The organism is Pedobacter jamesrossensis, from assembly GCF_042650905.1.
Taxonomy (GTDB): Bacteria; Bacteroidota; Bacteroidia; order Sphingobacteriales; family Sphingobacteriaceae; genus Pedobacter; species Pedobacter jamesrossensis.
Genome location: NZ_JBHSBY010000145.1, coordinates 115,344 through 173,014, shown reverse-complemented (window position 1 = coordinate 173,014; position 57,671 = coordinate 115,344). Strand labels below are relative to the sequence as shown.

General features: G+C 35.3%; 54 protein-coding genes and 2 tRNA genes (2 of these 56 cut by a window edge). 27 read left to right on the top strand and 29 right to left on the bottom strand.

The genetic code is table 11. The annotated features are described in order from the left end of the window. The 3 genes in view from ACFOUY_RS20625 to ACFOUY_RS20615 are tightly spaced (at most 29 nt apart) and all read right to left on the bottom strand, a layout consistent with a single transcriptional unit that may run on beyond the window. Window positions 1-346, bottom strand: the 5' portion of a protein-coding gene (locus tag ACFOUY_RS20625) for a class I SAM-dependent methyltransferase (RefSeq protein WP_378963177.1). Its footprint begins 278 nt before the window's first position; the window shows 346 of its 624 coding nt (coding positions 1-346); its start codon is at window positions 344-346; its stop codon lies beyond the left edge, outside the window. A gap of 29 nt (window positions 347-375) precedes the next feature. Further along, window positions 376-627 (bottom strand): redox-active disulfide protein 2, encoded by a 252-nt coding sequence (locus ACFOUY_RS20620; protein ID WP_378963176.1) that lies wholly within the window; start codon window positions 625-627, stop codon window positions 376-378. Then, complete coding sequence (locus ACFOUY_RS20615; protein WP_378963175.1) at window positions 624-1,232, bottom strand: hypothetical protein; 609 nt, start codon at window positions 1,230-1,232, stop codon at window positions 624-626. The genes ACFOUY_RS20620 and ACFOUY_RS20615 overlap by 4 nt, the downstream gene beginning before the upstream one ends. 260 nt (window positions 1,233-1,492) lie before the next feature. On the opposite strand from ACFOUY_RS20615, the gene gcvT reads away from it, so the two are divergent. Further along, window positions 1,493-2,572: a glycine cleavage system aminomethyltransferase GcvT gene (gcvT, locus tag ACFOUY_RS20610; protein ID WP_378963174.1), complete on the top strand. Its 1,080-nt coding sequence runs from the start codon at window positions 1,493-1,495 to the stop codon at window positions 2,570-2,572. 83 nt (window positions 2,573-2,655) lie between these two features. Then, the gene (locus ACFOUY_RS20605) at window positions 2,656-3,381 is read left to right on the top strand and encodes a 2-phosphosulfolactate phosphatase (RefSeq protein WP_378963173.1); all 726 of its coding nucleotides are present in this window, start codon (window positions 2,656-2,658) and stop codon (window positions 3,379-3,381) included. Window positions 3,382-3,448: 67 nt separating this feature from the next. On the opposite strand, the gene ACFOUY_RS20600 is transcribed toward ACFOUY_RS20605, so the two are convergent. Beyond that, window positions 3,449-4,225, bottom strand: coding sequence for a patatin-like phospholipase family protein (locus tag ACFOUY_RS20600; RefSeq protein ID WP_378963172.1), 777 nt, complete (start codon window positions 4,223-4,225; stop codon window positions 3,449-3,451). A gap of 156 nt (window positions 4,226-4,381) precedes the next feature. Next, the gene (gldB, locus tag ACFOUY_RS20595) at window positions 4,382-5,416 is read right to left on the bottom strand and encodes a gliding motility lipoprotein GldB (RefSeq protein WP_378963171.1); all 1,035 of its coding nucleotides are present in this window, start codon (window positions 5,414-5,416) and stop codon (window positions 4,382-4,384) included. 27 nt (window positions 5,417-5,443) lie between these two features. Between gldB and ACFOUY_RS20590 the strand changes: the two genes are divergently transcribed. From ACFOUY_RS20590 to ACFOUY_RS20580, 3 genes are all read left to right on the top strand, one after another. Beyond that, on the top strand, window positions 5,444-6,118 hold the full coding sequence (locus ACFOUY_RS20590) for a porin family protein (protein ID WP_378963170.1): 675 nt from the start codon (window positions 5,444-5,446) through the stop codon (window positions 6,116-6,118). 35 nt (window positions 6,119-6,153) lie between these two features. Continuing rightward, window positions 6,154-7,794 carry an NAD+ synthase gene (locus ACFOUY_RS20585; RefSeq protein ID WP_378963169.1) on the top strand — a complete coding sequence of 547 codons (1,641 nt, stop codon included), beginning with the start codon at window positions 6,154-6,156 and terminating at the stop codon, window positions 7,792-7,794. A gap of 76 nt (window positions 7,795-7,870) precedes the next feature. Further along, on the top strand, window positions 7,871-8,560 hold the full coding sequence (locus ACFOUY_RS20580; protein ID WP_378963168.1) for a response regulator transcription factor: 690 nt from the start codon (window positions 7,871-7,873) through the stop codon (window positions 8,558-8,560). Window positions 8,561-8,714: 154 nt separating this feature from the next. Here ACFOUY_RS20580 and ACFOUY_RS20575 read toward each other — a convergent pair whose 3' ends face one another. The 5 genes from ACFOUY_RS20575 to rsmI form a co-directional block, all read right to left on the bottom strand. Then, a complete protein-coding gene (locus ACFOUY_RS20575; protein WP_378963167.1) occupies window positions 8,715-9,131 on the bottom strand; it encodes an OsmC family protein in 417 nt (138 codons plus the stop codon). A 107-nt stretch (window positions 9,132-9,238) separates the two neighbouring features. Beyond that, on the bottom strand, window positions 9,239-9,757 hold the full coding sequence (gene lspA, locus ACFOUY_RS20570) for a signal peptidase II (protein WP_378963166.1): 519 nt from the start codon (window positions 9,755-9,757) through the stop codon (window positions 9,239-9,241). Further along, a complete protein-coding gene (lnt, locus tag ACFOUY_RS20565) occupies window positions 9,744-11,378 on the bottom strand; it encodes an apolipoprotein N-acyltransferase (RefSeq protein ID WP_378963165.1) in 1,635 nt (544 codons plus the stop codon). The genes lspA and lnt overlap by 14 nt, the downstream gene beginning before the upstream one ends. Window positions 11,379-11,460: 82 nt before the next feature. After that, window positions 11,461-12,105: a PH domain-containing protein gene (locus tag ACFOUY_RS20560; protein WP_378963164.1), complete on the bottom strand. Its 645-nt coding sequence runs from the start codon at window positions 12,103-12,105 to the stop codon at window positions 11,461-11,463. A gap of 84 nt (window positions 12,106-12,189) precedes the next feature. Further along, a complete protein-coding gene (gene rsmI / locus ACFOUY_RS20555; RefSeq protein WP_378963163.1) occupies window positions 12,190-12,918 on the bottom strand; it encodes a 16S rRNA (cytidine(1402)-2'-O)-methyltransferase in 729 nt (242 codons plus the stop codon). A gap of 188 nt (window positions 12,919-13,106) precedes the next feature. Here rsmI and serS point away from each other — a divergent pair, with 188 nt between their 5' ends. Then, a complete protein-coding gene (serS, locus tag ACFOUY_RS20550) occupies window positions 13,107-14,378 on the top strand; it encodes a serine--tRNA ligase (RefSeq protein ID WP_378963162.1) in 1,272 nt (423 codons plus the stop codon). A gap of 182 nt (window positions 14,379-14,560) precedes the next feature. Here the strand turns inward: serS and ACFOUY_RS20545 are convergent, their stop codons facing one another. The 5 genes from ACFOUY_RS20545 to fabV all read right to left on the bottom strand — a co-directional run bounded on the left by ACFOUY_RS20545 (window position 14,561) and on the right by fabV (window position 18,729). Continuing rightward, window positions 14,561-14,875 carry a hypothetical protein gene (locus ACFOUY_RS20545; RefSeq protein ID WP_378963161.1) on the bottom strand — a complete coding sequence of 105 codons (315 nt, stop codon included), beginning with the start codon at window positions 14,873-14,875 and terminating at the stop codon, window positions 14,561-14,563. A 97-nt stretch (window positions 14,876-14,972) separates the two neighbouring features. After that, window positions 14,973-15,662: an SIMPL domain-containing protein gene (locus tag ACFOUY_RS20540; protein ID WP_378963160.1), complete on the bottom strand. Its 690-nt coding sequence runs from the start codon at window positions 15,660-15,662 to the stop codon at window positions 14,973-14,975. A 558-nt stretch (window positions 15,663-16,220) separates the two neighbouring features. After that, on the bottom strand, window positions 16,221-16,673 hold the full coding sequence (locus tag ACFOUY_RS20535) for a cold-shock protein (protein WP_131533794.1): 453 nt from the start codon (window positions 16,671-16,673) through the stop codon (window positions 16,221-16,223). A gap of 110 nt (window positions 16,674-16,783) precedes the next feature. Continuing rightward, the gene (locus ACFOUY_RS20530) at window positions 16,784-17,317 is read right to left on the bottom strand and encodes a GNAT family N-acetyltransferase (RefSeq protein WP_378963159.1); all 534 of its coding nucleotides are present in this window, start codon (window positions 17,315-17,317) and stop codon (window positions 16,784-16,786) included. A 218-nt stretch (window positions 17,318-17,535) separates the two neighbouring features. Then, the gene (fabV, locus tag ACFOUY_RS20525; RefSeq protein WP_378963158.1) at window positions 17,536-18,729 is read right to left on the bottom strand and encodes an enoyl-ACP reductase FabV; all 1,194 of its coding nucleotides are present in this window, start codon (window positions 18,727-18,729) and stop codon (window positions 17,536-17,538) included. Window positions 18,730-18,983: 254 nt separating this feature from the next. Here fabV and ACFOUY_RS20520 point away from each other — a divergent pair, with 254 nt between their 5' ends. Together ACFOUY_RS20520 and ACFOUY_RS20515 are read left to right on the top strand one after the other, a co-directional pair. Further along, window positions 18,984-19,694, top strand: coding sequence for a DUF2490 domain-containing protein (locus tag ACFOUY_RS20520; protein WP_378963157.1), 711 nt, complete (start codon window positions 18,984-18,986; stop codon window positions 19,692-19,694). A gap of 96 nt (window positions 19,695-19,790) precedes the next feature. Then, a complete protein-coding gene (locus ACFOUY_RS20515; protein ID WP_378963156.1) occupies window positions 19,791-20,681 on the top strand; it encodes a hypothetical protein in 891 nt (296 codons plus the stop codon). A gap of 222 nt (window positions 20,682-20,903) precedes the next feature. Here ACFOUY_RS20515 and ACFOUY_RS20510 read toward each other — a convergent pair whose 3' ends face one another. From ACFOUY_RS20510 to ACFOUY_RS20495, 4 genes are all read right to left on the bottom strand, one after another. Beyond that, the gene (locus ACFOUY_RS20510) at window positions 20,904-21,632 is read right to left on the bottom strand and encodes a head GIN domain-containing protein (protein WP_378963155.1); all 729 of its coding nucleotides are present in this window, start codon (window positions 21,630-21,632) and stop codon (window positions 20,904-20,906) included. Between the two features lie 150 nt (window positions 21,633-21,782). Then, window positions 21,783-23,435 (bottom strand): M1 family metallopeptidase, encoded by a 1,653-nt coding sequence (locus ACFOUY_RS20505; protein WP_378963154.1) that lies wholly within the window; start codon window positions 23,433-23,435, stop codon window positions 21,783-21,785. 262 nt (window positions 23,436-23,697) lie between these two features. Then, the gene (locus ACFOUY_RS20500) at window positions 23,698-25,569 is read right to left on the bottom strand and encodes a CocE/NonD family hydrolase (RefSeq protein ID WP_378963153.1); all 1,872 of its coding nucleotides are present in this window, start codon (window positions 25,567-25,569) and stop codon (window positions 23,698-23,700) included. Between the two features lie 6 nt (window positions 25,570-25,575). Then, window positions 25,576-27,444: a CocE/NonD family hydrolase gene (locus tag ACFOUY_RS20495; protein WP_378963152.1), complete on the bottom strand. Its 1,869-nt coding sequence runs from the start codon at window positions 27,442-27,444 to the stop codon at window positions 25,576-25,578. Between the two features lie 197 nt (window positions 27,445-27,641). On the opposite strand from ACFOUY_RS20495, the gene ACFOUY_RS20490 reads away from it, so the two are divergent. From ACFOUY_RS20490 to ACFOUY_RS20465, 6 genes are all read left to right on the top strand, one after another. Next, window positions 27,642-28,511 (top strand): DUF6515 family protein, encoded by an 870-nt coding sequence (locus tag ACFOUY_RS20490; RefSeq protein ID WP_378963151.1) that lies wholly within the window; start codon window positions 27,642-27,644, stop codon window positions 28,509-28,511. 98 nt (window positions 28,512-28,609) lie between these two features. Then, window positions 28,610-29,773, top strand: coding sequence for an esterase-like activity of phytase family protein (locus ACFOUY_RS20485; RefSeq protein WP_378963150.1), 1,164 nt, complete (start codon window positions 28,610-28,612; stop codon window positions 29,771-29,773). A 148-nt stretch (window positions 29,774-29,921) separates the two neighbouring features. After that, window positions 29,922-31,328, top strand: coding sequence for a dihydrolipoyl dehydrogenase (lpdA, locus tag ACFOUY_RS20480; protein WP_378963149.1), 1,407 nt, complete (start codon window positions 29,922-29,924; stop codon window positions 31,326-31,328). A gap of 132 nt (window positions 31,329-31,460) precedes the next feature. Then, on the top strand, window positions 31,461-32,261 hold the full coding sequence (gene map / locus ACFOUY_RS20475; RefSeq protein WP_378963148.1) for a type I methionyl aminopeptidase: 801 nt from the start codon (window positions 31,461-31,463) through the stop codon (window positions 32,259-32,261). Between the two features lie 138 nt (window positions 32,262-32,399). Further along, on the top strand, window positions 32,400-33,920 hold the full coding sequence (locus tag ACFOUY_RS20470; protein WP_378963147.1) for a choice-of-anchor I family protein: 1,521 nt from the start codon (window positions 32,400-32,402) through the stop codon (window positions 33,918-33,920). Between the two features lie 146 nt (window positions 33,921-34,066). After that, window positions 34,067-35,269, top strand: a complete 1,203-nt coding sequence (locus ACFOUY_RS20465) for an MFS transporter (RefSeq protein ID WP_378963146.1) — start codon at window positions 34,067-34,069, stop codon at window positions 35,267-35,269. 4 nt (window positions 35,270-35,273) lie between these two features. Here ACFOUY_RS20465 and ACFOUY_RS20460 read toward each other — a convergent pair whose 3' ends face one another. The 5 genes from ACFOUY_RS20460 to ACFOUY_RS20440 all read right to left on the bottom strand — a co-directional run bounded on the left by ACFOUY_RS20460 (window position 35,274) and on the right by ACFOUY_RS20440 (window position 42,753). After that, complete coding sequence (locus ACFOUY_RS20460) at window positions 35,274-36,077, bottom strand: hypothetical protein (RefSeq protein ID WP_378963145.1); 804 nt, start codon at window positions 36,075-36,077, stop codon at window positions 35,274-35,276. Between the two features lie 266 nt (window positions 36,078-36,343). Next, window positions 36,344-39,538: an efflux RND transporter permease subunit gene (locus ACFOUY_RS20455; protein WP_378963144.1), complete on the bottom strand. Its 3,195-nt coding sequence runs from the start codon at window positions 39,536-39,538 to the stop codon at window positions 36,344-36,346. Between the two features lie 88 nt (window positions 39,539-39,626). Continuing rightward, complete coding sequence (locus ACFOUY_RS20450) at window positions 39,627-40,694, bottom strand: efflux RND transporter periplasmic adaptor subunit (protein ID WP_378963143.1); 1,068 nt, start codon at window positions 40,692-40,694, stop codon at window positions 39,627-39,629. A 2-nt stretch (window positions 40,695-40,696) separates the two neighbouring features. Then, window positions 40,697-42,037: a TolC family protein gene (locus ACFOUY_RS20445; RefSeq protein ID WP_378963142.1), complete on the bottom strand. Its 1,341-nt coding sequence runs from the start codon at window positions 42,035-42,037 to the stop codon at window positions 40,697-40,699. A gap of 107 nt (window positions 42,038-42,144) precedes the next feature. Further along, entirely contained in the window at window positions 42,145-42,753 is a 609-nt protein-coding gene (locus ACFOUY_RS20440) for a TetR/AcrR family transcriptional regulator (protein ID WP_378963141.1), read from the bottom strand. A 164-nt stretch (window positions 42,754-42,917) separates the two neighbouring features. Between ACFOUY_RS20440 and ACFOUY_RS20435 the strand changes: the two genes are divergently transcribed. From ACFOUY_RS20435 to ACFOUY_RS20420, 4 genes are all read left to right on the top strand, one after another. Next, the gene (locus ACFOUY_RS20435) at window positions 42,918-43,355 is read left to right on the top strand and encodes a sterol desaturase family protein (protein ID WP_378963140.1); all 438 of its coding nucleotides are present in this window, start codon (window positions 42,918-42,920) and stop codon (window positions 43,353-43,355) included. A gap of 30 nt (window positions 43,356-43,385) precedes the next feature. Then, window positions 43,386-43,832 carry a hypothetical protein gene (locus tag ACFOUY_RS20430; protein WP_378963139.1) on the top strand — a complete coding sequence of 149 codons (447 nt, stop codon included), beginning with the start codon at window positions 43,386-43,388 and terminating at the stop codon, window positions 43,830-43,832. 74 nt (window positions 43,833-43,906) lie between these two features. After that, on the top strand, window positions 43,907-44,923 hold the full coding sequence (murB, locus tag ACFOUY_RS20425) for a UDP-N-acetylmuramate dehydrogenase (protein WP_378963138.1): 1,017 nt from the start codon (window positions 43,907-43,909) through the stop codon (window positions 44,921-44,923). A 131-nt stretch (window positions 44,924-45,054) separates the two neighbouring features. Then, on the top strand, window positions 45,055-45,585 hold the full coding sequence (locus ACFOUY_RS20420) for an RNA polymerase sigma factor (protein WP_378963137.1): 531 nt from the start codon (window positions 45,055-45,057) through the stop codon (window positions 45,583-45,585). 470 nt (window positions 45,586-46,055) lie between these two features. Here the strand turns inward: ACFOUY_RS20420 and ACFOUY_RS20415 are convergent, their stop codons facing one another. Beyond that, on the bottom strand, window positions 46,056-47,537 hold the full coding sequence (locus ACFOUY_RS20415) for a phytoene desaturase family protein (protein ID WP_378963136.1): 1,482 nt from the start codon (window positions 47,535-47,537) through the stop codon (window positions 46,056-46,058). 222 nt (window positions 47,538-47,759) lie between these two features. On the opposite strand from ACFOUY_RS20415, the gene ACFOUY_RS20410 reads away from it, so the two are divergent. From ACFOUY_RS20410 to ACFOUY_RS20400, 3 genes are all read left to right on the top strand, one after another. Next, a complete protein-coding gene (locus tag ACFOUY_RS20410; RefSeq protein WP_378963135.1) occupies window positions 47,760-48,290 on the top strand; it encodes a hypothetical protein in 531 nt (176 codons plus the stop codon). Then, window positions 48,291-48,986, top strand: a complete 696-nt coding sequence (locus ACFOUY_RS20405) for a lycopene cyclase domain-containing protein (protein ID WP_378963134.1) — start codon at window positions 48,291-48,293, stop codon at window positions 48,984-48,986. It abuts the gene before it with no gap. Between the two features lie 285 nt (window positions 48,987-49,271). Then, a complete protein-coding gene (locus tag ACFOUY_RS20400; RefSeq protein WP_378963133.1) occupies window positions 49,272-49,508 on the top strand; it encodes a cytochrome b5 domain-containing protein in 237 nt (78 codons plus the stop codon). A 41-nt stretch (window positions 49,509-49,549) separates the two neighbouring features. On the opposite strand, the gene ACFOUY_RS20395 is transcribed toward ACFOUY_RS20400, so the two are convergent. Continuing rightward, entirely contained in the window at window positions 49,550-50,470 is a 921-nt protein-coding gene (locus ACFOUY_RS20395) for a PfkB family carbohydrate kinase (protein ID WP_378963132.1), read from the bottom strand. A gap of 145 nt (window positions 50,471-50,615) precedes the next feature. Here ACFOUY_RS20395 and ACFOUY_RS20390 point away from each other — a divergent pair. Then, window positions 50,616-50,689: transfer RNA gene (locus tag ACFOUY_RS20390), tRNA-Asn, on the top strand. An 88-nt stretch (window positions 50,690-50,777) separates the two neighbouring features. Next, window positions 50,778-50,851, top strand: a tRNA-Asn gene (locus ACFOUY_RS20385). 576 nt (window positions 50,852-51,427) lie between these two features. Here the strand turns inward: ACFOUY_RS20385 and ACFOUY_RS20380 are convergent. The 3 genes from ACFOUY_RS20380 to ACFOUY_RS20370 are packed head-to-tail and all read right to left on the bottom strand — an operon-like array spanning window position 51,428 to window position 54,023. Further along, complete coding sequence (locus tag ACFOUY_RS20380; RefSeq protein WP_378963131.1) at window positions 51,428-52,462, bottom strand: MBL fold metallo-hydrolase; 1,035 nt, start codon at window positions 52,460-52,462, stop codon at window positions 51,428-51,430. 28 nt (window positions 52,463-52,490) lie between these two features. Further along, window positions 52,491-53,057, bottom strand: coding sequence for a Crp/Fnr family transcriptional regulator (locus tag ACFOUY_RS20375; protein WP_378963130.1), 567 nt, complete (start codon window positions 53,055-53,057; stop codon window positions 52,491-52,493). Window positions 53,058-53,117: 60 nt separating this feature from the next. Next, on the bottom strand, window positions 53,118-54,023 hold the full coding sequence (locus tag ACFOUY_RS20370) for an SDR family NAD(P)-dependent oxidoreductase (RefSeq protein WP_378963129.1): 906 nt from the start codon (window positions 54,021-54,023) through the stop codon (window positions 53,118-53,120). 427 nt (window positions 54,024-54,450) lie between these two features. Between ACFOUY_RS20370 and ACFOUY_RS20365 the strand changes: the two genes are divergently transcribed. From ACFOUY_RS20365 to ACFOUY_RS20350, 4 genes are all read left to right on the top strand, one after another. Further along, entirely contained in the window at window positions 54,451-55,356 is a 906-nt protein-coding gene (locus ACFOUY_RS20365; RefSeq protein WP_378963128.1) for an alpha/beta hydrolase, read from the top strand. A 65-nt stretch (window positions 55,357-55,421) separates the two neighbouring features. Further along, the gene (locus tag ACFOUY_RS20360) at window positions 55,422-55,781 is read left to right on the top strand and encodes a hypothetical protein (protein ID WP_378963127.1); all 360 of its coding nucleotides are present in this window, start codon (window positions 55,422-55,424) and stop codon (window positions 55,779-55,781) included. A 32-nt stretch (window positions 55,782-55,813) separates the two neighbouring features. Continuing rightward, a complete protein-coding gene (locus ACFOUY_RS20355) occupies window positions 55,814-56,725 on the top strand; it encodes a helix-turn-helix domain-containing protein (protein WP_378963126.1) in 912 nt (303 codons plus the stop codon). A gap of 323 nt (window positions 56,726-57,048) precedes the next feature. Then, a protein-coding gene (locus tag ACFOUY_RS20350) for an AAA family ATPase (RefSeq protein ID WP_378963125.1) crosses the window boundary here: on the top strand, window positions 57,049-57,671 show its start. Its footprint extends 814 nt past the window's final position; only the first 623 of its 1,437 coding nucleotides appear in the window; it begins with the start codon at window positions 57,049-57,051; its stop codon lies off the right edge, out of view.

Here is a 57,671-nt window from a genome sequence, read left to right as displayed (position 1 = left end):
TAGGGGCTGGAAAGTGCGCATAAATTAATGCAATAACGTCAAACTGCTCGGTTTTGAAATTTAGGTTTTGGAGCTCCCCAACCTGATACTCAATGGAGGTATTGTTTTTTTCGGCTAGTAGAATGGCTTTATTTCTTCCTTCTTCGCTAATATCAAAAGCAGAAACTTGCCAACCTAATTTGGCTGCAAAAACAGCATTTCTTCCTTCGCCTTCGGCAGCGAAAAGAATTTTACCTGTTTTAAGGTTTTCCAGTTTTTCTTTTAAATAATTATTGGGTTGTTCGCCGTAAGCAAAATCTTCGCTGCTATACCTTTCATCCCACCTTTCAAGCCATTCTTGTTTCATGCTTTTAACTGATAATTGTTAATGTTTTCCTATTCGGATATATTTCTTGAATCTAACTCCTTGTTAATTTCTTTTACCGTATTGATGTTAATAATTACAATTGGGAGTAAAGCAATGGGAATTACAGTTAAACCACTAAAACCTTTTTTAAAGGCTAAAAAAATATTTACTACGAATAGGAAAAGCAACATTCCTGCAAGCATAGCCGTAATTGTTTTTATTGACTTTTTGCTTTTAAGCAATTCATTATTGCTCATTTCGCTATATTTTTTTGTTTTCATTTTAGCATCCTATTATCTGTTAACTCTATATTTTTTATAGTACCTACCGGTGCAATTTTTATGATTTGTGAACCTTTTGTTATGTAAAAATAGTAAGCACTATTCAAACCGATGATGTAAACATTTTCTGATTCTCCCGTATTGAAATTTAATTTATCATTAAATTTCAAATTATTGGTTTTTATTCTTTTTGAGATTGATTGACCTTTACCTATCCCTATCCCCAGAAAGAATGATAATAAACCGATGGTGATGAATAAGACAAGCAATTTAGAGAAATGATTTTTAACTTGTTCTACAGTTAGCTCTTCGGTGCCCTTTTTTAAACCTGATATTTTTTGAACCCATTTTTTATTGCTTTTTGCTGATAGAAAGCGAGTTATAAGGAATGGGAGTAGAAAAAATAAAATTACGGTAGGGAGCAACACGGTGGGATTTGCAGTTAAATCGGCAATTGGGCTAATTAAAATATCCATTATGGTCGAATATTTTAAAATATTAATGCCAAGCTGATAATACAAAATGCTTTCCTTTAATATTCCCATTAATACTAAAAAGAGATATCCGATTGGAAGTAAACTTTGTATTTTCTCGAGAGATTTCATTTATGAGTAGGGGGTTAGCTTCGATGCATTTTTATTAAAAACGAATATAAAGGTTTCCTTTATCATAACGTAATTTTTGGTTTGGCATATAAATTTGTTTATAAACAGAAGTGAAAATCTACAGATTTTTCTTCGGGGACTATTCCCTGTGTCGAGGCTATAGTTCTTATGAAAATGTTCCTTTAGTTTCCAAATCCTTAGAAAATTTGCCCAAAACATTGCCTTTTTCTTAGTAGTTTTGCCGCAACTATATATTAGGCATGAAAAATACAGCTTTAACAGAAAAACATATCGCTTTAGGCGCAAAAATGGTTCCATTTGCAGGGTACAATATGCCCGTAACTTACGAGGGTATTAATGCAGAACATGCAACTGTACGTAATGGCGTTGGTGTTTTTGATGTAAGCCACATGGGTGAGTTTATTTTAAAAGGCGAAAATGCTTTAGATTTAATTCAACGCGTTACCAGTAACGATGCTTCTAAACTTTACGATGGTAAAGTGCAATATTCTTGCTTGCCAAACAAAGATGGCGGTATTGTAGATGATCTTTTGGTTTATCGCATTGATGAAAAAACCTATATGTTGGTGGTTAATGCATCAAACATTGAAAAAGATTGGAACTGGATTCAAGGTTTTAATGATAAAGGTGTAGAAATGCACAATATTTCTGATAAAACTTCTTTATTAGCCATACAAGGACCAAAAGCAGCTGATGCTTTACAAAGCTTAACTGACGTAGATTTAGCTTCTATGGAATATTATACCTTTGTTAAGGGTACTTTTGCAGGGATAGAAAATGTTGTAATTTCTGCAACTGGTTATACTGGTGCAGGTGGATTTGAAATTTATTTTGATAACGAACACGCTGATAAGATTTGGGATGTAGTTTTTGAAGCTGGTAAAGATTATAATATTAAACCGATTGGCTTAGCTGCCCGCGATACTTTACGTTTAGAAATGGGTTTCTGTTTATATGGAAATGATATTGATGATACCACTTCTCCAATTGAAGCTGGCTTAGGTTGGATTACTAAATTCTCTAAACCGTTTACAAATTCTGATGCTTTGCAAGCACAGAAAGAAGCTGGAATTCAGAGAAAATTAGTTGGTTTTGAAATGATTGATAGGGGAATTCCTCGTCATGATTATGAAATTGCTGATGCAGAAGGCAATATAATTGGTAAGGTAACATCAGGTACACAAGCACCATCTTTACAGAAAGCAATTGGCATGGGCTATGTTGCAAAAGATTTCGCTAAAGAAGGCACTGAAATTTTTATTAATATCCGTAATACGCCAATTAAAGCTAAAGTAGTTAAGTTTCCATTTTATAAATAGGATTTAGGGTTTAAGGTATAAGGTTTAGGACTAAAGCGCCCATACCTTATATCTTAAACCTTCCGCCTTTTACCTCTTTTATAGTGTCGAAAAAAATTGAAGTTTGTTTAACGCCTGCACTGATAGATTTATATGATATAGAGCAGAGTATTGTTGTTGTAATTGATATTTTAAGAGCAACTTCATCTATCACCTACGGCATCGAGAATGGCGCAGAAGCCATCATTCCGGTATCATTAGTGGAAGAATGTTTAGCGTATAAAGAAAAAGGTTATTTATTAGCAGCAGAACGTAATGGTGAAGTAGTGGAAGGTTACGATTTTGGAAATTCGCCATTCTCCTATACAAAAGAAAAAGTTGGCGGTAAAACAATTGTTTTAACTACAACCAATGGAACCAAGGCCTTACATCTTGCTAGTAAAAGAGCTTATCAAGTTGTAATTGGTTCTTTTCTTAATTTAGATTCACTTTGTGATTATCTTGCCAGTCAGGGTAAAAATGTTTTGCTTTTATGTGCAGGCTGGAAAGATCAGTTTAATTTAGAAGATACTTTATTTGCAGGTGCTGTTGTAAATAAGTTGCGTAAAAACTTCGAGCATTTTGATGATTCTAGTGTTGCAGCCGAAGATTTATATGTGCTTGCTAAGGATGATTTGAGGAAATACCTTCATAAATCTTCGCACAGCCATCGTTTAGCACAACTAAATATTGAAGAAGATGTTGTTTTTTGCCTTCAATTGAATATTTGTAAAGCAATACCTGTTTTGGAAGGGGAGAGATTGGTAGCGTTAAACCCCCAAACCCCCTAAAGGGGGCTTTACCTTTCTGGAGGCAAAGTAAATTTTATAATATTTTTAACTCGCTATTAAGCCCCCTTCAGGGGGTTGGGGGTATTAAACCCCTTATCGTTGGGTTGTTTTTAATGGTAATCAAAGCTTCTTCATGGGCTAGCCAATAAATGTCTTCGGCACGTTTCATATCAAAAGTACTGATAGCACCTAAACCTTTTGGTTCAATCATTACATTACAAAATTTGGCTTTGCGCTCCATATCGTGGTTGATAGACATTATGCCTGCTCTTCCCATTAAATTGGTAATTCCTGTGATTTTATCAACTGGTTTTAAATGGTTACAAGATGAGCCAATAATAAAATCGCAATCTTCCATTAAAGGCTCAACAGGAAAATTATTTAAAATTCCACCATCAACAAACATTTGCCCATCAATCATTATCGGTTTAAAAATGCCTGGAATACAGCTTGATGCATGTATCGAACGAATTAATGGGCCTTTCGTGAAATAGACTAAACGGCCTTCACTAAAATTTACTGCAGCAATAGTTAAAGGGATTTTAAGTTTTTCTATAGAATCTTCCGGAAAATATTCTTTAAGTATTTGCGCTGTGTTCTCGATATTAATTAAACCTAAAGAACCAACCGCCGGACGAACAAAACGCCATAATTTAGTTTTTAAGAAGATACTCAAGCCTTCCTCAGGATCGATTCCTGCTGCAAAGAAAGCACCAGCAATTGCACCAGCACTTGTACCGCTAATGTGACTAAAGGTAATGCCCAAATTGCTGAATGCTTTTAAAACACCCAAATGTGCAATGCCTCTTATTCCCCCACCCGATAGTACAATTCCAACTTTCATTTATTTAGATTTAAATACTTAATTAGTTCAGTAATTTATTTGTGCGTAATGGTTAAACTATTAGTTACAAACTATGAATTTGATGATTAGATTGTTTAATTACTAAATTGTTTCAGAGAATTTTTAATTGTTGAGTTTAACAATACCAACCGAAAGCTACTTTCTTTTTGGTTTATATTTCGACTGATTCAGGATTTTTTGCGCATCATTTTCGACCATCAATTCCTGCAATGTAACTTTTGGGTTTTCCTTCATGTATTTTCTTACAATTTGCCATCCTGTCCAAACACCTAATTTTGGTGCCGATTCGCGGTTTTCTCCTAAACCTGGTGTGAAAGGACCGTCGGATAAATAAACTTGAATTTTATGGTAATCGGTTTCGTAAAGCAAATTATTCTCCAAGAAATAGGCCCAGATATCTGATTCAAAATTTTGTGTCCAACCCAATTGATTTGCAGTGTAGCCAATTTTGGTGGTATCAGTAATACTTTCTGGCAAAACCTGATCTAAAAAGTAAAGTATTTTTCCTTGAAAAATCATTTTTGATAAAAGTGTACGGTTTGCATCTGGCTCTGGAAATAGTTCTTCATGAGCAAAAGTTTCTGCAGCTCTGGGTACTATGTTTTCTGGTGTAAATCTTTTTGACATGTACATCGGAACACTTTCTACAATGCCTTTATAAAACTTACTGTTTTTGCCCAGAAACATATCCAAACCTATTCCGATGTAATTATCTCCAACAGGTACCTGATAAGAAAAGCCAGAAACAAAAGATATAAATTTTGGTATTTTAGCTTTTGGATAGTAATACTTAATGTATTTAAAAGTTTCGGTTAAACCAGCTTCCTGAACACTAAGATTTGGAAAAACACTGTCAACTTCCTTTGTTAAATCGTTGTAAGCTGGGTCTTTAAATAATCCAGAAATAACATAATCTCCGGTATAATCTTGTGCGCCAACCATTTTATGAATGTAGTCATCATAAAAGAAACCATACTTTTTAGATAGTTCGGCGTTAACTTGAGTTAAGTTTTTATTTCTACTTGCAGAGAGCTCTTTATCAAACCTTTCGATTTTTATATCGATTTTAATATGGCTAACATCTGGTCTGTTATTTTGCTTACAGGAAATAAATACAAGTACGAAAAGAAAAATTAGATAAATTTGCCTGTGTTTTACGTTATACTTCATGTACAACAAATATAAAATACATAAAGTATGAAAAGAATAACAACGATTTTAATTTTATCTTTTTTAAGTATAGGTGCTTTTGCGCAGAATTTCTACAGCTCAGGCTTTGGTTTTAGGTTGGGCTTAACTGCAACGCCAACAATTGGTTGGATAAAGCCAGAACAGGGCAAAACTGATGGTATAGGTGTAGGATTTTCGTACGGATTAATGGGCGATTTTAATTTTGCGCCAAACTATAGCTTTTCTACAGCATTAACCATAACAACAATAAACGGAAAAAGTACAGAGATAAATGTCAATCCATATGATATAACCAGTAGTAATTCTAACCCGGTTGGCTATGATTTGAAATATAGAATGCAATACATAGAATTGCCATTGACTGTGAAATTGAAAACGCTAAAAAGCGACGGTAAAAGATTTTACGGACAATTCGGCTTATCAAACGGTTTTAACATAAGTGCAAAGCAAGATGCTGTTAGAAATGGTGCTGAAGTTGGCGATAATCAAAATATTTCTGATTATTCGAGGTTTTACCGTGCAGGTTTAATAATTGGTGGCGGTGCCGAATTTGACGTTTCTGGAAATACGAGTATTTTGGCTGGTTTAACTTTTAACAATGGTTTTACTAATATTGTGAAGGATAACAGCAGAAATGTAAAAAATCATTATTTAGCTCTTAATTTTGGCTTTTTCTTTTAAGCCGCAACATTTTTAATTTTAATAGATACGCATCAATGAAAATAGCATTAGCGCAACTCAATTATCATATTGGTAATTTTGAAGCAAACACAGAAAAAATAATCAGCAATATTCAATCGGCGAAAAATAAAGGTGCCGATTTGGTTGTTTTTGCAGAGCTTGCTATTTGTGGCTATCCTCCAAGAGATTTTCTGGAATTTGATGAGTTTATCTCGCTTTGCGAAAATGCAGCTCAAGATATTGCAAAGCATTGCATAGATATTGCCTGTATTGTTGGTTTACCAATCAGAAACGATGTTTTACAGGGTAAGGATTTGTTTAACGCTGCCTATTTTATCGAGAATGCAAAAGTGAAATCCATAACTAAAAAAGCATTGTTGCCAACTTACGATGTGTTTGACGAATACCGCTATTTCGAACCTTCAACATCGTTTAAATGTATCGATTTTAAAGGAAAGAAAATTGCGTTGACTATTTGCGAAGACCTTTGGAATATTAATGATAATCCCTTGTATGTTTCAAATCCGATGGATGAGTTGATTAAGGAACAACCCGATGTGATGATTAATATTGCTGCATCGCCTTTTTCTTACACGCATGATGATGAGCGCATAAAAGTGCTTTCAGATAATGCAAAAAAATATCATTTACCTGTTTTTTATGTAAATCAGGTTGGTGCGCAAACCGAAATTATTTTCGATGGAGGTTCATTGGTTTTCGATGCCGATGGCGAAATGAAAGCCGAAATGAAATATTTTGAAGAGGATTTACAGGTTTTCGATTTAACCGAAGTAGAAAATGTTCGCAATAAATATCCGCAACCAGAACGTTTAACCGATATCGAGCAAATTCACGATGCTTTAATTTTGGGCATACGCGATTATTTTCGAAAATCTGGATTTAGTAAAGCCGTTTTAGGTTTGTCTGGTGGAATAGATTCTGCTGTTGTTTGTGCTCTAGCTTGCACAGCGCTTGGTGCTGAAAATGTTATGGCAGTTTTAATGCCGTCTAAATTCTCTTCAGACCATTCTGTACAGGATGCTTTAGACTTGGTAAATAACATCGGCTGCATGCATGAAATTATCCCTATTAGGGATGCTACCGAAGCATTCGACGGCATGCTTGCGCCAGCTTTTAAAGGATTGCCTTTTAACTTAACCGAAGAAAACATACAAGCGAGAATTCGAGGAACAATTGCAATGGCAATGAGCAATAAATTCGGCTATATTTTGCTTAATACTTCTAATAAAAGCGAATGTGCAGTTGGTTACGGAACTTTATATGGCGATATGTGTGGTGCTATCGGTGTAATAGGCGATGTTTATAAAACGCAGGTTTTTCAATTAGCAAAATACATTAATAAAGAGCGTGAACTTATTCCGATTAATACTATTGTTAAACCACCTTCGGCAGAATTAAGGCCCGATCAAAAAGATTCAGATTCGCTGCCTGAATATGATATTTTGGATAGAATTTTATATCAGCACATTGAATTTAAACAGGGTTCAGCTGCATTGATAGCCAAAGGTTTTGATGAAGCCTTAGTTAAAAGAATTTTGAAAATGGTAAATGCGGCCGAGTTTAAACGTTATCAAACTCCTCCAATATTACGTGTTTCGCCGAAAGCCTTTGGTATGGGTAGAAGAATGCCTATAGTAGGTAAGTACCTGACATAGATTGCTAATTTGAATCTTTTTTGCTATCTACTTAATTTTGAGTAATTTGCGGGAATTATTCTCTAACAAGCGCTCCATGTCTAGATATAACAATCCCAATATTACAGCTAATATGCGTAATTTAATAGATGCTAATGTTGCGGCATTTAATCAAATACCAGGTGTTGTAATTATTCATGAAACTGTAAATTGGACTGTTGTTTACATGAGTGAAAGAGGATTAAAACAGCTACAGCTCTCTTTGGAAGATGTATGTTCAATGACAAGCGCCGAATACTATAGCAATTTTTTTAATGAGGAGGATGCCAAAATTTATGTGCCGAAAATTGGCTCTTTTATGCATGGCAATAACGTGGAAGATACACTAAGTTATTATCAGCAATTAAAATTTCCAGGAAAGGATAATTGGCAATGGCATTTATCAAGCACCAAGATATTTTTACGTGATGAGCATAATAAGCCACTTTTATCTATTACAGTTTCTATTCCAATAGATGCAATGCATCACATGGCTGTTAAAGCTGATAGACTTTTAAAGGAAAATGATTTTCTCCGCCAGAATTATACAAATTATTCTAAATTGAGTAAACGTGAACGTACTATTTTAAAAGAAATGGCTTTAGGCAAAAGCTCTAATGAAATAGCTGAGGAGTTACATATTTCTCCAACCACGGTCGATACACACAGAAGAAATATAAGAGATAAATTGAGCACGAAATCTTCTTTCGAAATTTCGCAATATGCAAGAGCATTTGATTTGATATAAAACAGAAGATGCCTTATCAGAAGGCTTGGTTAAATGAATTGATCAATTAAATTTACAGTTTGTCGCACTGAGCGTAGTCGAAGGCTTTTATGTACTTCCACTACGCTAAGACTGACAAATTTCAAAAGAAAATATTATTCTGATTTTTGAAACCTTACACTAAAGTAGCTTCAACAGAAATTGTGGTATTTAATAATTTAGAAATCGGGCAATTTTTTTCAGCATCAGCAACTAATTCGTCGAATTTTTCTTTTGATAAACCCGGAACAGTAGCTATTAATGTCAAATGAGATTCGGTGATTTTACCTTGTGCAGGATCTAAGTTGATTACACATTTAGTCTCTAAATTCTCAGCTGTAAATCCTGCCTCATCAATTTTAAATGATAAGGCCATGGTGAAACAGCCTGCATGTGCTGCTGCAACTAACTCTTCTGGATTTGTGCCTACGCCTTCTGCAAAGCGAGATCCGAATGAGTATTGAGTGTTATTTAAAGTTGTGCTTTGGGTGGTTAAATTACCTTTACCTTCTTTACCCGATCCTTGCCATACGGCTGTTGCATTTCTTTTCATTGGATTTTTATTTTGATTAATTTTTGATTCCTATTGTATAAAGATAATTATATGTTTGTTTATAAGATGCAATTATTATATTAAGGATTTTGTACAAGAAATTATATTTATTCTGCAGTTTGAACAGGTTCTGGTCTTTCAATTTTACCTTTTATCGATTGGATAAGTAGTATTATTACGCCTATCATTATAGAAATATCAGCGAAATTGAAAACACCAGTTTGAAAGATGTAAAAATCCATATGCATAAAATCTGTTACTGAACCATGCACAATCCTATCATATAAATTACCAATACCACCACCAACCAAAAAACATACAGCAACTTGGAAACTTAAAGGTAAGTTTGGCCTGCTAAAAAGGAAATATAAACCATAACCTAAAAAAAGTAAAGGTAAACCCGTTAAAATTATCAATCTGAATATATAAGGCATTTGATCGCCTAAACTCAAAAAGGCACCGCTATTTTCGACCTTTGTAAGTGTAAATCTATCTTTTATTATGCTTATGTGTTCGTACTCACTTATTCTTTCGCGAACAAGATTCTTAGTTATCTGGTCGCAACCAAAATTTATAGTAAGTAATAGTATTAATACAGACCAGCGAAGATTTTTAAACTGTAGCATGTTGTGGTTTTTTTATCCATTTTCGATAAGGAATAATAAGTGCTAATATAACGGCTAAAGCGCTTAATAATTTTGCAATTACATCGCCACTTTTTACGTAAAAGGTTATCTCATCATTTAAATTGATATCTGCTTTTAAAGCTGTTCTTGTCCACCATTTTGTTCTTTGTGTAACATCGCCACGCTGATTAATAAAGCAAGATATTCCTGTATTTGCAGAACGGGCCACATCTCTGTGCGTTTCTATAGCTCTAAGTTTTGCATACATTTCATGCTGATCTTTACCAGAGGTATTTCCCCACCAGCCATCGTTAGTAATAATTGCGATAAACTGTGCGCCATCTTTAACTTGCTGGCCAATCCAATCGCCCCATAAACTTTCGTAACATACAACTGGCGCAGCACCAATTCCACTTTGTGCATATAATACACTTGGTTTTTCTTGCCAGCCCCAACCGCTTACGCTTCCGCCAAGTTGAGAAAATACGCCATCCATAAAAGAAAAAACTTTTGGGAAAGGCATTTTTTCGGCTCCAGGAACAAGTTTTGATTTGTGATAAAACTGAACATTTGCCGAGTTTTCTACCTGCATTGCAGAATTAAAGTTGTCGTAATAAAAACCGCGTTCTGGTACAAATTTTGCCGAAATTGTTCGTTTATCTGGATAAGTTTTAATGGTTTCTATACCAGTAATTAGTGTTCCGTTTTTGTATTTACTCAGAAAATTTTGCAATGTTGCAAAGTCTGGATTACTGCGGATCTGGTCTTCATCCGCATAATTTGGAATGGCAGTTTCAGGCCAGATGAAGTACTCCGTATTCGATTGTCCTATAGAATCGGATAAATGTGTTAATATTTGAATTTGTTCGGCAGTTGGTATGTTCTCTAATTTTTGATATGGATCTATATTCGGCTGAACTACAACAACATTACTTGGTGTTCCTTTTTCTTCGGCTGTGAAATATTTTGTCAACGATATTCCAATTGGAATAATAACCACTAAAATCCAAATCCCTAAAGTTCTGAATTTTAAATATCCACTTTGTGTTTTAAGTTTTTTATAGGCCTCAAATGCTAAAATGTTGCTGACTAAAATCCATAGAGAACCGCCGTAAATACCTGTATAATCGTACCATTGCGCTAGCTGGTGCATTCCGGCAAGCCCGTTACCTAAAGTCATCCAGGGGAAAGCTAAATCCCAGCTTTGCTGTAAATATTCTAGAGCGATGTAAAAGGAAACTAACCCTAAATAAGCTATTTTTTTACTTGAGTATTTAGCTAATCGATAAAATAACCAAAAGGCGAAAGTCATCAATAATGCGCCTAAACCGTAAGGAATTAAAGAAACTGGAATGGCCACTAAAGTCCCATTGTAAGCTTTTATTGCATTATAAACCCAATAAACAGATGCAGTATTCCAAATTAAAAATGTTAAGCCAGCAGTTAAGAAAATTCTTTTGCCTTGCTTTTTTATATTTTGTAACGAAATACTTTCTAATGCAATAAATAATGGAACCAACGCTATTAGCAACAATGGTGTTGTGAAAGGAATTGGTGGCCAAGCCAGCCAAAGTAAAAACGCACTAAGTAAGGCGAGGAGGTAAGTTTGTTTATTATTCATAGTTCAGCCTGATTAGGCATAATGTCACCTTGAACTTGTCGAAGGATTGTATTTCCACAAGCTCAAGGTGACGGTTTGATATTTACAAACTATCTAAAATATTTGCTTTTTTAGCTTCGTACTCTTCCTGGGTAATCAAATGTTTATCGTATAAAGTTTTAAGTTTTCGCAACTTTAACGTGGTTTCATCTTCAGGTTCTTCTATAACCTCAGCAATTTGAATAGGTTCAGGAGTAGGAATGTCTATTGGTGCAGCATCGGCAAAAGATTGTGGGGCAGAGGCAATTGGTGTAGCCATTGCACGATTTTCCTCTAATTTTTGTTGATGAAGCAATTCTTTGTAGGCTTCTAATTGTTCATTAGCTGCCTGATGTAATTTTCTTGCTTGTACTTTCGGAATAAACTCTGTTACAATATTTTCGCCATGCTGCGGAACGCAGATAAATTTCGAGCCAAAGAACTCTTCTTTAAAAGAAACTTCTTTAATGCTTTTCCAAGAAATATCTTTAAAATTCATTGTCAATCCCAGATTGCCGGGTTCGCAATAAAAAATTCTTTTATTGGAAATGGCAATGCTATCAGGCAACAAGTTTACAGCAGGTTTTTTCTGTACAGCTAGGTATAAAATTTCCTCGCCAGTGGTTAAAAGGTCGTTTAGTTTTCCAATAACTTTTTCAACTGCTTTTGGGTCTTGTTCGTCACTTAAAAATCTATCTATGCTAATCATAATTGTATTAAATTTTTTCTTTGAGATAAGTATTTATCTCTTTTGTAAAACAGATATATCTTTCTGATGTTATTAGCATCATTTCTACTCTTCACTATCTTCGTATTTATCTTTGTTCATTGCTCTTTTCTCCTTAGTCATCTCTTTACCTGCAATGCAAATTACAAATTCTCCTTTTAAAGTATTGTTTTCAAAATGTGATTTTATTTCTACCAAAGTTCCTCTAACGGTTTCTTCGAACATTTTAGTCAATTCTCTACTAACTGATGCTTGCCTGTCGGCACCTAAATACTGTGCAAACTCTTCTAAAGTTTTTAATAAACGATGCGGACTTTCGTAAAGTATAATGGTGCGGTCTTCTTCTGCTAGCTTTTTAAATTTTGTTTGCCTTCCTTTTTTTACTGGAAGAAAACCTTCAAAACAAAAAGCATCAGCAGGTAAGCCAGAATTTACCAACGCAGGAACGAAAGCTGTTGCTCCGGGTAAACATTCAACTGCAATATCATTTTTTATCGCTTCGCGAACCAGAAAAAAACCAGGGTCGGAAATTGCAGGCGTTCCTGCATCTGAAATTAAAGCAATTTTTTGTCCTTCGTTTAAGAATTTAATAATCTCGGAGGTTGCTTTGTGTTCGTTATGTTGATGATGAGAAAAAACCTTTTTATCAATACCAAAATGTTTAAGCATTGGTGCGCTGGTTCGGGTGTCTTCGGCTAAAATTAAATCACATTCTTTTAAAATTCTGATCGCCCTGAAGGTCATATCCTCCAAATTACCTATTGGTGTTGGTACAAGAAATAGTTTGCCTGTCATCTGATTTACGACTTTGGATTTACGAATTACGATTTTCGGCGTAATTTGGAAACCAGTTTCTTTATTTTGATTTACGATTTACGCCATTAATTAGGATATGATTTACAATTTAGTTTTGCTTTATACTAATTCTAAAATCGTCAATCGTATTTCGTAAATCTATATTATCTTTGTGAAAAAATTAAATAATGCTGCAAGTTAACTATATCCGCGAAAATAGAGAGAAAGTTTTAGAACGTTTAAGTGTGCGTAACTTTAAACAACCAGAGTTAGTCGATGAAATTATCAAAATTGATGAAGAGCGTCGTTCTACCCAAACTTCTTTAGATGGTATTTCCGCCGAAGCAAATGCAGCTGCCAAACAAATTGGCGATTTAATGCGTACAGGTAAAAAAGAAGAGGCTGAAGCAATTAAAGCGCAAACAGCTTCTCATAAAGAAAATATTAAAAACCTTACCGAAAAATTAAACGAGCTTGAAACGGCTCAGTTTAATTTGGTTGTTCAGTTGCCGAATTTACCTTACGATTTAGTGCCAAAAGGTTCTACCGCAGAAGAAAATGAAGTAGTTTATGTGCATGGCGCTCCAGCAGAATTACCAACAAAAGCTTTACCGCACTGGGAATTGGCTGCAAAATACGACATTATTGATTTCGAATTAGGCGTTAAAATCACTGGCGCTGGTTTCCCTGTTTATAAAGGAAAAGGAGCTAGGTTGCAACGAGCTTTAATCAATTTCTTTTTAGACCACGCAACTGAAGCTGGTTATAAAGAAATGCAGGTACCACATTTAGTAAATGCAGCATCGGGTTTTGGCACAGGTCAGTTGCCAGATAAAGAAGGGCAGATGTATCACTCTACTGTAGATGATTTATATTTAATTCCAACTGCAGAAGTTCCAGTTACCAATTTATACCGTGATGTAATTGTTAAGGAAGAAGATTTACCGATTAAAAATACAGCTTACACGCCTTGTTTCCGCAGAGAAGCGGGTTCTTATGGCGCACACGTTCGTGGTTTGAATCGTTTACATCAGTTTGATAAAGTTGAAGTTGTACAAATTACACATCCAGATAAATCTTACGAAACTTTAGAGGAAATGAGCAAATATGTTCAATCTTTATTGCAGGAACTAGGTTTACATTACCGCGTTTTACGTTTATGCGGTGGCGATATGGGTTTTACTTCAGCAATGACATACGATATGGAGGTTTGGAGTGCAGCGCAAGAGCGTTGGTTAGAAGTTTCATCAGTATCTAACTTCGAAACATACCAGGCAAATCGTTTAAAATTACGTTTTAAAGGAAAAGAAGGTAAAGCACAATTAGCGCACTCGTTAAACGGAAGTGCTTTAGCATTACCACGTATTGTAGCATCAATTTTAGAAAACTACCAAACAGAAAATGGAATTAAAATTCCAGAAGCTTTAGTGAAATATACGGGCTTTGATATAATTGATTAAAAGCCACGCCCTTTGAAAGGGGGAAGTAAAACTTCTGGCATCAAATCCCTCTCCAGAAGGAGTGGGAAAGCACAGACATTACATAAACCAAATCCTTTAGTAGGATCAGGTAAATAAAAAAAGCTTCCCGATTTATCATTGGGAAGCTTTTCGTTTATATAGATAGATGTGAATGCTTGTGATTATAAAATCAAAATCAATAATAAAATGATGATGATAATTGCGCCAACTGAAAGATAAACACCTCCAGAAACTGCACGAGCTTGATTTTTCAATTCTTTTAACTCGCTACGTAAAGCTTTACGCTCAGCCTTAGTTAAATTAGACTTGTCCATCTCTCTAATTTCCTCAACACGGGTTTTGATTCTCTCTAATTTAACAGTTTCTTCTGCTGTTAACTCTGTTGGGTTTTTAGCTGGTTTGTTTGCTGCCTGTACAGAATTGAAACTAATGCCTAATGTAAAAATAAGGGCTAATGTGTAAATGAATTTTTTCATAATATTTAATTTTTTTAGTGTTCGATGCTTACCTAACAAAAAACCTACCAAAATGTTCTGGTAGGTTTTAAAAAGGCATTAATTCAAATGTTAAATATTATTTGATTTCGAAAACCGCATTAACAGTGAAGTTTAACTTTATTTTTTTGAAATCAATTTCCGGTGCTGTATCAGCAGATTCAGCCATCGCCGATTTCATCATATAGTTTCTGTAAACAGGTTGTATTATATTATCTCCACCATCCTGAATTTCGATTACATTACCCAGCTTGCCATCCAACGCTTCTACCATGTAAGCCGCTTTTTCTTTAGCCGCTAAAAGTGCTTTAATTTTAAGGTCTTTCTTTAAGCTTTCAATTTTCGAATAATCATAGCTTTCAATGTTCGTACTTGCAATTCCTTTTGCATCAATTGCCTCTAAAATTGAGTTAAACTTATTAAGGTCGCTAACTTTTAAGCGATATTGTTTGCTCGCTAAAAATTCTGGGTTTTTCTTTTTCTCGGTAGCATCATTCCAGCTACTTAAATTACTAACCGTTAAATTTTCTTTCGAAATGCCAGCTTTTTGCACCGCAGCATACAATTGTTTCTCTAACACTGTAATTTCTGTTTTTTTCTTTCCGGTTAAATATTCTTTAAGCGAAATGCCGATGTAAATAATATCCGGTGTAACTTCAGTTTCGGCCGAACCGCTAACATTAATTTTTCTGCGTAAATCTACTTGTTGTGCCATGGCGGTTGATAAACCTAAAAATGCAACGAGTGCAATTGCTATTAACTTTTTCATAATATTTTTCTTTGTGTGTGTTGTTATGATGTAAATCTAAAGCAAATTCCACACCGATATTAAAATATTTTTTAAAATTTAGAAAATCAATGTTCAGTTTTGCATGGCAAAATTAGCCCTGCAATCCGTTATAAGTCCTCGCTGCGCTGTGGGCTTTTTACTCCCATCAGGTTTATTAACAACGAATTGTTCTGGTACGAAAAAGTAAAAACCATCCTTTGCGATTCTAAATTAATAGGAAAGTAATTTCTTAAAAAGAATAACTTTAATTGCAATGTAAACCCGACAAAGCGAAATAACCTGGAAGGAAAGCGCAGCGAAATGAGGAATATAAGCGGGCGAAACTGAAATAGCCGAAGAAAACCAGAGCATGATTCTCTAAAAATTGAAAATTAAATTAGTTGATTTTTCTTTTAGAAAAAGAAAAAAATTGCGCTAGGTTTTATGCTTAAATAGACGGAATTATAAATGGTTATAAAACCTGGCGCAGCAGAATTTCTGCAGAATTTTTATGTTGTAGCCTTTAAAAAAAAAGCAAATTGGAGCGTTTTGAGGTAATTAAACCTTCGATACTTTAACAGCAGTTGGTCCTTTTTGGCCCATTTCTACCTCGAACGTAACTTTATCGCCTTCTTTAATTTGTGTTACCAAACCGTTTGCGTGTACGAAAATGCTATCCTGAGTTTCGGTGTTTTTAATAAAACCGTAACCTTTGCTATCATTAAAGAAAGTTACTGTACCTTTTTTTATCGGGTTTTCATCGATAATATCCTCTTGTCTTGTAATACCGATTTGTACATCCTCAATATTGAATACTTTCTTCTTTTTAGGATCCGGTGGAGTAGACGAAATGTTACCATTTTCATCAACATACGCAAACATTTCTTCAAGCGCTAAACCTTTTTTTGCATTAGATTGACGCTCTTCTTTTTTCTCTTGTTTGTCTTTTTGTTTTTTTAATCGTTTTTTTTCGTTCTCTTTTTTACTGTAAGTTGCCTGAGATTTAGCCATATTTATATAATTGTTTTGTTTTTAGAAAGGTGAGTGCAATGGAGATTTATGCAAATATAAGAATACTAAAGCAGAAACACGATTTTATTCCGCTAAGGTCTGCTCATCAATTATTTAGAGCTCCACTTTTCTCTATCTATTTGATATACAAAATTCCATTTTGCAGGTTCTCCGTAATAAGCAACTTCTAAATCGGCAATTTTTACTGCACCAAGTTTTTCTGTTGCTTTCTGAGAACGATAATTTGTTGCACCAATGTGCAAAATTACTTTATCTACAAATAGAAAAGCATAGTCGAGCATCAGTTTTTTTAATGCGGAATTGTGGCCTTTGCCCCAAAATTGGCGGCCAATAAATGTATAACCAATGGCAATCGAATTATTTTCTTCATCTACGTCATAATATCTCGAACTACCTACAGTATTACCAGTTTCTTTATCGTAAACAATAAATGCACCGTTTGATTCTATTGCACCTTTAAAAAAGTTTTCGAAAACCTCTCTTTTATAACGGTCTTTGTTGGGGTGTTGCTCCCAAACTAATGGGTCGGATGCAACTGCATAAAGTTTTTCAAAATCTCCTGATTGTAGGGGTTCAACTTTAATTAAATCGTTTTCTAATTTTGGTTGTAATTCAAAACTCATAATATTCTGATATAAAAAACGGCTGGGTTTTAGGCCAGCCGTAATGATTTTTTTTATTTCAAGCGTGCGATTTTTATAAATAATCACATTAGAATGAAAGATTTCTCCGTTTCGCTTTGCTTCAGTCGAAATGACGACAATCGCTTAAATTTAACGCTCAATCGTCATTTCGGCGGAAGTGGAGAAATCTTTGAAAATGCTTGAATCAGCTTTAATGATTAATTTACTAATCCTTCTATTTCAACTAATTCGTTTGCATTTTTCTGATAATCTACTTTATCAATTTCGAAACCAAATAAGCTTAAGAAATCTGAACGGTAACCTGGTAAATCGCCAATTGCTGGTAAAGTTTCAGTGGTTGCTTCTTCCCAAAGCTTTGCAACTTTAGCCTGAACATCTTCACGCATTTCCCAATCGTCTATTCTGATTCTTCCTTTTTCATCAACAGGAATTTCGCCACCATTGTACAATCTATCCGCATATAAACGTTGAATTTGCTCAATCGTTCCTTCGTGAATACCTTCCTCTTTCATTATTTTGTACAATAAAGAAATGTATAAAGGAATAACAGGAATTGCAGAGCTGGCTTGCGTTACTAAGGCCTTGTTTACCGAAACATAAGCTTTACCATTAATATCTTTTAATTTATCGCCAATTTTGAAAGCAGTAGCTTCTAAATCATCCTTAGCTCTTCCAATTGTACCTTTGCGGTATACGGCTTCTGTTAAAGCTGGACCGATGTAAGAATAAGCAACTGTTGTAGCGCCTTCAGCTAAAAGATTTTCTGCTTTTAAAGCATCAATCCACATGGCCCAATCTTCGCCGCCCATTACGGCAACTGTATTTGCAATATCTTCTTCGTTAGCAGGCTCGATAGAAATTTCGCTTACATTGCCAGTGTGAAAATCTACAGTTTTATTTGTATAAGTTGCACCGATAGGTTTTAATGTAGAACGGTGTAAAACTTCTGTATCAGGATGTTTTCTAACTGGAGAAGCCAGGCTATAAATTACTAAATCTACCTGACCTAAATCTGCCTTAATTGTTTGTAAAGTTATTTCTTTAATTTCTTTCGAGAAAGCATCGCCGTTAATGCTTTTTGCATATAAACCAGCTGCGTGCGCTTCTTTTTCGAAAGCTGCGCTATTGTACCAACCTGGAGATGCAGTTTTACCTTCAGTAGGTGCTTTTTCGAAAAACACACCAATTGTTGATGCACCAGAGCCATAAGCAGCTGTAATTCTTGATGCCAGACCGAAACCTGTTGATGCTCCAATTACTAAAACTTTTTTAGGCCCATTGATAGCACCTTTAGATTTTACATATTCAATTTGGTTCTTTACGTTTTGTGCGCATCCATCTGGATGTGCCGTTAAACAAATAAAGCCCCTCATTCTTGGTTCAATAATCATTTTTGTTCTTTTTTACGTTTTGTAATTTTAAAAACCAGAGCAAATTTTACCATTTAAAATTAAACAGAATGCTCAAATCTTTAACGAAGATAAATTTTTAATCGCTTAACAGTAAATCAAATTTAAATAAAGCCAATTTGCTTCGGCTAATAAACCATTTACCAATGTGTTTAAGTATTAATTTAAAGTTAAATATTAAGCTTTGTGTAATTTCTACTATTTTAGCCGATACAGATAATACCGGATTAATTTATATGAAAAGAATACTATTACTTGCATCAGTTTTACTGATAGCATTCGGAAAGCTTAATGCACAAACCCAACAGCAGAATTCAGGCTGGTTTATGTTCCTTAATAATACCAAATTTAATGAAAAGTGGGGCTTGCAGTTTGATTTACAAATTCGATCTGCCGATGATTGGGATCATGTAAGAAATACTTTGGTTCGCCCTGCATTGCAATACTTCATCAATAAAAATAGTAATATTGCTTTAGGTTATTTATGGCAAACTACACAAGTTAGAACGCTTGGAAGTGACAATTCTGTTTCTCTAAACGAACATCGTATTTTTGAACAATACATTTATAATCACAAAATCAGCTCAATATTTGCGAGCCATAGGGTTAGGGTAGAGCAAAGATTTATTGAGAGAACTGGAAATGAAGATCTCTTTTCTCAACGTTTTCGTTATTTTTTCAGGTTGATACAACCATTGCAAAAAGCACAGCCAACTTTTACTAAAGGTGCTTTCATTGCTTTACAGAACGAGGTTTTTTTGAATATTCAAAATAAGGAACAATTGAACAATAGTGTTTTCGATCAAAACAGGGCTTATCTGGCATTAGGATATCGCTTCTCTAAAAAGGTTGATATTGAAGCTGGTTATATGAATCAAGCTGTACATGGTTTAACAAATAATACCGTTAATAATATTGTGCAATTAGCAGTTTATACAAGGTTCTAATTGCGTTTTAATGTTTTAAAGTCATTTTTTGTAGCTTAATTATTACCAAGTGTTAAAGATGTTGTAAATGACGTTGCTTTTTGCTCAATTTGCCGCGTGAAAAAAATCTCAATACTATTTTTGGCGTTATTATTTGGCAAGCGGATGCAAGCCCAGGATGTTAAAACCTCTTCAACAGATGTAGCACCAACCTCAAAAAGCTTATTTAATCCCGAACATAGAAGAAAAGATAGTCGCAAAGGTGATTTTTACTTTCATTGGGGATATAATAATTCTTGGTATGGTAAAAGTGATATCAGATTTCAAGGGCCGAATTACGATTTTACCTTACAAGATGTTGTTGCGCATGACAGGCAATCGAAATTAAGCTGGCAGTATTTAAATCCGGGTTTGATTACTGTTCCTCAATATAACATTCGTTTGGGTTACTTTATTAAAGATAATTATAGTATTTCAATAGGTTGGGATCACATGAAATATGTGATGGATATACCACAAAGCGTTGTAATATCTGGCCACATAGGTACAAATATTTCTACTACTAATACACCTACAGGTGCATTGGCAGGCGATTATAATGGTCAAATGATTAATGTAAAAGAAAGTATGTTAACTTATGAGCATACAGATGGTTTTAACTATGCAAATGTTGAAGTTGAGCGTTATGATGATATTTGGGTTGCGCCAAGTGGAAACACCTCACTTACACTTGAAACAGGTTTGGGGGCTGGCTTAATGGTTCCCCGTTCTGATGTACGCTTGTTTGGTCAGGGAAGAAATAATCACTTCAGTATTTCTGGTTATGGTGTTTCTGCAAAAATTGGTTTAAAATTCTACGTTTGGAAGAACATATATCTCCAAAATACAACCAAAGTTGGCGCAACTAATTTAACTAATGTACACACCACTGGTTGGGATGAGTATGATAAAGCAAGTCAGAAAATTAATTACCTGGAAAATATGTGGGTAATCGGTGTTCAGTTCTAATTTATAAAATCAAAGAAGCTTTATAGACAATGTTGCCTTATCTTAATTGATAAGGAATATCTGCTATAAGGTGAGTCTTTAGAAATTCTGTAGAAGTTTTTCACCAACAAACTATTTATTATTAAACCTTCAATTGCAACAGATTAGCAATTTAGAGTTGCCTAGACATAAAAAAAGCGTTCCGATTTAATTCGGAACGCTTGGCCTCATTTGTGTGTTTAATTAAATTTTTCTTACTCTTCCAGAGCCGATAACAGTTTTTTCTACGGTTGCATTGCCAGAATAATTAACGTTACCCGAGCCACTTATAACCGCTTTAATTGTATTATCTGCTTTAATATCAATAGTTCCAGAGCCGCTCACAGTTGTTGAGAAATTATTTACTGAAAATCCTTTTCCAGAAAAATTACCTGAACCACTAATTACAACTTTAGCCTCTTCGGCAGAACCGGTAATATTTAATCTGCCCGAACCACTAATTACGCCGTTAAAATCATCAACATCAGCACTTGTTGTAATTGTTCCAGAACCGCTTAAAGTTGAAGAAAGTGTTTTTGCGTTTACTTTACCTTTTACAGACATAGCTCCAGAACCGCTCATGGTTAAACTTGTTATCGTTTTAGCCGTTACATAAGCTGTTATTTTTTTATTTTCGTATTTATGCTCCCAGCTTGTCCAGCTGTTTTGCGGACGAATGATTAGAACATTGCCTTTTACCTCAGTTATTAATGTCGAGATTGCGTCAGCGTCACCTTCAAATCTGCAGCTTTCGGTGCTACCTAAAGTAATAACTACCTTAATTGGTCCACCGGCAGCCACGCCGCTAAAGTTTTTTACGTCTCTATCATCAGCTTTCTTTGATGAACTAATTGTGATTTCAGTTTTTGCAACTGCACTGAAAGTTGTGGTAAACATTAATGCCACACATAAAATTGAAAATATTTTTTTCATGATTGTAGAAATTTAGCGCCTTTGTTTTAATAAAATTAAGACGGATTAATAGGTGTTTTTAAATAAGACGATTATTCTTTCGAAAAGTTGCATCACCATACAATTCTTCTTCATTTTTATTTTTTCAAGATTCAATTCATACTGAAAAAATTAACTTTTTTTAGTTTTGATGTAGAATAATGGGTCGTGCTTAAAATTCTCAGTTGTAACACTTGTATCTAATTTAATTGTTTTCCAATCATTTGTAGGCTTTATTAAAGTGTAAGAGCCGCTTTTTAGAGTAACCCTTACAGGCATGTCAAAATCTTTAACATCTGTAATCCAACGGTAAGTAAGTTCGCCATTGTTTATTTTATACTCTAAAACCGGAATTTTAGCGTAGCGTAGGTATTGGTCAAAAACTTTATTCAGTTTTAAACCACTTTGTTTTGAAATGAAATTTTCTACTTCGGCTGTAGTTACCGTTTTATGGTAAAAAGTTTTTCCTAATCCACGCAAAATTTCTCTGAATTTCTCGTCATTATTGATAAGCTGGCGGATGGTATGAATTAAATTTGCACCTTTTGGATACATATCACCCGAGCCTTCTTTATTCACATTATAGGGGCCAATAATTGGGATGTCATTTGCGATTGTTTTTTGTAAACCGACAACATATTCATTCGCAGCTGCTTTACTTTCAGAACATTCTACAAATAAAACTTCCGAATAGTTTGTGAAACCTTCATGAATCCACATATCAGCAATATCTTTTGCAGTAATGCTGTTCCCAAACCATTCGTGGCCACTTTCATGAATTGTGATAAAATCCCAGTTTAACCCATGCCCAGTTCCACTTAGATCTCTACCTAAATAACCTTTTTTAAATTGATTTCCGTAAGCTACAGCACTTTGATGTTCCATCCCCAAATGTGGTGCCTGTACCAATTTATAGCCATCTTTATACCATGGATAAGGCCCAAACCAATATTCAAAACATTTAATCATTGGCTTTACATCGGCATCCCAATGCGGGCGGGCTTTAGCACTATCTGTTTGTAAAGCCCAAAAGTCTAAACTTAGTTTTCCGGCTTCACCATTATAACTATCTTGCCAATGTGCATATTTTCCAATGTAAAAAGTAACATCGTAATTGTTAATCGGATTAGCAACCAACCAATTGTATTGTTTATATCCATCAGCTTTATCTATAGTATTTAATAATCTCCCATTAGAAATTTCCTGCAAATCTTTTGGTACGCTTATGCTGATTTTCATGCTGTCAACTTCATCACTTTGATGATCTTTATTTGGCCACCAGCAGCTTGCGCCAAACCCCTGGCAAGCAACAGAAACAAATGGATTGCCTGCGGCATCTTTTTTGAAAATGAAGCCTCCATCCCATGGTGGCCTCTTAGCAATAACCGGATTGCCGGAATAGAAAACGGTGAACTTATCCTTGCTACCTTTTTTAATTGCTTTGGGGAACGTTACAAAAACAGCGTTATATTCTCTCGTAAATGGTAATTCAACGTCTTTATAAACAACTTTTTCGACTTTTAAATTTGAAAACAAATCGAATTGAAGTTTTGTGAAATCCTGAGTTGCTGTGAAAGCAAATTCATTACTTCCACTAACCGATTTTTGATCGATGTCGATCTTAACATCTAAGTGGTAATAGTTAATATCGTAACAAGTTCTCAGTGGTGTTAAAGTACCACGCAGACTATCTGCTATGGAGTTTTCTTGGTTTTTGCCGAGCAATTGGGCTTTTAAAGTAGAAATGCTTAATGCAAAAGCAAGTATTAAAAGAGTTTTTTTCATTTTGATGTTGTACATAATTAACCACCCCTGACCCCCCAACGTCATTAACTTAAGCAAATTCGGTGTTCTTTAGATTGTAATTGTCTAAAATAATTGATTTGAATTTATATTTTAGATTTAAAAAGATTGCCTAAATCGGTAGCGGCTCGTTAAGCGTTGTCAAGGTTAGCTACCTACAGACTGATATACTCCGCTACCGATTTTTCCCTTAGTGTTTTCGATTTAAGTTAATAATATTATGGTTGAGGTGGTTTTTCGAAGCCTATTTTATCACATCCACCTCGATAAAACTATCGTTAAATATGGTTTGAGTTGCTTTAATATAATCGGCTTCAGTTGCTTTATAAGGATTATCTACAAATTTTTGAGGATTGCGGGCAAATAGAGGGAATGCAGTGCTTTGAACTTGAATCATAATTCTATGCCCTTTTTTAAACGTGTGTAAAACATCTTGTAGTCTGAAATTAACATTAGTTTTTTGATTTACGACTAGAGCTTCGGGTTTTTCGAAGCTATTGCGGAAACGAGCTGGCATAATCTCCGAGCGCACCATTTGCCAATAATTACTTAGGATAATATTTTTATTAGGCATGTAAGGATTGTTCGGCTCATCTACAGGATAAACATCAATAAGTTTAACAATAAAATCAGCATCAGTTCCTGTTGTGGAAACTTTAAGGTGTGACATAATTTCGCCACCCAAAGTAATATCATTATCTAAAACGTCGGTTTGAAAAACTAAAACATCTGGTCGTCTGCCCGCGAAACGCTGGTCTTCACTCATATAATTATGAGGGGTAAAGCCTAAAGTTGTTGTTAAATCTTCTGTGTAAGGAACAGGCTTTAAAGGGTCGCTATCGTAGTTTACAGAGCCTGTAGATATAGGAGCTGTCATGCTTAATTTTCCATCGGCTCCCAGAAATAATTTTTGCTTAGTAGCTTTTTCAGTTGGCCATTTATCGAATGTTTCCCAACCTTTTTTGCCTGTATCGTACATGTAAGCTTCTGGCAAGCCAGCGTTTTTATCTCCATTGCCTTTTAAGAAATGATTAAAGAATTTTGCTTCAATATTTTTTTGATAAAAAGTAGCAATACTATCCCCAAAATAAACATTGCTATGCATCGTGTGTCCAGTTTCGCGGCTCCATCTACCATGACCGAAAGGTCCCATAACAATTGTATTGTATGCATTAGGGTTTTTCTTTTCGATAGCCTTATAAATATTTAATGGCCCTGATAAATCTTCTGCATCGTACCAACCACCAACTACCATTACGGCAGGTTTAACCGTATTGTAATGCTTTAGGAGGCCACGTTTTTGCCAGAATTCATCGTAATTAGGATGATTAACTGTTTCCTGCCAAAAGAAATTATCTTTATAATATTTATCTGCATTAGCTAACGGACCTAAATCTAAAGCGAATTGATAACCATCTTTAGTGTTCGGTTTAATGGTCTGCTTGCCATACCATGCAGAAGTTTCTGGTCCTGTTTTTTGAACACCAAATACCGGGAAAGTGAAAAAATAACTTTGAAGAAATGAGCCATTATGATGAAAATCGTCAAAGAAAAAATCGGATATCGGAGCCTGTGGAGACGATGCTTTCAAAGCCGGGTGATTACTTAAAATACCTGCTGCAGTGTAAAAGCCTGGATAGGAAATCCCCCATTGGCCAACTCTGCCATTATTATTGGCAACATTTTTCACCAACCAATCAATTGTATCATAAGTATCCGAACCCTCATCAACATCGGTTTTTGCCTTTTTATTGTCGATAACTGGTGTCATATTGGTGAAAAGACCTTCGCTTTTATAGCGCCCGCGAACATCCTGCATAATTACGATGTAACCTTCTTTCATCATTAAATCTGATGGACCAAGTTTGCTAGGGAATTTATCTTCACCATAAGGTGCAATGCCGTAACAAGTGCGCTGCATAATCATCGGATATTTTTTATCCTTCGAAGCATCTTTTGGTGTGTAAATCGCAGTAAAAAGTTTAACCCCATCACGCATAGTAATGTAGACTTCTTTTTTTATAAAATTATCTTGTGGATAGCTCGCTGAATTTTGCGCAAAAGCAGTCGAAGCCGAGCAAAGAAAAACGGCGAAAATAAGTTTAATGTATTTCATGATTAATTATTTTAGAACAGATACAGTGATATAAGAGCTGTTAAAAGTGTCGTGATAAATTTTATGTGTCGCTTTTTGAAAATCTGATGGCTCTGCCTTATAAATATCCATAAATTTTTGCGGATTTCTATCTGCCAGTGGAAACCATGAATTCTGAATCTGAATCATGATTTTGTGCCCTTTTTTAAATGTGTGAGCCACATCTGGTAAGGGATAATTCACTTTTGTAATCGCACCTGGAACAAAAGCTTCTGGTTTTTCGAAGCTATTACGGAATTTACCTCGCATAATTTCGCCTCTAACCAACATTTCGTAACCACCCATAATTAGGTTTTTTGGGTTGGGTACTGGATTAGGTTCATCTTCGGGATAAACATCGATAAGTTTTACTACGTAATCGGCATCAGTTCCTGTGGTTGAAACAACCAAATTGGCCAAAACCGGACCGGTTAATGTAATATCTTCTGTTAAGGCATCGGTTTGATAAGTTTTAACATCTGGTCGACGAGCTGCAAAACGCTGATCATCTATCATATATTCGCGGCTTCGTTTAGCTTGAACGCCATCCTGATAAGGAACAGGATTATTCGGGTCGCTTACATACTCATCCCAGCTATCGGTTCTGCCAACTTTTTCAAAACCAAGTTTTCCGTTGGGTTGTAGATAGATGTTTTTGGTTTCTACATCCTTTGGTGGCCAGGTATTAAATTTTTTCCACTCATTACTTCCGGTTACGAAAATATTAGCTTCGGCAGCATTAAAATCGCCTTCACCTTTTAAGTAATGTTTAAAGAAAGGTAATTCATATTGTTGTTGATAGTCGATACTCGTTGTTTTTCCAAATTGAATATCACCAAAGTAAGAACCGTCGCTGCGAACCCAGCCGCCGTGAAACCAAGGGCCGGCTACTAAAATATTGTTTGCATCAGGGTTTTGTTTTTCAATCGCTTTGTAGGTATCAAAAGTTCCGTAAGCATCTTCTGCATCGAAGAAACCACCTACTACCATAACGGCCGGTTTAACATTTTTTAAATGCGGTGTAATTATTCGAGCTTTCCAGAAAGTATCCAAATTTGGGTGTTTCACCAAATCATTCCAGAATTTAATACTATCAGCAAAATATTTGTCTTTTAGATTTTTAATGGTTCCGGCTTCTAAATAAAAGCGGTAATTATCCTGAATTGGAAATTTAAAAGGTTTTGGACCTTTATCTGGTGTAATTGGTTTCGGACGAGGAACACCAAAGCTGCCCATAAAACTGAAAGCATCCATTAAAAATAATGTGCCTCGGTGATGAAAATCATCACCCATAAACCAATCTGTAACCGGTGCCTGCGGCGAAACTGCTTTTAAAGCCGGGTGCGAATTCGGTAAAGAAGTTGTAGAATAAAAACCTGGGTAGGAAATTCCATAAATCCCAGCATTACCATTATTGTTCTTGATGTTTTTTACCAACCAATCAATGGTATCATAAGTATCTGTGCTCTCATCGATATCTTTTTTACCTTTTTTCAAAGTTTGTGGACGAATATCCTCGAAAGTTCCTTCACTCATCCATCTTCCGCGAACATCCTGGTAAACAAAAATAAAACCTTCACGCATCATTGCAGGGAAATTTCCTAAGCTAAGCTTATATTTATCTTCGCCATAAGGTGCAACTGTATAAGGCGTTCTGTTAATTAAAAAAGGAAATTTTTTGGATTGATTTTTGGGTATATAAATCGAAGTGAAAAGCTTAACACCATCACGCATAGGTATTTGGCGTTCTATCTTTGTGTAGTTCTCTCTAACGTATGCCGAATCGGTTTGTTGAGCCAACAATTCGTTAGAAATAAATAAACAAAATAAGAAGCCGAAAATTTTGGTAAGGTTCATTTATAGTTTGATTTTAGGAATAAAATTTAAATATAGAGGATTAGAAAATGATTAGGAAAAAACACGTCGTAAAAGGTTTGTTAGGATGTGAATTTTCAAATCGTCATTCCATTATCAAAATTTAGTTAAATAATGTTAATGGATAATCTTTTGAAGATTTTCATCGTCATACTTACAGTTGATTTAAACACAATAAAATGAAGAGGTTATTAAATAAAGGATTAGTTGTTTTTGCTGTAGCAGCAATGATAACAACTTTTAGCGTTGAAGTTGCTTCTGCTCAAAGACCAAGCAGAGGTGGCGGTGGAAGCATGAGTGGCGGTGGTGGTCGTTCAAGTTCTGTATCACCATCAAGAGGCGGAGGTTCAAGACAGCCATCTATGCAAGCACCATCGAACAATAGAATTTCTCAGGCGCCTAATCGTGGAGGTAATCTGTCTTATGGAGGCCGACCTGAGCGTCCTGGTTATCGTCCAGGTCCAGGTTATCGCCCTGGTAGCAGACCGGGGATAGGTTATCGTCCAAATTATGGTTATCGTCCTGGATATGGCAGCCGTTATGGCAGATCATATTATGGCTATTATAATTATTATAGACCATTTATAGGATTTCGTCTAAATGTTTTGCCTTTTGGATATTACCCTTTTTATTATGGTCCTGATCAATATTATTATTCTGGTGGATTATTTTATCGCCAATACGAAAATAATTATCAGGTTGTTATTCCGCCAGTTGGAGCAGAGGTTCCAAGTTTGCCAAGCGAAGCAGAATTAGTAACTATTGACGGTGTAGATTATTACGAATATAAAGGTGTTTACTACACTCAAGGTGCAAATAAAGATGGCAAGGCTGTTTATATTGTTGCAGGTAAAGATGGTGTTTTAAATACAACTGATGGCCCTGTAGATACTCATCAAATTGGAGATATTATTAACGTTTTGCCAGAAGGATGCAGAGAAGTAACCATTAAAAACGAAAAATATTATGTATCTCCAGATGATGTTTATTACGAAGAGGTGATTAGTGGAAATACAACAACTTACCGTGTTATTGGTAAACTGTTTTAAGCATAATTTTAATTAATTTTTTAACCGTTTCAATTTAACATTGAAACGGTTTTTTATTAATACAAAATCTATATTTTTACAAGATAATTTATATCGATTTGAAAAAAGCATCAGCTAAATTTTCTTTGTTATCTCTACTGTTTATTTGCCTTCTAGCATCTTGTTCTACAACTAAGTATGCTTCTTCTAAAAATAAAGAAACAACAATTTCCTCGTTAAAATTTCTTGATGAATATGTAATGCCTCTAAATCAGAAGTTTGAAAATACTATTGTTGGAGGCTTATCTGGGGTTGATTATGATAAAAAATCGAATCAATATTATTTAATTAGCGATGACCCATCACAATTTAGTCCAGCTAGGGTTTATAATGCAAAAATAAAAATCCAGGATAATAAAATTGATACGGTTCAAATAACTGGTGTTATATTTTTGAAACAGGAGAACGGAAAGGAATATCCGAAATATGGTACCGATAAAACCTTAAAACCCGATGGAGAATCGGCTCGTTATAATCCAAAAACAAATCAGATAATTTGGAGTAGCGAAGGCGAAAGGTTGTTTAAAAATGGCGATTCGATTATTGTGCAACCAGCTTTAACCTTTGTTTCTCCAACAGGAAATTTTATCGATACCATTCCTTTGCCGAAAGGATTTCACTTTACAAAAGGAGAAAACGGGCCAAGAAAAAATGCATTGTTTGAAGGTGTAACTTTTGCAGATAATTTTAAAACACTGTATGCAAGTTTAGAAGAACCTTTATATCAGGATGGAAAAGCTGCTTCATTTGGGTTTAGAGGTGCTTTAACCAGAATACTTAAATTTGATATTGCAAGTAAAAAGAATATCGCTCAGTATGCTTACAATTTAGGTGAACTTCCTGTTCAGCCTACTGTCGATAACGATTGGAATGTAAACGGGATTTCAGAAATTCTTGCCATTAACAGCCATACTTTACTTGTAATGGAGCGGGCATGGGCAAAAGGGCATGATGATCATACTTTTATAAAGCTGTATCTAGTCGACTTAAATGGCGCCCAAAATGAAATTGATAATCCTTCTTTTTTACAAAATCCACCAAAACCCTTAAACAAGAAATTGTTGTTCGATTTCGATAGTTTAAATATGCATATAGATAATTTCGAGGGCATAACTTTTGGCCGTGATTTGCCGAATGGACACAAAACCTTAATTTTCTGCGTAGATAATAACTTCTCTAAAAACCAAACGCAGCAGTTTTTTTTGTTTGAAATAGAACCTTAACCCTAACATTAAAAGTAGATTAGAAAAATTTAACCGCAATACGTTTTCATTGTAAAATTGTTAATTTCTGTGCAGTCTTTAAGCTTTTTAGCTTTCAGCTTTCATCCTTTTTTCCCTACATTTGGCTAATCAAAATTCTAAAGAAATTATGCAATACGATGTCGTTGTTATCGGTTCAGGACCGGGCGGTTATGTGGGTGCAATACGTTGTGCTCAGTTAGGTTTAAAAACTGCTGTTATCGAAAAATATAAAACTTTTGGCGGTACTTGCTTAAATGTAGGCTGTATTCCATCAAAAGCATTGTTAGATTCTTCAGAGCACTATCACAACGCTGCTCACACATTTGCTACTCACGGTATCGATTTAAAAAATCTTAAGGTGAATATGCCACAAATGATCGCTCGCAAAGACGACGTTGTTGCTCAAAATACAGCCGGCATTACTTATTTATTCAAAAAAAATAAAATCGATTCATATGAAGGAGTTGGTTCATTCGTAGATAAAAACACAATTTTAGTTACTAAAGCTGATGGTTCTACCGAAACTTTAACGGCTAAAAATGTAATCATTGCTACAGGTTCTAAACCCACAGCTTTACCATTTTTACCTATTGATAAAAAACGGATCATCACTTCAACTGAGGCTTTAAATATCAAAGAAGTGCCTAAAACTATGGTTGTGATTGGTGGTGGCGTTATCGGTTTAGAGTTAGGTTCGGTTTATGCTCGTTTAGGCACAAAAGTGTCTGTTGTAGAATTTCTACCTTCTATAATTGCAACAATGGATGCCGGTTTAGGTAAAGAACTTCAACGCGTTTTGAAGAAAAATTTGGGTATGGAGTTTTACATGGGTCACAAAGTTACTGGCGCTACCACAAAAGGTAAAACGGTAACGGTAACAGCCGAAACCCCAAAAGGAGAAACCATTTCTTTAGAAGCTGATTATTGCATCGTTGCAGTTGGTCGTACGGCTTACACTGAAGGCTTAGGTTTAGATAAAATAGGAATCACCGTTGAAGAAAGAGGAAAGAAAGTTCCTGTAAACGAGCATTTAGAAACTTCGGTTAAAGGCGTTTATGCAATTGGGGATGTAATTACTGGTGCAATGTTGGCTCACAAAGCAGAAGACGAAGGAACTTATGTTGCGGAAACTATTGCTGGTCAAAAACCACACATCAACTATAACTTAATTCCTGGAGTTGTTTATACTTGGCCTGAAGTTGCATCTGTTGGCTTAACAGAAGAGCAATTAAAAGAAAAGGGAACAAAATATAAAGCAGGATCATTCCCTTTCAAGGCAAGTGGACGTGCAAAAGCGAGTATGGATACAGATGGTTTCATTAAAGTTTTGGCCGATGCTACAACAGATGAAGTTTTAGGTGTACACATGATTGGCCCACGTGCTGCCGACATGATTGCTGAAGCAGTTATTGCTATGGAGTTCCGTGCATCTGCAGAAGATATTGCCCGTACCTGCCATGCTCACCCAACTTATACAGAAGCGTTAAAAGAAGCGGCTTTAGCTGCAACTGATAACAGAGCAATACATATTTAATAAATTATTTGGCTGTGCTTGTACAGAACATATAAATAAAAAACCCGTTTCAAATTAAATTTTGAAACGGGTTTTTAGCTTTTTCGGGTTTTCGTTGCTTCGTAGTCTTCATATTGGTAACTTTGCGGCAGCATGATTATATACAAAACAGATGAACAGGTAGAACTGATGCAAATCAGTGCACTTCTTGTAAGCCAAACATTATCAGAAATTGCAGGCGTACTTAAGGCAGGAATGAAAACGGAGGAAATTGATAAACTTGCCAAAGAATTTATTCACGATAATGGAGCAATCTCATCTTTTTACAATTACAACGGATTTCCTTCTCAGCTAATTACTTCTGTAAACGATGTGGTTGTTCACGGGCTTCCCGGTAAAGAAGAATTAAAGGATGGCGATATTATATCCGTTGATGTTGGTGTAATTAAAAATAAATATCATGGAGACCACGCTTATACTTTTATTATTGGTGATGCTAAACCTGAAATTATTAAACTGGTAAAAACAACTAAAGAATCTCTATTTGTAGGGATTAAAGAAGCTGTGGTTGGAAAACGTTTGGGCGATATTGGTTTTGCTATTCAACAACACAATGAAAAACAAGGTTACGGTGTGGTTAGAGATTTTGTTGGGCATGGTTTAGGGCAGAGTATGCATGAAGATCCGCAAGTACCTAATTATGGTAGAAAAGGAACCGGAATGTTATTGAAAGAAAACCTGGTAATGGCAATCGAACCGATGATAAACATGGGCACAAAAGATGTGTTTATGGAGCGGGACGGATGGACAGTTAGAACCGCAGACGGGAAACCATCGGTACATTTCGAGCATGATGTTTGCGTAAAAAAAGGAACTGCACTTATACTGTCTGATTATTCGATAATAGAAGCTGCAGAAAAGAAGAACAATAACCTCAATACTTCTTATTATTAGTAAGTGTTTGTTTTTCGAGAGATAAATTAACATCAGTTTTACGGTATTTGAATAATTTGTTAATGAAATGATAACACAACCCATCTGTAAATTATAGGTTGTAATTTTATTTTTGCGGTTCAGATAAGCAAACAAACCATGAACTGTAAAAAACTTTTCGTTGCCTTGTTAATGGCAGCGATGGCAATAACTGCCTGTAAAAAAACTTCAGAACCTGTAGAAGAAATAGAGCCAATTGTAGCTGAGGATATCGCAAGCTTTAAAGAAACTGCATCAATTGACTTAGGCGGCGAAACTGCAGCAGAAATTTCTGCTTACGATCCATCAACCAAAAAACTTTTCGTAGTAAGCAATGACGGCGGTGCAAAGGTTGAAGTGCTGGATTTATCTAATTATCCAACGGTAACTAAATCAAGAACACTTACCTACCCAAATAATGCAGGCATAAATAGTGTTGCTGTTAGTAATGGTTTATTAGCAATTGCATTAGATGGCGCAGATAAACAAGGGAGTGGCGATGTGGTGGTTTTAAAAACATCCGATTTATCGGAGGTTAAAAAGATTACAGTTGGCGCAATGCCAGATATGGTTACTTTTAGTCCGGATGGAAATTATATTCTTTCGGCTAACGAAGGGGAGCCAAATGATGCTTACACTGTTGACCCAAATGGAACGATTTCGGTTATCAATGTGAAAAATAATTATGCCGTTAAAACCTTAGATTTTTCTTCATTCGAATCGCAAAAAGCGGCTTTGGTTGCTGGTGGTTTTAGAATCTACGGACCAAAAGCAAGTTTTGCGCAAGATATCGAACCAGAATATATTGCTGTAAGCTCTGACTCTAAAAAGGCTTATGTAACCCTACAAGAAAATAATGCTATAGCAGAAATTGATATTGTAGCTGGAACAATCACCAAAATTAATCCATTAGGTACTAGAGACATTAGCCTTACTGAAAATGCTTTTGATGTTAGTGATTTAGATGCTAAAATAGCTTTAGGAACTTGGCCAATAAAGGCTTTTTATCTTCCTGATGCGATTTCTTATTTCTCGACAGAAGGAAATAACTATTTAGCTTTAGCAAATGAAGGTGACACAAGAGCCTGGAAAGGTTATGATGAAGAGGTTAGGGTGAAAAGTTTAAAGCTTGATCCAACCAAATTCCCAACAGCTGCCACATTACAGCTTGATGGAAATTTAGGTAGATTAACTGTTACTAAAGCTTTTGGCGATACAGATGGCGATGGTGATTACGATGAATTATATGCTACTGGTGGAAGAAGCATGAGTATTATTAACGCTAACACTGGTGCTTTGGTTGCTAACGTTGGTAAAGATTTAGAACAACGTGTTATTGATGCGGGTAAATACGATGATACCCGTTCTGACAATAAAGGAGTAGAAGTGGAGGGTGTAACGGTTGCGCAAGTTAATGGCAAAACTTTAGCTTTTATAGGCATGGAGCGCGTAGATTTGATTGCAATTTACGATGTTACAATACCAACGGCACCAAAATTTGTTCAACTATTTGCCACAGGCGACGCACCTGAAGGTGTGTTGTTTGTAAGACCAAAAGATAGCCCGAATGGAAGAAGCTTACTAATTGTAGCAAGTGAAGGTGATGGGCTTGTTAAATTTTTTCAACCCAACAAGATATAGTCGCAAATAAACATTTACCATAAAAGCCCGCCAAAAGCGGGCTTTTATGGTAAAATAATATACATAAATATTAAATAAGTCTTTATATTTCGGATAGATTTCAGGAACTTTACAAAATAATACCCGTTCATTATTAATATTTTATTTTGGAAGACGTTAAGGCAAATCAGGAAGTAATCGATCAAACAGCAAATGAACCTGTATTAGCATTAAGCAGCCCAAATAGAATCCGCTTAGCTGTTTCTTTGTTTTATTTCGGACAAGGAATTGCGTTTGCTTCCTGGGCAAGTCGCATTCCTGATATTAAGCACAGTTTAAACTTATCAGATGGTAAACTAGGCAGTATTTTATTGGCTTTACCGCTTGGACAGTTAATTACAATGCCTATATCTGGTCGGTTGGTTACTAAATATGGAAGCAAGCTAATTTTAACAATCACAGCTCCCTTATATGTTTTGGCGCTAAGCAATTTAGGATTAGCTACAGCACCTTGGCACTTAGCTGCCTTTCTATTTTTATTTGGTGTGGTTGGCAACATGTGCAATATCGCCGTTAATACACAAGGTTCTGAGGCAGAAAAACTTTTCGGCCGACCAATTATGACTTCCTTTCACGGTGCATGGAGTATTGCTGGTTTTACGGGTGCATTGGTTGGCCTGCTTATGGTTAACCTACACATTATACCTTATTACCATTTCTGGATTATTGCTTTTCTTATTTGGGGCAATGTACTTTTAAATTATAAACATCTGGTTCCAGGAAAAGGGGCGAAAAGTGAAAGAAAACCAAAACTATTTACCATGCCCGAAGGTGCCCTTTTACAACTGGGTATTATAGGTTTTTGTAGTATGGCAACAGAAGGCGCCATGTTCGATTGGAGTGGTGTTTACTTTAAGGAAATTGTAAAGGCACCAACTTCTTTAGTCATTTTAGGTTATGCATCTTTCATGGTTATGATGGCAACAGGTCGTTTTGTTGGCGATAAAATCATTGAAAAGCTTGGACGCAAAAAAACCATTCAAATTAGTGGCTTAATTATATCATCAGGTATGTTTTTATCTGTTTTTCTGCCGTACATTATTCCCGCAACAATTGGATTTATGTTGGTTGGTATTGGCGTTTCCAGTATTGTGCCTACAGTATATAGTGTCGCCGGGAAAAACGGAAAAGTTGCTCCTGGTATTGCTATTGCAATGGTTTCGAGTGTTAGTTATTTGGGGTTTTTAATGGGGCCACCACTAATAGGATATATCTCTGCTTTATCTAGTTTGCAATATTCTTACGCTGTAATAGGTGTTTTTGGTTTACTAGTTAGTTTACTGGTTGGTAAAATTAGAGCGATAGACTAGGAGGCTATTCTTTCTTAATCATTCCGTGTTCCTTTAAGGCAGCAACTGCAATTTCAATAAGTCTTAAGTTTTCTTCAATATGCCCATGTTGAACTTCCACATTGATATAAGGAATGTCATTCAGCATTGCGTAAACAGATAAAGAGCCGTCATTTTCTGCAAATTTAGATTGAAGCATTACGTTTACATTTGCTTTTTTAAAGCTGTTGAAAAGCCTTACATCAGTTACATAAAGCATATCATCTCCATCCATTTCAAAATTAATGTAAACCGAATCTGCGGCGCTTGCCAAATCATATCCAGCTAGGTAAGAAGATATGCCAAAACCTCCATCTGCATTGTTATGTAAGGTTAAAATATAGCCTGTAGATTTCGGATTGTAAAAATCGATAATCTTCTTGCCTGCATCATTAAGTGCTTTTTCTACCTCGTTAGAACTGAATTCGTCCTTCTTTAAACGGGTATTTATTCCTCTTTCCGTATAAATTGCATTTGGGTCGATGCGGTAAACATCATCCATATAACTGAAATTATAATCGCGAACGCCACCGTATTGGCAATCTATTAATTCACCACCGCTCCAGCGGATATAGTCGAAACCCGCCTTTACGCCTGTATCTTCATTATCGTGCACGACCAAAAATTTTATACCATTAGGCTTGTAACTGTATTTAACCAAATTAATATTTAAATCGTATAGATTGATGAATGAAGAATCTATTTTCATTGCATCGAATACTGGCGGATGTTGGGCCTTTGCAAAAAGAGCGAAACTAACGAAAAGTGCGCTAACGAATATTTTAAGCATACTACTAATATACAATGTTGTACAATATTTTGTTTGGCTAGAAGTATTTTGCACATCAATTTGTTGATAAACGGGATGGAAGCGATGTACTTTTTTGATGCTGAACCTTAAATTTCTGATGATGTTAACAAAAAAGATTTAGTAAACAGGCTGACTAAATTAGGCGATCAAAAAGTGATTTTCCTTATCTGATTATTTCTTTTAAATAAAAAGAGCTGCCCTTTGGGAGGCAGCTCTGAAATGATTGTTAATCTGTATAATAAATTTTAATGTTCTAGATCTGCATCGTATTCCAAAACGTCCTTGTGGTCGTACGGTTCTTCCAGCATTTCATCAATTGTTTTTACTTTTTTGTTGAAGCCAAATTTATCTAACATTCTATCGAAAACTAGGTAAACTACGGGTACAACAATTAAGGTTAAGAATAGCGAACTGGTTAAACCACCAACAATAACCCAGGCCAAACCATTTTTCCACTCGGCACCTGCACCACTTGCTAAAGCAATAGGTAGCATACCAAATATCATGGCGATGGTTGTCATTAAAATTGGACGTAAACGAGCATGGTTAGCTAAAATTAACGCATCAATAGTTGATTTTCCTTCAGCTTTCATGTGGTTGGTAAAATCGACCAAAATAATCGCATTCTTTGCCACCAAACCCATAAGCATAATAAAACCTAAAATGGTAAATATACCCAGGGAGTTGTTAGTTAAGGCCAATGCTAATAAAGCTCCGATTAAAGCCAATGGTAGAGAGAACATTACCACCAATGGATAAATAAAGCTATCATATAAAGCTACCATGATAAAGTAAACTAAAATAATAGAGGCCAATAAAGCGATACCTAAAGTACCAAAACCTTCAGATTGATTTTCCTCATCTCCAGCCCATGTATAGCTTACGCCAACTGGTGCCTTTAGTTTACCATTATTTTGTAACTCTATTAATTTTGCTTTAAAATCGGCAACAATTGTACCTGTTGGGCGACCGATTGATTGTGCCTGAACAGATACTGATGTAGATTTATTTAAACGCTCTAACTGACTTGGGCCTGAACCTTCGGTAATATTTGCGAATTGAGATAACTTAATTTGCGCACCTTTATCGTTTACAAAAATCAGGTTACGTACATCATCAATATCTTTTCTGTTAAAATCCTGATACTGGATATTGATGTCATATTCATATTCGCCTTTTCTGTATTTACCATCAGTATTACCGGCAAAAGCAGTTTGCATTGTAGAGCCTACGGTTGCCAGTGTTAAACCAACAGCCGACATTTTATCTCTATCTACCTGAACATTAATTTCAGGTGTTCCTTTTTCTACAGAAAGTTTAATCTCGGTTGCTCCAGGAATTGTTGCTAATAAACTTTTAGCACCTTCTGCGTATTTCAACGCACTATCTAAGTTAGATCCCATTACCACTAAACTGATAGGTGCATTTTCAGCAATACCTAAAATACTAATTGGCACCGTTTTAACTTTTGCTCCAACCAATATTTTAGCTAATGCACGACTCATTTTCGTAGCGAATACATCGGATGACATACCTTCACGTTTATCACGCTCTACTAACTTTACGTTAATCTCTGATTTGTATGCTGTTGCCTGAGTTCCACCAAAGTCACCACTGGCTTGACCAACAGTTGTAATTAACTGAATAATCTCTGGTTGTTTATCTAAGAAAGCTTCTGCTTTTTGTGTGTAGAAATTTGTTTGTTCTAAGGGTGCGTCTTTTGGTAATTCGATTTGTACTAAGAACTCGCCCTTATCTGATTTCGGGAAAAACTCCGACCCGATAAAACCTGCTCCAAGTAATCCACAAGAACCCAAGAACAGTACAAAAACCATAATCAAGGTTAGTGCTTTGTGGCGTAAAGACCAGTTTAAAATGTTCGTAATCCATATAGTGAATTTTTTAAGCTGTTTTTCGAACCATAAAATGAAACGGCCAAACATATTTTTACCCTCAATATGCTCTAACTTTCCATATCTGGAGAAAAGTAAAGGAACAATGGTAAATGATGCGACCAATGAAAGCAAAGTTGCAATAATTACAACCACACAGAACTGGCGTAAAATGTTAGATACTAAACCAGAACTTACTGCAATAGGGAAGAATACCACTACAATTACCATGGTAATTGATACAACGGTAAAACCAATTTCTCTTGTTGCATCAGAGGCTGCTCTAACCTTGTTTTTACCCATCTCCATATGTCGCTGGATATTTTCCAGTACCACAATCGCATCATCCACCAGGATACCAACCACGAGTGATAGACCTAATAAAGACATTAAGTTTAAGGTATAGCCAAACAAACTAATGCCAATAAAGGTCGCAATTAACGATGCCGGAATAGACACCATTACAATTAACGCATTACGTAAACTGTGCAGGAAGAAAAGCATTACGAAGGCTACCAACACAACTGCAAGAATTAAATCGTGTATTACCGCATCTGCTGATTCCAACGTGAAAATCGAGCTATCGTTAACAATTTTAATATCCAGCTTTTGTGCGCCGTATTCTGTTTTAAGTTTTGCAATAATGGCGTGTACGCCTTCACTCACTTTTACCGCATTCGCATCACTTTGTTTAATAATTTGAATTGCAATAGATGATTGGCGGTTAATACGAGCCAATTTCACCGTTTCTTTTTTCGAATCCTGAACATCAGCTACATCGCCTAAACGAATTTGAGCACCATCTTTCGATGTAGTAATTACTAAGTTTCTTAATTCATCAATACTTCTATATTTACCAGATAAACGAATTAAAACATCCTGATTCTGAGTTTTAACACTTCCGGTAGGGAAATCTAAGTTTGAACTTAAAATCAACTGCTGAACCTGAGGAACAGAAAGGTTGTAACCTTGTAATTTAGCCGCATCTAAAGCAACCTGAATTTCACGCTCCGAACCACCTACAAGGTTTACCTGAGCAATACCACTTACCCTCGAAATTACCGGAGCAATTCTTTGGTCAATTAAGTCGTAAAAAGTTACATCATCCATGTTTGCCGAAGCTGTCATGGTAATTACCGGTAAATCATCTAATGAGAATTTACTTAACGATGGTGTTTTTACATCCTCTGGTAAATCAGAAAGGATGGCATTTACTTTACGCTGCGCATCGTTCAATGAAATATCGATGTTTGCCGCGTCTGTTAGAGTAATGGTTACAACGGATAAACTTTCGTAAGAAACCGCATTTAGTTTCTTGATGTTTTCCATTGAGGAAACGGCATCCTCGATTTTTTTGGTTACCGTATTTTCAACCTCTGCTGGTGATGCACCAGGGTAAATGGTTGATATAGATACTACGTTGTTTGAGAATTTTGGAAGTAATTCATAACCCAACGAAAAGTAACTTAACAGCCCAAGTAAAGTAAGTGCGGTAAACACTACAATTACCAGCGAGGGCCTTTTTATAGATATGTCTGTTATCTTCATTTTATTTTTTTATGTTGATATGTCATTATCCTTTGACAACTTGTCCCGATTTCTTGGGAAGCTCAGGATGACAAAATTGTAAATTAACTTATTTAACAATGCTTACAGCAGTGCCTTCAGCTAAGTTAATTTGTCCACTAGTGATTACTGTTTCACCTTCATTCAATCCACTAAGCACTTCAACGTTATCTCCTAAAATTCTTCCAGAAACAACTTTTCTAATTTTAGAAGTATTGTTCGATTTATCGTAAACAAAAACTTGGTTACTACTTACACTACCCGCAAAAGAAGTACGTGGAATAAGAATACTTGGTGCTTGTTTAGGGAAATTAAATACAGCAGTTCCGTACATACCCGCTCTTAAGCTATTTTTTGTATTGTTTGTTACTTCAATTTCGATTGGGAAGTTTAAAGTTGCATCAGCTTTAGCAGCAATGAAAGTTACTTTGCCAGAGAATTTATCATCTGGAAAAACAGATGATTTGATATCTATATTATCCCCAATTTTTAAACTTGCCACCTGCGATTCGTTAACGTTAACTTTTAACTTTAATTTAGAAACATCAACAATTTCGAATAGCTGTGTTCCTTGTGCAGTTACGAAAGCACCAACTTCAATGTAACGTTTGTTTATAATACCGTTAATTGGAGATTTGATGTTTGCATCACTCAATTTACGTTGAGATGCTTGTAAACGCAATTTTGCATTTCTAGTAGCCAATTTAGCTTGGTCTAATTGTTGTTGCGTTACGCCACCAGTTTCGTAAGAACTTTGGTATCTAGCTTCATCTCTTTTAGCATTATCGTAAGATGCCTGAGCAGTTTCTCTATCAGTATTGATGATTTCAGCATCTATACGAGCTAAAACCTGTCCTTTGCTCACGCGTGCGCCCTCGTCAACATAAATCGCCGAAACACGACCAGCATTTTCTGATAAAAAGTTTAATTCCTGCTTTGGAACAAAGTTTCCATTGGCAACAAAATCCAAGTCAACAACTTTTTTCTCTACAGTAGCAACACGAACGGCAACAGCGCCACCGCCTTCGGCAATGAATGCAGTTTTTGCTTCATTCTTCTTTTTATTGTTGCTTAAAACATAAGCTATTGCACCTAGGGCAACAACAACTACGATGATTATGGTAATTACTCTTTTCATTTCTATTTTACTAGCGATTTAATATTTCCGTTTGATTTTATTAATTGTATTTCGGCAACTTTATAATTCAATAGCGCCTGCGTATAACTGTTTTGCGCCTCTGTTAAAGCATTCTCCGTATCGATTAAATCGGTTAAAGAGGCCAAACCGTTATTGTAGTTGTTTTGTGTGCTTTTATAAATTTCTTGAGCTAAATTTGCATTTTTACGTTGCGAATTAATCGTGTTTAGGTTATTACGCAATTGGATTTTAGCATTTTCGTAAGCCAGGTTTAAAGAGTTTGTAGATTCTTTTCTGTCTTCCTGTGCTTTTCTGATGCTTACATCAGCCTGACGAACTTTGGAACGTGTTAAAAATCCGTTAAAAATTGGCACTTTTAAAGTTAAACCAATTGCTGATGAGCCAAAACCAATAGCCGTAGCATTGGTGTTTAAAAAGTCGAAACCATTACTTTGACTCGAATACGTGTAGTTTCCTGATAATGATAATGTAGGATAGTATTCTGCTACGTAAGCCTTGCGTTGAAGCGATAAAAGTTTATCTTGATTATCTAAAAGTTTAACCTCAGTTCTATTTGCCAAGTCGATAGAATCGGTAAGAACAGGTAATTGCGTAACTTCTGTAAGTTCGGTTGCTGGCAAGCTAATTTGGGTTGATACTGGCATTCCCATTGAGAATTTCAATTGATTCTCTAATTGGATTATTCCGTTAATAACCTGCTCACGTTGTGTATTCAAATTAGTTAGGTTTACGTTAATCCTGTCAACATCAATCTTTCTTGCCAAGCCATTTTTGTATTGGTTGCCAACTATTTTTTCTACAACCTTAACATTTTTAATGTTCGTGTCGATTACATTTAATTGCTGTCTGTTAACCAAAACTTGGTAATAATTATTTGCAACTAATTCTATAATCTGTTCTTCGGTTAGCTGAGAAGTTAGGTTATAGTATTCTTCGCTCGATTTTGCAGCTTGTAAGCCTGTAAAAACCTGCTGATTGAATATTTGCTGAGACAATTGAACACCTGCGCTCGAATTCCATTTCTGACCGAACTTTAGGGTTTGTAATTGTCCACCGAAATCAACTACCTGTTGGCCAATTATTGGATTATAAGTTAAACCAGCTGTACCAGAAACTGTTGGTAAAGCCTGGGCTCTAACTTCTTCAACCTTATATCTTCCTCCTTCAATATCCAGTTTTGCTTTACGCAATTTGGTATTGTTTTGGAGCGCAAAGGTTAGCGCATCTTTTAGGGTTAGCTGTTGTTGTGCAGCAACCAATTGAGGTAAAGCCAAGCCGATAATCAGGACGAGCATTAATTTTACCATTTTTACTCTAAGCATAATGTATTGTTTTTTGTTTTTGGGTTCTTGTTTATTACTAGTATTAAGTAGAGTGTGCTAATTATTAAAATATTACACCTACTTTTTAAGATTTTGACCTTTATCTTTTATTCGCACTTTAAACCTTTAGTAAAGATTGATGAAAGGTCTTTTTGCTTCTGCGTCATTTTATTTAGTGCTTTTTTATCAGGGAAGATGTCTTTTCCTGTTTCCATTACACACATGGTTGTGAGTCCCATTAAACTTTCCAGGTATAATTCAGAAACATGTTTCATATCTTCATGATCAATTTCGCCTTTTTCTTTTGCTCTGGTAAAAAGCGCTGCGAAAAAGTCTTTTTCTAAATTTTTTAATGAGTTAAGCTTACTTTTAATAACATCGTCGTTTAAAAGGTCTGGAATTCCTTCAGCAATTCTTAACATGTAATATTTCTGAAAAAAGGTATTTCTAATATCAATAGAATTGAATAAAGTGATTTCTAAGGGTAAATCTGGGTTAATTTTTTTAGTTAAAGTTTCATAAAAGTCGGTAAACACTCGCTCAATAACACCAAGTATTAAATGCTTTTTATCTGGAAAATAATAATAAAGAGATGGTTTTGATACGGAAAGATCTTCTGCAATATCATTCATCGTGGTTTTGTTAATACCAAAATGGGTAAATCGCTTAATGGCACCATCAATAATTAGTTCTCGCTTTTTATCGGCTACAATCATTTTACTTTTCTACTTTCTGACTTTTTTAATATTTTAGTCAAAAATAGTGCTAAATTTCCATTTGTTAATCATTCGATTAAAAAAGGAATATAAGCTTACATTTTTGTGACAATAAAAGTCGTTATCATTGGTTTATATATCTTTACAAATCCGATTTAATAAATATGTTGATATTAATAGATGTTTTTATTGTAGTAATTACTGTCGTTTTAATGGAATGCTTTTCCTGGTTTATACATAAATATTTGTTTCATGGGCCGCTTTGGTTTATGCATAAAAGTCATCACGAAAGGTCAAAATCATTTTTTGAGTGGAATGATTTATTTGCGATTCTTTTCGCGGTTATAGCTCTTTATTTAATGTTTATTGATAGAGAAAATCGTAGCGTTAAGTTTTCAGTTGGCTTAGGGATTACCTTGTATGGTTTAATTTATTTTATTGTACACGATTGGTTCGTGCATCGAAGATTTAAAACTTTCAAAAGCAACAATACATACTTAAAGGCAGTAAGAAAAGCACATAAAATTCATCATAAAAATAGAAGCAAATCGAATGGTAAAGCCTTTGGGTTATTATTTGTGCGTAAAAAACTGGTTAGTTAGCATCATTCTGTCTTAAATATTAAACTACTTATGAATAGCAAAAATCTTTTAGTCCTTTTCTCAATTTTACTTGTATTAATTTCTTGTGCAAAAAAAACCGATAAAGATAGGGCAGAACAACTTGTGGAATCCAAATTTGCAAACGAGAATCAAAAACTTGATTTCGAAAATTCGAAATTAGATTCTCTGTATAATATTTCACCAGAAGCTTACGCTGATAGCGTAGAAAAAGGAAATGAGTTGGATTCTGTTCTAGCCGTTTTAGAAAGTGAGATTGAGCATTTAAGTCAAAAAGAATCTGATAGCGTTGGTTTGGTGAGTGCTGCTTTAACTAAACGTAGATATAGTTTATTGGATTTGGCTAAAACGAAACCGAAATTTATTGGTTGGAAATTATCGGGAGTAAAAGTAGAAGGAGTGGCAACAGAAGCGCTGAGTTTTAATTTCGATAAAGCGATTACCAAAATTACGCCTTAGCATTCCAAATCGTTTAATTATCGGTTAATAAACCTGGAATTTTATTTTACTTTTGTTGCTATATCAATACCAACATGCTTCAAATACAAGAAAATATTTCGCTTAAACCTTACAACACTTTTGGCATAAATGCTAAAGCAGCATTTTTTGTAGAAATATTTAGTGAAGCCGATTTAAAAGCGTTATTTCAAAATGAGTTAACAAAAACTGAAAAGCTTTTAATTGTTGGAGGCGGAAGCAATGTGCTTTTTACGCAGGATTACGATGGGTTGGTTATTAAAATCAGTATCAAAGGCCTAGCTTTTAAAGTAAATGATAAAGATATAACAGTTACTGCTGGTGCTGGCGTAGTTTGGAACGATTTTGTAAATTATTGTGTCGAACACAGGTTTGCAGGTGTAGAAAATTTAAGCCTCATTCCTGGTACAGTTGGTGCATCGCCTATTCAAAATATAGGCGCTTACGGTGTAGAATTGAAAGATGTTTTTGAAAGTTGTACCGCATTTGAAATTAAAACAGGAGAGATTAAAACCTTTAATTACGCTGATTGTCATTTCGGTTATCGAGAAAGTATTTTTAAAGGCCTTTTAAAAGGACAGTTTATTATCACTTCTGTAACTTTCAACTTAAAAACCGAGGCTGCTGTTAATACTTCTTACGGCGCTATAGAGACAGAACTGCAGAAAAGAGGTATAGAAAATCCTGGTATTGCCGATGTTTCAGCTGCGGTGTCGCATATTCGAGTTAGCAAGCTTCCTGATCCATCAACAATTGGGAATGCAGGTAGCTTCTTTAAAAATCCGGTTATCGAAAAATATGAGTTTGCAAATGTTGTAGCAAAACACCCCGATGTTGTGCATTATCCTACGCCCGATGATAAAATAAAACTTGCCGCAGGTTGGTTAATCGAGCAGTGTGGCTGGAAAGGTAAAGTAGAAGGCCAAACCGGAACCTGGAAAAACCAAGCCTTAGTTTTAGTAAACCATGGAAATGCAACTGGTAAAGAAATATATAATTTTTCTGCTCAGATTATAGACAGCGTTAAGTCTACTTTTGGAGTCACTTTAGAACGAGAAGTAAATATTCTGTGACGAAGTCTTGCTTCTAGCTAGATTAATGGTTTTGGCACCGTGCCAAAAATTTTGGTATTAAGTTTGTTTATGTTTAGTGGAATTGAGAACAATTCATTTGTTTTTTTAATCATACCCTAAAGCTAAACATCATGACAAAATTCGAATTCAACCATCTTGTTAATCACCATTCGGTATCTCTTAGATCTTATGCCTTAAATTTTACAAAAGATGCTGAAGACGCTAACGATTTAGTTCAGGATACCATGCTTAAAGCAATAACTTATTACAATAAGTTTAAAGAAGGTACAAACTTAAAAGGTTGGTTATTTACGATAATGAAAAATACTTTCATTAATAACTATCGTCGCTTGGTTAAAACAAACACATTAATTACACAGAGTGAAGATATTTCTTCTGCAAATCTTTCTTATAGTGCTTCAAGAAATCAAGCCGAAAGTAAATTTGTATTAGGCGATATAGATAAAGCATTGGCGCAATTACCAGAAGAATATTATGTTCCATTTATACGCTATTTCGAAGGATTTAAATATCACGAAATTGCAGATATGTTAAATATTCCAATTGGAACAGTAAAAACACGTATTCACGTAGCAAGAGGTATCCTTAAGAAATACCTTAAAACATATTCAAAAGACATAGCTATTGCAGAAATGGCTTAATAACACATCAATTGAAAAATGAAGGCTTCGATATTAATCGGAGCCTTTTATTTTTTCTGTAATTTTTAAAGCGCAATTTCTGTGGTTATCGGTTCTTGCAGTCCCGCTATCATTTCAAGTCCGTTTTTGAAGAAATATCAAAATCCGGGCTTTCCATTTTATCGGGGCCAATTAACTTATAGTAATGCTTAAAACTTAGTTTTTGTATAAAGTGCTACCATAAAAATTTGAAGTATAAAGGTTAGAAACGAAATTGGTAAAAAGCAAAAGGCCTGGAAAAAATTCCGGGCCCTTTTTGCTTATCATATATTTGGTTAGTTGATTCTTATGTTTTATTTCAAAAATCTGCCTTCTCTCTAATTTCGAAACAAATGCAAACCTCGATTAATTATGTGTTTTAATCATGTTTTGCAGTGTTTTTGTTTTGTGGTTATAAAGATAAGGGAAATTTTAAATTTGTCAAGCTTTTTTTAACTTTTTTTTAACTTTTTTTTTATTTCTTTTGCAACCACCTGTCCAGAGATGATTGCAGGCGGTACTCCGGGTCCTGGAACAGTTAATTGACCAGCAAAAAAAATATTTTTTACTTTACTTTTCATCTTAGGTTTTAAAAAAGCGGTCTGTTTCAAAGTGTTAGCTAATCCATAAGCATTTCCTTTAAAGGCGTGATAATCTTCAATAAAGTCATTCATTGCATAGCTTCTTTTGAATAAAATTGCATCGCTAATATCGTTCCCGGTTAAATCTTTAAAGCGGCTTACCAATAAATTAAAGTATTCTTCTCTTTTGGTTTCGCTGTCTTTCAGTCCGGGTGCAATCGGAATCAAAAAGAAAAGATTCTCACAGCCATCAGGTGCAACGCTTTTATCGGTAACAGATGGGCAGCAAGCATAAAATAATGGTTTTGATGGCCACTTAGCTTCTGTATATATCTCTTCTGCGTGTGCATCAAAGTTTTCATCAAAAAATAAATTGTGGTGCAAAATGTTTTTCAGCTTTTTATTTAATCCGATATAGAACAAAAGACAAGATGGCGCCATTGTCCTATTCTCCCAATAGTCCTCGCTATATTTTCTAAAAGGTTTATCTAATAACTTTTGCTCAATATGGTGGTAATCTGCATTGCCAACAATAAAGTCGGTTTTAAAATTTCCATTATCTGTTACAATTTCCTCTGCAATAAAGTTTTTTACTTCAATTTTTTGCACCTCAGTATTAAAAAGGAACTTTACGCCTTGCTCTTCAGCAATACTTTTCATTGCCGAAACAATTTTATGCATGCCACCAATTGGATACCATGTGCCTAAAACCAAGTCAGCATAGTTCATTAAACTATACAGTGCTGGTGTATTTTGTGGTGTAGCACCTAAAAACAAAACCGGAAACTCTAAAAGTTTTCTAAGTTTAGCATTCTTAAAAAGGGTATGAACATGCTTTCGCATGTTACCAAGCAGCTGTAATTTAATTCCGCTAACCGCCAATCGAGGGTCGAAGTATTCCATTACACTGTGCGAAGGCTTAAAAACATATTCATTCATGCCAACATCATATTTGTATTTAGCTTGCTTTAGAAAAGAATCCAGATTTTTTGTGCTACCTGGCTCAAGTTCTTCAAATAGGTTGTATAGAGCTTTTAGTGTTGCCGGAACATCTAAAACATCATTTTTGCCAAAATATATTCTGTATGAAGGCTCCAGTCTTTTAAGTTCATAAAAATCAGATGTTGTTTTGCCAAAAAGTTTATAGTAGTTTTCAAAAACATCAGGCATCCAATACCAGCTCGGACCCATATCGAAAATAAAACCATCTTTTTCCCAGGTTCTGGCTCTTCCGCCTGCCATTTCATTCTTTTCCAGAACGGTAACGTCGAAACCATCTTTAGCTAATAATGCCGCCGCAGCTAAGCCGGCGAAACCTGCACCAATTACTGTAACATCAGCTTTTTTATTCATTTTGTAAATAAAGCAATTTTTAGGGATTTTGTTTTGATTTTTATGATGCTATAGATTTGGCGTCAGTTGGTTTGAAGCGCAGCAAAATGTAGATAGAATTAATCAAAATATCGGTGAAAAAAGATGTTGATTTTCTACCTGTTAGTATTTTGCCGACAGAAATTGACCAGAAGTATTGTAATGACAACACTATAATTATGTTTTGTTAACTTTACCGAACAAATGAAATTCAAAATTCTAACACTTTTTCTGTTACTTACAACAAGTATAGCCCTAAAGGCGCAGCTCTCTGTGCAAGAAATTGCAATACTTAAAACCAATTTGGTTAAAGCTGTAGAAAGCTCAAAATTAACCGATTCCCTTTATAATAAGTTGGTTAAGTTGCCAAGTAAAACCGCCTTAATAACAGCCTATACCGGAACTTTGGAGGCCTTAAAAGCCAAGCATTCCTGGAATCCATATAATAAAATTAAGTATGTAAAGATTTCATTGAAAACTATGCAAAAGGCAATTAATATGGATAAGGAAAATATGGAGATTCGTTTTATGCGTTTCTCCATTGAACATTATACGCCTTCTTTTTTAGGATTTAGCAAAGATTTAACGGTAGATAGAAAGGAAATTGTTAAACACTATCGAAGCAATAATTTTGGACTTGCCGATGAAACACTCATAAAAAACGTTGCCAAATTTATGATAGACAGTGACCGTTGTACAGAAGATGAAATTAAAATTTTTAAGAAACACATTTAAATGAACTATATTTATTTACTCATTAATATTGGCGTAATCTTCTTCCCACTGGTTTTATCATTCGATAAAAAGGTGCATTTCTTTAGCAAATGGAAGTTTGTTTTTCCTGCAATTTTAATTACTGGCTTAGTTTTTTTAATTTGGGATTTACTTTTTGTAAAGCTAAATGTATGGTCTTTTAATCCCAATTATATAGTAGGAATAAGCTTTTTCGGTTTGCCATTAGAAGAAATTTTGTTTTTTTTAACTGTTCCTTATGCCTGTATTTTTATTTACGAATGTTTAAACGCGTATTTTCCTGCAAATAATTTGCAGAAATACAGTTTAGCATTAAGTAATACTTTGCTGGGCTTATGCATTGCTGTTTTGTTTTTTGGCTACAGTCGCTGGTATACGGTTATTAATTTTGGTTTCTTGTTTATCACTTTATATGTTGTAGAATATCGCAATCATAAATTTAGGTTTATGTACAAGTTTTATAGAGCTTATGTAATTTCATTAATTCCGTTTTACATTGTTAATGGATTTTTAACTGCAATTCCTGTGGTGATTTATAACAGCAAAGAAATTCTAAATTTTAGAGTTGGTACAATTCCTTTCGAAGATCATTTCTATTTAATGAGCCTTTTGTTAATGAATGTTTATTTATACGAATATTTTAAAAACAAAGCGCATCAAAAGGAGATAGATAATTGATATTTGAAAATGAGTGGACAGTAGTTTTTGTAGGCTTGTGTCCCGCCATTCGCTTTAGCCCTCATAGAAAAAAATCGGGGCTGCCGCTATTGTCGGGTTTAGAAACAAAGTATTTGCTAGCTGCAAACGGTAAAAATGAGTTGCTGTTTTGCAAATTAGCCCCGGTTGAAGCGTTACCCTGCAGCAACGAGGTACGAGAAAGCGAAGCGTAAAAGAAAAAAACGGGTAGAAATTTATTGTTTTGCAGAGCAATTGCGCTTCAAAAAAAGTTTTAATAAAAATTAAATGGATTTACCTGTTTATACCAAACAACAACTTGCTTTAAGAAACGGACAGGATAAACCACATATTTGGGTGGCTTATAATGGTTTTATTTATGATATGACCGAGAGCCGCTTATGGAGAAATGGTAAACACTACGAGCATTGGGCAGGGCAAGATTTAACGGATGAATTGCAAGATGCACCACATACTGAAGCTGTTTTTGAAAAGTTTCAGGCAATTGGAAAGTTAAAAGTATAAAGTTGAATGCTTTTTAACTTTACACTTTTAACTTTACACCATTATAATTCTATAGTAAAGGCGCTTAAGTTTACAAACTCCTGGATCCTGCCAGCAACTTCTTCATCAGTTAAGTTTAAAAGCTTTTCAGTTCCGAATTTTTCTACACAGAATGAAGCCAATGCTGAACCGTAAATAATTGCATTTTTCATGTTATTGAAGTTGATTGTACCAACTTTAGCTAAATAACCAATAAAGCCACCCGCAAAAGTATCGCCAGCGCCAGTTGGATCAAAAACTTCGGCTAGAGGCAAAGCAGGAGCAGAGAAAATCTGGTCTTCGTGGAACAATAAAGCGCCATGCTCACCTTTTTTAATGATTAGATATTTAGGGCCCATTGTTAAAATTTTCTTGGCTGCTTTAACTAAAGAATATTCTCCAGATAATTGGCGGGCTTCAGCATCATTAATGGTTAAAACATCTACCATTTTAATGGTTTCTAATAAATCGTCCATCATAATATCCATCCAAAAGTTCATGGTATCCATTACGATTAACTTAGGGCGGTTTTTAAGGCGTTTAATAACAGTTTGCTGTACTTGTGGAGTAAGATTGCCTAACATTAAGTATTCGCAGTCCTGATAGCTTTCTGGTATAATCGGATCGAAGTTTTCCAGTACATTTAATTCGGTGATTAAAGTATCGCGGCTGTTCATGTCGTTATGGTATTTTCCCGACCAGAAAAATGATTTTTCGCCTGCTTTAATTTGTAATCCTTCGGTGTCAATTCCGTGTTCAGTAAAAGTGTCGATGTCCGATTTGTGGAAATCATCGCCAACAACAGCAACGATTTTTGACTTGTTATAGAAATAAGAAGCCGCTAAACTGGCGTAAGTTGCCGCACCACCTACAATTTTATCCGTTTTTCCGAATGGAGTTTCAATAGCATCAAAAGCTACAGTACCTATGATTATCAGGCTCATATATTTTATTTTGAATTTTTTTAAAATTTTTTCACTGCAAATATTGCATAAATAATTTAAAAGCCCTAATATTGCATTCCCAAAACGAACAAGGGTACATGTGCCGCAAAGCACAAACAACCGCGTTTTAGGAAACGACCAGTACTCCTTCTTAGCTCAGCTGGTTAGAGCATCTGACTGTTAATCAGAGGGTCGCTGGTTCGAGCCCAGCAGAGGGAGCAAAAATCCTCACAGCAATGTGGGGATTTTTTATGACAACATTGCCAAATGATTTTGGTAAATTTATTGAATAAAACCAGAATAAAATTCCTTCTTAGCTCAGCTGGTTAGAGCATCTGACTGTTAATCAGAGGGTCGCTGGTTCGAGCCCAGCAGAGGGAGCTGATAATCAATCAGTTAGCCCCATTCCGTCCGAGTGGGGCTTTTTATTTGCACAAAATTTGCACAGCAAAAATTTTATTATTTTTTTGGAAAACAGCGGATCAAGCGGAAAAGTTGGGTGTTGAGAAGTTTATGTATGTTGGTCAACATTATTATTTCGGACAACTCGATACTATCGTTGATATTCAATTTGCACAGAATTTGCACGCATTTTATTGTCTGTCGCATAGGGTCAATCCGCGGAAGTGCGACCTCATTCGATCACTGCGAAGCTATACTGAATTTTGAGAAAACATTGATAAACAAAGTAGCGGGACAATACAAAAAAAAGAAAAACGCGTAAATATTTTGAGGGGATCCAACATTGAAATAGCCACGCTTCCTATTATTTTTATTCCTATTAATCTTTGTTTTCGTTAAAATCTCAAGGATAGAGTTCGGGTCTACAAGTTTAAGAACATTCTCAATATTCGACCGTTTAGTGATAGCAATTGAGACGAGTATTTGATAATCAAGGATCGCCGTTGTAGCAAAATGTTTTATAAAAGACTTTTTTAGGATCCGCTGTTTACCAGATTAACATACATAGGCTACCCCTTCCTTAGATAGAATGAGTGATTCAGACGAAACGCCAGACTTACTGAGTGCCTTATCCAAATCTTGAAAAACATCTTCAAGCCCTTCATCAGCCAATTGAAAAGTTCCAAAATGACAGGCAATACTTTTTTTGCTACCAGTGTCCTCATGAATCAGGACTGCCTCATCTGGGTCGGTGTGGATCGGCGACATAAACCATTTTGGTTTGTAAGCACCTATAGGAATTATAGAAAGGTCGATAGGTGGATATTTCCCTCTAACATCCTTAAAGAGCTGATCATCATAGGCTGTATCATCCACAACGTAAAGGTTTTTAAATCCATTGATCATAAATCCGCACCATAAAGTGTTATTTGTGTCAAGCATGCCACGTCCGGAAAAATGGATGGCTGGAGTTGCCGTTATCTTGAGTTTGTCAAACATTGAATGCTGATGCCAGTCAAGTTGCCGAACTTTTGAAATATGCAGTCTTTTTAGAATATTATCTACGCCTAGAGGTACAATATATTCAGGACGGTGATGTTTGTCTATTGCTTTAATGGTATCTATATCCAGGTGATCATAATGGTTATGAGTAAGCAGCACCAAATCAATTTTTGGAAGAGAATCAAGATGAATTCCTGGCTGGCGCAGGCGTTTGGGGCCTGCCCAGGATAGTGGACTGGCACGCATTGACCACACGGGATCAATTAAAATATTCATTCCATCTATTTGAATCAAAAAAGTACTATGGTTGACAAATAGTATTTTAGCTTCATTTTTAGAAACGTCCAGGATTTTATCTTTGGAGGCATAATCTTTATAATCAGCTTTCCACTCACCCTTTTTCCTTGAAAGGCTCCATTTAAGCACATTCCAAAAACCGTTACCCTTAACTCCATTTGGATTTAAGAATTTCTTGCCGTCAAAATGGCTACTGACAGGACCGGTATATCCCTTTTCTGATATTGATATCCCATAGAGAATGGTTCCTATAACCAATAGTCCAAGAACAGATATAATGATCAAAAACATAATTTAATTTTAGCTAGCTGGACATTCATCATATACTTCTTCTGATTCTGCTCAATGATGAAGGCGTAATACCAAGGTACGATGCTATAAACACCAATGCGACGCGGTTAGCAATTCCAGGGTATCTATCTAAAAAAGTCAGATATCTAGTTGTGGCATCTTCCGCAATTAAGGGGCTAATCCGCTCAATTTTTTGTAATAAGCCCTTTGATGTTATTTTAGCAACAATGGCATCCCATCCCAGAATGGTATGAGAAAGATCTTCCCAGCTTTTTTTAGAGAAGACCAAAAGTTTGCACTCCGTAACCGCCTGCACATATTCAGATGAGGGGATCCGGTTATCAAAACTATTAAGATCAACAACAAAATTATCTTCATCAATAAAGTAACGGGTCACATCCTCTCCATTTTTATTATAGTAACTTACCCTGATTATTCCATCAAGAATAAAACCAACCCGATTGGCAACCTTTCCTGCTTCTGAGAAGTAATCTCCCTCATTCAGCAATAATTCAGTTGCATGCTTTTTTATAAAAGCGATCTGTTGGTCATTAAGGCTCCCAAAGTGTAATAGATAATCTATAAGTTTTTCCATATGTAATGAATTAAAAAAATTCTTGGAGTAATGAGATACTTATTTCAATTATACCAATAATTAACCTTTAATCAGTTCGATGCTCGAGTTCCATAGTTCTTTCTGGAACTTTTCATTATAAGAATCAGATGAGGATTTAGTGACCTCTCCATCAGAAAAGTATATTCCGTTCAAGTCAGCATACTTTTTTGAATAGCCAAGGTCAGCCAAACGGCTTCCAGATAATACCGCAGTGTTTGTGTTCTTTTTAAAATGGGTAAGAACAGGCATGATGTGATTCCATACAAATCTTAAAATTGCTGGATAATTTTTTGCTAATCCCGTGCCTGGAACCATACCAGGATCAAATGCATTAACCCTTATCCCAAGGGGTGCTAATTTTTCATGAAAGAGGTAGGCTGTCATTACATTACATAACTTTGAAGTTGAATAACGCCTTTGACCAACGGTCGTTGCTTTTTCCGTAGTTTTTTGAGGGAAAGCCAGTTCACTGCCACTGGTATAAACCGGCGGTTCAATTCCAGTTTTTGTTAGTGGGTCATGTGTATCACTTGCAGTAAAAGTAATGCTCGCACCACTTATCATGTATGGGGTGAGCAATTGCGTAAGGTAGAAACCACCCAAATGATTAGTTCCAAAAGTAATTTCAAATCCGTCCTTTGTATATGCTGTCTCACCGATATGCTGCAATCCCGCGTTGTTTATTAAAGCAGATATTTCCTTGTGATCAGTTTTTGAAAACGCTATCTCAAATTCCCGGATGGACTGAAGTGAGGCAAGGTCAAGCTCCATACATACTAATCTTGGATGCCCGGTCTCTTTTTTTATTTTTTCGGCAGCCAAATTTCCAGCTGTGATATTTCTACAGGCTATTATGATAGACTCTTTAGGAGCTAATCTAGCCATTTGCATTGCACATTCATAGCCTATTCCACTATTTGCGCCTGTAATTATAATCGATTTCATTTTTCAATTTTATTTATAGCACAAAGGTGTGTTCTAAATAAGTGCCGGCACTTGTCATATGACAAAATCGAAATTTACCGGGCTTTTTATTTTTCTTAATAATTACCAAAATTCCCTCGTTTAATGATAATCTAAATTGGCAAATCTAAAAGAGAACCCAACGGCATAAAAACCTAGTTGATGTTTTCATAATTATCATAAACCCATTTCATTAATCAAAATTAATTTTAGGTTTTTGATAATGAACAATGACCATTTTTAGGTTAAAAACTAATGGCAGTGTTTGTATAGTCAATCAAAAAGCCTTTCAAAAAACGAGGGAATAATGATAATCCGTAGAAATTTGGATACAACTAACCCTGATTTGGAAACATTCCATTTTAAGTATTTGCTGAATTTTGTATTGTAAACATTAAATAAAATAATAATGCAAAAAGTAAGTTTTAAAAACAGAACTTGGGATTTAGCCGGAAATATTTTTCTTCCAGAAAACTTTGATGATACCAAAAAATATCCTGCCATTGTTTGTGTACATCCTGGAAGCAGTGTGAAAGAGCAGACTGCAGGTTTGTATGCTACCGAGCTAGCTCTAAATGGATTTATAGCTTTAGCGTTTGATGCTTCTTTTCAGGGTGAAAGCGGGGGCGAACCAAGATTTTTGGAAGATCCCGCAACAAGGGTTGAAGACATTCGTTGTGCCATAGATTATTTGACAACCTTGGTATTTGTTGACAACGACCGCATCGGTGCTATGGGTGTTTGTGCAGGTGGTGGATATGCAGCCAATGCTTCTCTTTCGGAAAAAAGAATTAAAGCTATAGCAACCGTAATAGGTACTAATGCAAGCCGGGCTTTCAGAGAAGCTAATCCTATTGAAACTCTTACAGCAGTTTCACAACAACGTACAGCAGAGGCTAACGGTGCTGAAAAGATTATCAATAACTGGATACCTGATTCTGCCGAAGAAGCAGAAAAATTAGGATTGGAAGAAATGGACTTGTTGGAAGCTATTGATTATTACAGAACACCTCGCGGACAACATCCAAACTCTTGCAATAAATTACTTTTTACAAGCATGAGCAACCTGATTATGTTTGATGCTTTTCATTTGGCGGAATATTTCCTTACACAACCTCTGTTGGTAATTGTTGGAGACAAAGTTGGAGGTTTTGGTTCATACAGAGACGGCTTCGATTTATATAACAAAGCTGCATCAGCCAACAAAAAAATACATATCGTAAAAGGTGCCAGCCACTATGATTTGTACGACCAACCCGAAGCTACTAAAGAAGCATTAAAACAATTAATTCCGTTCTTTCAAGCAAATATTTAATTTTTTCTTTACCATAAAAAACACAACAATAAATAAACATTAATTTTTATCCGTTTCATTTTAATATGAATTTGTTCTTAAAAATATCAGGTGTAATATTGCTAATTACTGGCTTTATTCTGGCAATAAAGCCGGATCTATTGGGTAGATTTTCCGGCCCAATAGATCCTTACCAAATGATAGAGAAAAGAGTGAAGTGGGGTATTATAGTTGGTTTAGGCCTGTTTTTGATATTTAATAACAACTGTACATCGTGGGGTTTAATCACAACTGCGTTCCTTGCTACATTAACCGTTGGCGTAATCATGGTAAGAGTAATGGCCTTCGTTTGGGGCGGCTTTTTTATCAAACAATTATGGTGGTTGTTAATAGAATTTTTAGCGTTAATTTTGTTCGGATTTTTGTATTGGAAACAAAAGCAATAAAGTAACTTATAATTCCTAAGACATAAAAGGGTATGCAAACTATCAATTCCTTATCTGAATTCCATCGATTATTGTCCATTCCTCCACCATTACACCCTTTGATAAGTGTGGTACAGGTTTCTGAACTGCACGCCATCAGTTCTAGTGTATGGAAAAAATTCACCACAAATTTTTATATCATTTCGCTAAAAAATAAAATTCAGTCCAAAATAAAATATGGCCAGAATTATTATGATTTCGACAGTGGTACAATGATTTTTACAGCGCCAAGACAAGTTCAATCGGTTGAAGTTGAAACAACCAATACTTTCAATGAAACTATGGGAACAGGATATGTGCTGATGTTTCATCCTGATTTTTTGGCAAAGCATCCATTAGCAGGAAATATAAAAAATTACAGTTTCTTTTTGTATTCAGTAAATGAAGCTTTGCATCTTTCCGAAAAAGAAGAAAACAGCATGATTGCCATTTTCAAAAAAATAGAAGAAGAATACCAGCATATCGACCGTCATACGCAAAGTGTAATCCTTGCCCAGGTAGATTTGTTACTGACTTACAGCAACCGTTTCTACGAAAGACAGTTTATTACGCGAAAAGCAGTAAATGATGATCTTTTAGTCAGGGCCGAAACAATTATCAATGAATATTATGATAAAGAACGTGGTTTGCAAAGCGGACTACTTACAGTGGAATATTTAGCGGAACAAATGAATTTGTCCCCTAACTATTTGAGTGACGCAATGCGTTCTCTTACTGGCCAAAGTACTCAGCAACACATTCAAGAAATATTGATTGAGAGAGCAAAAGAATATCTTTCTTCAACAACATTATCAGTTTCCGAAATTGCATACCACTTAGGCTATCAACGTACACAGTCATTCAACAAACTATTTAAAAATAAAACCGAGATGTCACCTTTGGCCTACCGTCAATCTTTCAATTGACAAATTTTGGTTAAATATACTTTACGTTTGATATCAAAAAACGGTGGAAATTTAATACTTCAAAAGGATTCTGTAAAACTTGGATATGTTTATAACACTAGAGTTTATTGCTATTTAAATAAAGCTTCTCTGTAATTGTACTGCGTTTTTCAGTGATAATGTTTTAAAATTTCAACAAAGAATTTAATATTATAGATTTGGCGAGCTATCGTTTTTGATATCTCGCCAAAAGCCTATATTTTGAATAGATTTGGCGAGCTATCTATTTTAATAGCTCGCCAAAAGTATATATATTTGCTGAAGGATATTAACTTTAATCTTGTATGGAAAAGCTTATTGGCAGGAAAGCGGAAATAGATATATTAAAAGAAGCACTTAGCTCTAACGAAGCCGAACTTGTTGCGGTTTATGGACGAAGAAGAGTAGGCAAGACATTTCTGATCAGCCAGGTTTATAGCCGAAATTTAATCTGTGAGTTTTCAGGTGTACACAACGCCCCGGTGCACGAACAATTGGATAATTTTAGGAATGTGATCGCAAAGGCATTGAATTCACCAATTCCCCCAGCAATTCCCAAAAACTGGACTGAAGCATTTAGGTTGCTCATCAATTTCTCCGAGCCATTGCTAAAAAAACAAAAAGCGGTTATTTTCTTTGATGAATTTCCATGGCTGAGTTCACCCAAATCTGGATTTCTATCCGCCTTTGAGTATTTTTGGAATTCATGGGGTTCAAAACAAGAAAATCTAATTGTTGCGATATGCGGTTCTGCCGCCTCATGGATGATCCAGAATATTGTAAATAATAAAGGTGGGTTACATAATAGGATCACTCGACGAATGCGCCTGCTTCCTTTCACGCTTTATGAAACTTCTGCATATCTCAAAACCAAGTCGGTAAACCTGGACCAATATCAAATATTACAAGTTTATATGGCCTTGGGGGG

Coding starts and splice junctions, on each gene's coding strand:
- ACFOUY_RS20510 (WP_378963155.1), bottom strand. CDS start 21,632: ATGAAAAAAATATTTTCAATTTTATGTGTGGCATTAATGTTTACCACA.
- ACFOUY_RS20545 (WP_378963161.1), bottom strand. CDS start 14,875: ATGAAAAAATTCATTTACACATTAGCCCTTATTTTTACATTAGGCATT.
- ACFOUY_RS20405 (WP_378963134.1), top strand. CDS start 48,291: ATGAACTATATTTATTTACTCATTAATATTGGCGTAATCTTCTTCCCA.
- ACFOUY_RS20620 (WP_378963176.1), bottom strand. CDS start 627: ATGAAAACAAAAAAATATAGCGAAATGAGCAATAATGAATTGCTTAAA.
- ACFOUY_RS20355 (WP_378963126.1), top strand. CDS start 55,814: ATGCAAACTATCAATTCCTTATCTGAATTCCATCGATTATTGTCCATT.
- ACFOUY_RS20380 (WP_378963131.1), bottom strand. CDS start 52,462: ATGTTTTTGATCATTATATCTGTTCTTGGACTATTGGTTATAGGAACC.
- ACFOUY_RS20495 (WP_378963152.1), bottom strand. CDS start 27,444: ATGAACCTTACCAAAATTTTCGGCTTCTTATTTTGTTTATTTATTTCT.
- ACFOUY_RS20365 (WP_378963128.1), top strand. CDS start 54,451: ATGCAAAAAGTAAGTTTTAAAAACAGAACTTGGGATTTAGCCGGAAAT.
- lnt (WP_378963165.1), bottom strand. CDS start 11,378: ATGAATAATAAACAAACTTACCTCCTCGCCTTACTTAGTGCGTTTTTA.
- gldB (WP_378963171.1), bottom strand. CDS start 5,416: ATGAAGTATAACGTAAAACACAGGCAAATTTATCTAATTTTTCTTTTC.
- ACFOUY_RS20490 (WP_378963151.1), top strand. CDS start 27,642: ATGAAGAGGTTATTAAATAAAGGATTAGTTGTTTTTGCTGTAGCAGCA.
- ACFOUY_RS20440 (WP_378963141.1), bottom strand. CDS start 42,753: ATGATTGTAGCCGATAAAAAGCGAGAACTAATTATTGATGGTGCCATT.
- ACFOUY_RS20415 (WP_378963136.1), bottom strand. CDS start 47,537: ATGAATAAAAAAGCTGATGTTACAGTAATTGGTGCAGGTTTCGCCGGC.
- ACFOUY_RS20535 (WP_131533794.1), bottom strand. CDS start 16,673: ATGGCTAAATCTCAGGCAACTTACAGTAAAAAAGAGAACGAAAAAAAA.
- ACFOUY_RS20410 (WP_378963135.1), top strand. CDS start 47,760: ATGAAATTCAAAATTCTAACACTTTTTCTGTTACTTACAACAAGTATA.
- ACFOUY_RS20500 (WP_378963153.1), bottom strand. CDS start 25,569: ATGAAATACATTAAACTTATTTTCGCCGTTTTTCTTTGCTCGGCTTCG.
- ACFOUY_RS20455 (WP_378963144.1), bottom strand. CDS start 39,538: ATGAAGATAACAGACATATCTATAAAAAGGCCCTCGCTGGTAATTGTA.
- serS (WP_378963162.1), top strand. CDS start 13,107: ATGCTGCAAGTTAACTATATCCGCGAAAATAGAGAGAAAGTTTTAGAA.
- ACFOUY_RS20530 (WP_378963159.1), bottom strand. CDS start 17,317: ATGAGTTTTGAATTACAACCAAAATTAGAAAACGATTTAATTAAAGTT.
- rsmI (WP_378963163.1), bottom strand. CDS start 12,918: ATGACAGGCAAACTATTTCTTGTACCAACACCAATAGGTAATTTGGAG.
- ACFOUY_RS20435 (WP_378963140.1), top strand. CDS start 42,918: ATGTTGATATTAATAGATGTTTTTATTGTAGTAATTACTGTCGTTTTA.
- ACFOUY_RS20505 (WP_378963154.1), bottom strand. CDS start 23,435: ATGAAAAAAACTCTTTTAATACTTGCTTTTGCATTAAGCATTTCTACT.
- murB (WP_378963138.1), top strand. CDS start 43,907: ATGCTTCAAATACAAGAAAATATTTCGCTTAAACCTTACAACACTTTT.
- ACFOUY_RS20395 (WP_378963132.1), bottom strand. CDS start 50,470: ATGAGCCTGATAATCATAGGTACTGTAGCTTTTGATGCTATTGAAACT.
- ACFOUY_RS20360 (WP_378963127.1), top strand. CDS start 55,422: ATGAATTTGTTCTTAAAAATATCAGGTGTAATATTGCTAATTACTGGC.
- ACFOUY_RS20585 (WP_378963169.1), top strand. CDS start 6,154: ATGAAAATAGCATTAGCGCAACTCAATTATCATATTGGTAATTTTGAA.
- lspA (WP_378963166.1), bottom strand. CDS start 9,757: ATGCTACAGTTTAAAAATCTTCGCTGGTCTGTATTAATACTATTACTT.
- ACFOUY_RS20560 (WP_378963164.1), bottom strand. CDS start 12,105: ATGATTAGCATAGATAGATTTTTAAGTGACGAACAAGACCCAAAAGCA.
- ACFOUY_RS20460 (WP_378963145.1), bottom strand. CDS start 36,077: ATGCTTAAAATATTCGTTAGCGCACTTTTCGTTAGTTTCGCTCTTTTT.
- ACFOUY_RS20430 (WP_378963139.1), top strand. CDS start 43,386: ATGAATAGCAAAAATCTTTTAGTCCTTTTCTCAATTTTACTTGTATTA.
- ACFOUY_RS20520 (WP_378963157.1), top strand. CDS start 18,984: ATGAAAAGAATACTATTACTTGCATCAGTTTTACTGATAGCATTCGGA.
- ACFOUY_RS20580 (WP_378963168.1), top strand. CDS start 7,871: ATGTCTAGATATAACAATCCCAATATTACAGCTAATATGCGTAATTTA.
- ACFOUY_RS20540 (WP_378963160.1), bottom strand. CDS start 15,662: ATGAAAAAGTTAATAGCAATTGCACTCGTTGCATTTTTAGGTTTATCA.
- ACFOUY_RS20445 (WP_378963142.1), bottom strand. CDS start 42,037: ATGCTTAGAGTAAAAATGGTAAAATTAATGCTCGTCCTGATTATCGGC.
- ACFOUY_RS20375 (WP_378963130.1), bottom strand. CDS start 53,057: ATGGAAAAACTTATAGATTATCTATTACACTTTGGGAGCCTTAATGAC.
- ACFOUY_RS20420 (WP_378963137.1), top strand. CDS start 45,055: ATGACAAAATTCGAATTCAACCATCTTGTTAATCACCATTCGGTATCT.
- ACFOUY_RS20575 (WP_378963167.1), bottom strand. CDS start 9,131: ATGAAAAGAAATGCAACAGCCGTATGGCAAGGATCGGGTAAAGAAGGT.
- ACFOUY_RS20470 (WP_378963147.1), top strand. CDS start 32,400: ATGAACTGTAAAAAACTTTTCGTTGCCTTGTTAATGGCAGCGATGGCA.
- ACFOUY_RS20370 (WP_378963129.1), bottom strand. CDS start 54,023: ATGAAATCGATTATAATTACAGGCGCAAATAGTGGAATAGGCTATGAA.
- gcvT (WP_378963174.1), top strand. CDS start 1,493: ATGAAAAATACAGCTTTAACAGAAAAACATATCGCTTTAGGCGCAAAA.
- map (WP_378963148.1), top strand. CDS start 31,461: ATGATTATATACAAAACAGATGAACAGGTAGAACTGATGCAAATCAGT.
- lpdA (WP_378963149.1), top strand. CDS start 29,922: ATGCAATACGATGTCGTTGTTATCGGTTCAGGACCGGGCGGTTATGTG.
- ACFOUY_RS20590 (WP_378963170.1), top strand. CDS start 5,444: ATGAAAAGAATAACAACGATTTTAATTTTATCTTTTTTAAGTATAGGT.
- ACFOUY_RS20400 (WP_378963133.1), top strand. CDS start 49,272: ATGGATTTACCTGTTTATACCAAACAACAACTTGCTTTAAGAAACGGA.
- ACFOUY_RS20450 (WP_378963143.1), bottom strand. CDS start 40,694: ATGAAAAGAGTAATTACCATAATCATCGTAGTTGTTGTTGCCCTAGGT.
- fabV (WP_378963158.1), bottom strand. CDS start 18,729: ATGATTATTGAACCAAGAATGAGGGGCTTTATTTGTTTAACGGCACAT.
- ACFOUY_RS20600 (WP_378963172.1), bottom strand. CDS start 4,225: ATGAAAGTTGGAATTGTACTATCGGGTGGGGGAATAAGAGGCATTGCA.
- ACFOUY_RS20615 (WP_378963175.1), bottom strand. CDS start 1,232: ATGAAATCTCTCGAGAAAATACAAAGTTTACTTCCAATCGGATATCTC.